The sequence below is a fragment of the Streptomyces sp. NPDC001544 genome, from assembly GCF_042894285.1.
GTDB lineage: Bacteria > Actinomycetota > Actinomycetes > Streptomycetales > Streptomycetaceae > Streptomyces.
On sequence record NZ_JBIAVN010000003.1, the window covers coordinates 222,920 to 277,482 of the forward strand.

Genomic DNA, 54,563 nt, shown 5'->3' on the forward strand with positions numbered 1-54,563 from the left:
GACCTCGCCGCCGAGGCCATCCGGCTCACCCGGCAGCTCGCGGCCGCCATCGACCACCCCGAGGTGGCGGGGCTGCTCGCCCTCATGCTGCTCCACCACGCCCGGCGCGCCACCCGGACCGCGCCCGACGGCAGCCTGGTACCGCTCGCCGAGCAGGACCGCGGCCGGTGGGACACCGACGCGATCTCCGAGGGCGTCGCGATCCTGCAGGCGGCCCTCGCCCGCGACCGGCTGGGCGAGTTCCAGGCCCAGGCCGCCATCGCGGCCCTCCACGCCGACGCGCCCACCGCCGAGGAGACCGACTGGGTGCAGATCGTCGAGTGGTACGACGAGCTCACGCGTCTGACCGACAACCCCGTCGTCCGGCTCAACCGCGCGGTGGCCGTCGGCGAGGCCGACGGACCGCGCGCCGGGCTGGCGGCACTCGCGGCGCTGGACGACTCACTGCCCCGCCACGCGGCGGTGGCGGCGTACCTCCACGAGCGCGACGGCGACCTTGCGACGGCGGCACGGCTGTACGCCGAGGCGGCCCACAAGGCGTCCAACCTCGCAGAGCGCCGGCACCTGACGCGTCAGGCCGCCCGGCTCAACACCCGCCGGCGTCACTGACGGACCCCGCCCCGACCTCCCCACGGCTCCGGGGCCCCGTGACGGCTCCGGTCACCCGCCCCGGTGCCCCGCGGCGTCGAGCAGCCGCTGCCCGAACTCCCGGGCCGCTTCCCGCAGTTCCCGTGACCCGATGACGCGGAACGGTGCCCGCAGTGCGGTCAACTGCCGGACGTACCAGTCGGGTTCGTCGGTCGTGGCCCGCAGCCGGGTGGTGTGCGCGTCGAGCGGCTCCAGGCGGCCGACGCTGTGTGACCGCCATGGACAACGCATCGGTTCCGCACGAGCCCCCGGTCGCGGGCAACGAGATCGAGACCCTGACCGGCGCACTGGAGCGCCGGCGCACGACGTTCGCCTGGAAGTGCGAAGGCCTGGACGCGGCCGGCCTCGCCACGAGACTCCCGCCCTCCTCGATGACCCTCGGTGGGCTGGTCAAGCACCTGGCCCTGGTCGAGGACGAGTACCTCACCCGGCGGCTGTCGGGGCGGGAACTGCCGGCGCCGTGGGACACGGTGGACTGGGACGCCGACCCGGACTGGGAGTGGCGTTCCGCCGCCTCCGACACCCCCGAGCGGTTGTACGGGCTCTGGCGGGACGCGGTGGGGCGGGCCCGGGCGCACGTCCGTCAGGCGGTCGCCGAGGGCGGCGCCGCTCACGTGGCCGCGTACACCAGCCGTAGCGGTGAGTCGCCCCTGCTGCGCCGGCTGCTGACCGACGTGATCGAGGAGTACGCCCGCCACCTCGGTCACGCCGACCTGATCCGCGAGTCGGTCGACGGACGGGTGGGGGAGGACCCGCCGGCTGACTTCTGAGGCCCGCCGAAACCCTTCTCGGCACCCCCCAACACCGTTCCTGATCTTCCTTTTGTCCCGTTTTGCCTACAACTCAAGTGACGCGGCGCACTTTCGGCCACCGATTGCGCATGCAATCCGGAGGTCCGGGCAGGCGGACACGGTCCCCGAGAGTGACACCGGTGTGACGCACGGGAGCTGAACAGGAACGGAAGGCAACAGCGAACATGGCGAAGAGAGCCGTACATCAGTCGCGGGCGACCATCCACGTCGGCGGCGAGTGGCTGGAAGCCGTCGCCGGCGCGACCCGCGAGATCCTCGACCCCGCGGACGCGCAGCCCCTCGCCGTGGTCGCGGAGGGTGACGAGAAGGACGCGGAAGCGGCGGTGGCCGCGGCCCGCCGCGCCTTCGACGAGGGGGAGTGGCCGCGCACACCGGTCACCGAACGCGCGGCCCTGCTGCGCCGGGTGGCCGACCTGCTCGTGCGCGACCGCGAGGAACTCGGCCTGCTGGAGAGCCGGGACGCGGGCAAGACCGTCGAGGAGGGCCGCGTCGACATCGACTGCGTCGCCGACGCCTTCCGTTACTTCGCCGACCTGGTGGCCGGCGAGGCCCCCGGCCGGGTCGTCGACGCCGGCTCACCCGACATCCACAGCGTCGTCGTGCACGAGCCCGTCGGCGTCTGCGCGCTGATCACCCCCTGGAACTACCCCCTCCTCCAGGCGAGCTGGAAGGTCGCCCCGGCGCTCGCCGCGGGCAACACCTTCGTGATCAAGCCCAGCGAGATCACCCCGCTGACCACCATCGCCCTGATCGAACTGCTGGTGGAGGCCGGGCTCCCGGCCGGCGTGGCCAACATCGTCACCGGCCCCGGCCACACCGTCGGCGCCCGTCTCGCCGAGCACCCCGACGTCGACCTGGTCTCCTTCACCGGCGGTCTGGTCAGCGGCACCAAGGTCGCCCAGGCCGCCGCCCCCACCGTCAAGAAGGTCGCCCTCGAACTCGGCGGCAAGAACCCCAACGTCGTCTTCGCCGACGCCTGCGCCACCGACGAGGGCTTCGACACCGCTGTCGACCAGGCCCTCAACGCCGCCTTCATCCACAGCGGCCAGGTCTGCTCGGCGGGCGGCCGGCTCATCGTCGAGGAGTCCGTCCGCGACCGCTTCGTCGCCGAACTCGTCCGCCGCGCCGAGAAGATCCGCCTCGGCCGGGGCACCGAGGACGGCGTGGAGTGCGGCCCCCTCGTCTCCGAGCAGCAGCGCGCCAAGGTCGAGGCGTACGTCGAATCCGCCCTCTCCGAGGGCGCGGTGCTGCGCTCCGGCGGCAAGCGGCCCCGGCCCGACGACATCCGGCCCGAGTCCGGCTACTTCTACGAGCCGACCGTCCTCGACCGCTGCCACCGCGAGATGAGGGTCGTCCGGGAGGAGGTCTTCGGCCCGGTCCTCACCGTCGAGACCTTCCGCACCGAGGACGAGGCCGTCTTCCTCGCCAACGACACCGAGTACGGCCTCGCGGGCGCCGTCTGGACCGCCGACGCGGGCCGCGCCCGGCGCGTCGCCGGACGGCTGCGGCACGGCACCGTCTGGATCAACGACTTCCACCCCTATCTGCCGCAGGCGGAGTGGGGCGGCTTCGGCAAGAGCGGCGTGGGACGCGAGCTGGGCCCCGCCGGACTCGCCGAGTACCGCGAGACCAAGCACATCTACCAGAACCTGGCCCCCCGGCCGGTGCGCTGGTTCGCGGGCTGACCTCCCGCTTCCCCCCACCGGGACCCCGCGCCCCCGGCCGCACGCACCCCACGGCACCCTCCGATCCCCCCGTCCCCGACTCCCCCCGAGCGTCCCACCAGGAGTGAGTACCCCCATGTCCGACAGTCCCCACGTCTACGACTACGTCGTGATCGGCGGCGGCACGGCAGGCTCCGTCATCGCCTCCCGACTCACCGAGAACCCGGACGTCACCGTCGCCGTCATCGAGGGCGGCCCCAGCGACGTAGGCCGCGACGACGTCCTCACCCTGCGCCGCTGGATGGGCCTGCTCGGCGGCGAACTCGACTACGACTACCCCACCACCGAGCAGCCACGCGGCAATTCCCACATCCGGCACAGCCGCGCCCGCGTCCTCGGCGGCTGCTCCTCGCACAACACCCTCATCGCCTTCAAGCCCCTGCCCTCCGACTGGGACGAGTGGGAGGCCGCCGGCGCCAAGGGCTGGGGCGCCGTCCCCATGGAGGCCTACTACGCACGTCTCCTCAACAACATCGTCCCGGTCGACGAGAAGGACCGGAACGCCATCGCCCGCGACTTCGTCGACGCCGCCCAGTCCGCACTCGGAGTACCCAGGGTCGAGGGGTTCAACCGCAAGCCCTTCACCGAGGGCGTCGGATTCTTCGACCTCGCCTACCACCCCGAGAACAACAAGCGCTCCAGCGCCTCGGTGGCCTATCTGCACCCGGTGATGGACGAGCGGCCCAACCTGACGATCCTGCTGGAGACCTGGGCGTACAAGCTGGAGCTGAACGGCACCCGCGCCGAGGGCGTGCACGTGCGCACCCAGGACGGCGAGGAGATCCTCGTACGCGCCCGCACCGAGGTCCTGCTGTGCGCCGGCGCGGTCGACTCGCCCCGGCTGCTGCTGCACTCCGGCATCGGCCCCAAGGCCGACCTGGAGCGGCTCGGCATACCGGTCGTCCACGACCTGCCGGGTGTCGGTGAGAACCTGCTCGACCACCCCGAGTCGGTGATCGTCTGGGAGACGAACGGACCCATCCCCGAGAACTCCGCGATGGACTCCGACGCGGGCCTGTTCGTGCGCCGCGACCCCCAACACGCGGGCCCGGACCTGATGTTCCACTTCTACCAGGTCCCCTTCACGGACAACCCGGAACGGCTGGGCTACGAACGCCCGCAGTACGGCGTGTCGATGACCCCCAACATCCCCAAGCCGAAGAGCCGCGGCCGGCTCTACCTGACCAGCGCCGACCCGTCGGTCAAACCCGCCCTGGACTTCCGCTACTTCACCGACGAGGACGACTACGACGCCCGCACCCTCGTCGACGGCATCCGCATCGCCCGTGAGATCGCGCGGACCGAACCGCTCGCGGGCTGGCTGAAGCGCGAGGTGTGCCCGGGCCCGGACGTCACCGGTGACGCCGAGATCAGCGAGTACGCGCGCAAGGTCGCGCACACCGTCTACCACCCGGCCGGCACCTGCAAGATGGGCGCCCTCGACGACGAACAGGCAGTCGTCGACCCGGAGCTGAAGATTCGCGGCCTCGACGGCATCCGCATTGCCGACGCGTCCGTGTTCCCGACCATGACCGCCGTCAACCCCATGATCGGGGTGCTGATGGTCGGTGAGAAAGCCGTCGACCTGATCGGAGGTGGTCTGCGATGACCATCACGCCCGCCACCCGCAAGCCGCCCACCGCCGACACCGATGACACCGCCCCCGTCTTCGCCGTGGACGGCCTGTGGAAGGTGTTCGGCCCGAAGGCCGACCGCGTCCCCGCCGACCCCGAGCTGACCGGTCTCCAGCCCGCCGAACTGCGCTCCCGCACCGGCTGCACGGCGGCCGTCCGCGACGTCTCCTTCGACGTCCGCAAGGGCGAGGTCTTCGTCGTCATGGGCCTGTCCGGCTCCGGCAAGTCCACGCTGGTGCGCTGCCTCACCCGGCTGATCGAACCCACCGCGGGCACCATCGCCATCGACGGCGAGGACGTCCGCTCCATGGACCGCGGCCGGCTGCGCGAACTGCGCCGCCACCGCGCCGCCATGGTCTTCCAGCACTTCGGTCTGCTCCCGCACCGCACGGTCCTCGACAACGTCGCCTACGGCCTGGAGATCCAGGGCGTCGGCCGCGCCGAGCGCCGGACCCGGGCCAAGGAGGTCGTCGACAAGGTCGGTCTGAAGGGCATGGAGAAGCGCCGCCCCGCCGAGCTCTCCGGCGGCCAGCGGCAGCGCGTCGGCCTCGCCCGCGCCCTCGCCGTCGACCCCGAGGTGCTGCTCTTCGACGAGCCGTTCAGCGCCCTCGACCCGCTGATCCGCCGCGACATGCAGGAAGAGGTGATCCGGCTGCACCACGAGGAGGGCCGCACGATGGTCTTCATCACCCACGACCTCAGCGAGGCACTCAAGCTCGGCGACCGCATCGCCCTCATGCGCGACGGCCGCGTGGTGCAGCTCGGCACCCCGGAGGAGATCGTCGGCTCCCCGGCCGACGACTACGTCCGCGAGTTCGTCCGCGATGTCCCGCGCGAACAGGTCCTCACCGTCCGCAAGGCCATGCGCCCCGGCGACTGCGGCAGCCCGGACCACCCGGGCGCCCTCCGGCCGGACACGGTCGTCGCCGACGCGATCAAGGTCGTCGCGTCGGACGGCAGGCCGGCGTGCGTGGTGGACAAGGGCCGCTGCATCGGCGTGGTGGACTCGGAAGCACTGCTCGCCGTCGTGGCCGGCAACGGCACGGCCCCGGACAGCAGCGCCGCCGCGCAGGCGGCGACCGTCCGGCGGGCCCTGCCCCAGCGCCGCCGCGAAGCACCCCCGGCCGGCGCCGGCGCGGAGGTCGTGTGATGGCGACCGTCACCGCGAGCGCCCCCCGACTGGCGCTGCCCAACATCCTCAAACACCGCGCCACCCGCAAGCTGCTCCTGCTCGCCCTGGCCGCGGCGGTCCTCGTCCCCCTCGCCGCCGCCCGCTGGCCGAGCGCCGCATGGCCGCACGCGCTGACCGTCGACGTGTCCAAGCCGCTCGCGGACGCCAGCGACTGGGTCATCAACAACCGGGACAGCCACCCGCTGTTCCTGTACTTCTTCGGCTACATCAGCAACGCGGTCGTGCTCTCCGTACGCGCCGTGTACCTCGTCCTGCTCGCCGCGGGCTGGGCCGGAGTCACCGCGTTCGGCGCGCTCGTCGCCTGGCGGGTCGCCGGCCTCCGGCTGGCGCTCGGCACGGCCGTCGCGTTCCTCGCCTGCGGTGTGCTCGGCATGTGGGTGCCGACCATGCAGACCCTCGCGCTGATGGTGGTCGCCGTCCTGGTCTCCGTGGCCGTCGGCTTCCTGCTCGGCCTCGGCGCCGGGCTCTCCGACCGGCTGGACCGCGCCCTGCGCCCGGTCCTGGACACCATGCAGGTCCTCCCGGCCTTCGCCTACCTGCTCCCCGTCGTCCTGGTCTTCGGCATCGGCGTCCCGGCGGCCGTCCTCGCCACCGTCGTCTACGCGGCCCCGCCCATGGCCCGGCTCACCTCCCTCGGCCTGCGCGGCGCCGATCCCGAGGTGCTGGAGGCGGTGGAGTCGCTCGGCGCCACGTCCCGCCAGCGGCTCATGACCGCCCGTATCCCGCTGGCCCGCAAGGAACTCCTCCTCGGCCTCAACCAGACGATCATGATGGCGCTGTCCATGGCGGTCATCGCCTCCGTCATCGGCGCCGGCGGCCTCGGTGACCGCGTCTACCAGGCGCTCGCCTCCGTAGACGTCGGCGCGGCCCTGGCGGCCGGCATCCCGATCGTGCTGCTGGCCGTCGTCCTGGACCGGGTCACCTGCGCGGCCGGGGACGGCACCACCCGCTCCCGCTCGACCGGCTGGCTCTACGCGCTGGCCGCCACCGTGGTCGTCGCGCTGGCCGCCCGGTTCCTGGGCAGCCTCGACTGGCCCGACTCCTGGACCTTCGACATCGCCGCACCGGTCAACCGCGCCGTCGACTGGATGACCGCCCACCTCTACTCCGGCGTGCCCTACGTCGGCGGCACCGCCGACTGGGCCGGACACTTCACCACCTGGGTCCTCGACCCCCTCCGCAGCGGACTGCAGTGGCTGCCCTGGTGGTCGGTGCTGCTGATCGTGGCCGCGCTGGCCTGGGTGATCGGCACCTGGCGCACCGCGCTGACCGCCGTCCTCGCGATGGCCGCGATCGGTGTGCTCGGCGTGTGGGAGCCGTCCCTGGACACCCTCTCGCAGGTCCTCGCGGCCGTCGCCGTCACCCTCGTGCTCGGCTTCGCCACCGGTATCGCCGCCGCCCGCAGCGACCGCTTCGAACAGGCCCTGCGCCCCGTCCTGGACGTCTTCCAGACGATGCCGCAGTTCGTGTACCTGATCCCGGTCGTCGCCCTGTTCGGCGTCGGCCGCGCCCCCGCCGTCGCCGCGGCCGTGGTGTACGCCCTGCCGGCCGTCGTCCGGATCACGACGCAGGGCCTGCGCCAGGTCGATCCGGCGGCGCTGGAGTCGGCCCGCTCGCTCGGCGCCACCGGCCGCCAGCAGCTCTGGCAGGTGCAGCTCCCGCTCGCCCGCCGGTCCCTGCTGCTCGCCGTCAACCAGGGCGTCGTCCTGGTCCTCGCCGTCGTCATCATCGGCGGCCTGGTCGGCGGCGGCGCCCTCGGCTACAACGTGGCCTTCGGCCTCGCCCAGGGCGACCTCGCGACCGGTCTGGTGGCCGGCGCCGCGATCGTCTGCCTCGGCCTGGTCCTGGACCGGGTGACCCAGCCCACCGAACGCCGCGCCACGAAGGGAGCGTGACATGAGGATCCACCGCAGAACGGCCCTGGCCGTCTCCTCGGCCGCGGCCCTGTCCCTGCTCACCGGCTGCGGCGCCGCCGACATGACCAAGCAGGCCTCGCCGTTCGCCAACGCGCAGGGCTCGAAGACGGTCACGCTCTCCGTGCAGTCCTGGGTCGGCGCCCAGTCCAACGTGGCCGTCGCCCAGTACCTGCTGGAGCACAAGCTCGGCTACCGCGTCGACACCGTCCAGGTCGACGAGGTCCCCGCCTGGGACGCGCTCAGCCAGGGCCGGGTCGACGCCATCCTGGAGGACTGGGGCCACCCCGACCAGGAGAAGCGGTACGTCGACGACAAGAAGACGATCGCCCGCGGCGGCGGCCTCGGGGTGACCGGGCACATCGGCTGGTTCGTGCCGACCTACCTGGCCAAGCAGCACCCGGACATCACCGACTGGAAGAACCTGAACAAGTACGCCTCCCTCTTCCGCACCCCGGAGAGCGGCGGCAAGGGCCAGCTCATGGACGGCTCACCGTCGTACGTCACCAACGACAAGGCGCTGGTGCAGAACCTGAAGCTGGACTACCAGGTCGTCTTCGCCGGTTCCGAGGCCGCCCAGATCACCCAGATGCGGCAGTTCGCCAAGGAGAAGAAGCCCTTCCTCACCTACTGGTACTCACCCCAGTGGCTGTTCAAGAAGGTCCCGATGACCGAGGTGAAGCTCCCGCCGTACAAGGAGGGCTGCGACGCGGTCCCGGCCAAGGTCGCCTGCGCCTACCCGCACACCCCGCTGCAGAAGTACCTCAACGCGGACTTCGCGAAGTCCGGCGGCAAGGCGGCGGCCTTCCTGAAGAAGTTCAAGTGGACCACGGAGGACCAGAACGAGGTCTCCCTGATGATCGCCGACCAGAAGCTGACCCCTGAGGACGCGGCGAAGAAGTGGGTGGACAGCCACCCCTCCACCTGGAAGGCATGGCTGTCCTGACCCCTACCGCAACCCGTCCGCGATCTCCCGCAGCGCCCGCATGGACCGCCGCTGGAGTCCAGGCCCGAACGTGACGCGGGTGGCCCCGAGTTCGCCGAGTCCGGCGGGCGAGGGGCCCTCGCCGTCCAGCCGGGCCATCATGTTGAGCGGCCCCCGGATACCGGACCGCAGCAGCGGCAGCACGGACGCCGGGGCGAAGATCGGGTACACGCATTCGGCGCCCGCGGCGACGTAGAGCGCGGCCCGCTCGATTGCCTGTGCGGGATCCGTGACCCCGCGCGCGAACGTGTCGACACGGGCGTTGACGAACAGCTCGTCCGCCGCGGCCGAACGCACCTCGGCGAGCCGGTCGGCGTGCTCGTGCGGGTCCTGGAGGACACCCCCGTGGGAGTCCCTGAATCAGCGCAGCGAAAAACACGCCGGGTCGAATCCGTTTCGATCCGGCGCTGTTTTTCCGGTGCGGGAAAAAGGGAGAGTCAGGTGCCCGGAAGCGGCTCCATCATGCCGTCCAGCCATTCCCGCCATTCCGGCGCGCGTACCGGCTCGGCCGCCCGTACTGCCCCGCCCGTCCACCCGGTGACCGGCCGGATGCCGTGCAGCGCGTTGACCAGCCACACCTCACGGCCGTCCAGTTCCGCCACGGTCCGCTCGCGGTGGGCGACGCGGATGCCGGAGCGCAGGGCCCGCTCCTGGATGAGGCCGACGGTCACGCCGGGCAGGACGGGCAGCCGCGGCGCGGGCAGGCACAGTGTGCCGTCCTCCCACCACAGCACGCTGGCGGTGGCCGACTCCAGGACCACACCGGACGGCGTGACCAGCACCGCCTCCTCGGCGCCCGCGGTGATCGCCCGCCGTCGGACCCGGGCCAGGACGTCCAGGTCCGGGCCCTTGCGGCGGGGGAGCGTCCGCGGGTCGCACTGCCCCGCCGCCCACACCCGTATCTCCGTGCCGAGCGGCGGGGCGTGCCGCAGCAGCAGCCGCAACTCCCCGGAGTCCGCGGCGAGTTCCACCCGGGGGAACCACTCGCCCGTGCGCGGCAGCGCGGCCGTCATGTCCTGCCAGAACTCCAGCAGCCGGCGCAGCGGCGGCCCGTCGCACTCGCCGCAGGCCCGCAGAAAGCGCTCCCGGTGCCGGCCGAGTGCGCGTACCCGGCCGTCACGCACCAGCCAGGAGTCCGCGACGAGCAGCCGCCCGCCGTCCACCGGTCCAGGCGTCAGCCCACCGCGGGGCGTCCATGTCGAAAGACCTTCCATGGTCGCCGGTCGTATCACAGGCGCGCCTCCTCGGTACTTGCCGCCGGCGACCGCCGGTGCCCCGTGCCGCGGCCCGTAGGGAGCGTGCTCCAGCCACGATCCGTACCAGGGCAGCACCGGCGCGAGGGCCGCCGCCGGGGCGCCGGCGGCCCTCCGGGTCGGCTTCCAGCAGGACGACCGACAGATCGTGGGCGCGCAGGGCGAGCGCCGCCGACAGGCCCACGGGACCGGCGCCCACCACGACGGCCGGGATCACGCCGCGGCTCTCTCGGCCGGCATGCGGCTGATCTCCACCCGTTTCACCTTCCAGGTGGCGGTCATCGGCAGTTCCTCGAACCGCCACTGCCGGGGCTCGGCCATCGCGGGCAAATCGGCCGTGGCCTCCCGCCAGCGCTCCGGATCCAGCCGGGCGCGTCGGCGTCGGGTGCGACGGGGACGCCGACGGGGGCGGGGCCGGGCCGCAGGGTGGGCGCGGTCATCGGGCGGCCTCCTCCACGACGGCCGGGAGGGCGGCGGGCTCACGGCGGGGGCGGACGCGCGGGGCGGCGTCCCGGCGGCCGCCCACCGGTGCGGTGGCCGCTCCCATGTCCTGCAGGGTCGTCACCCGTACCGGCTCCCGGGGCGCACCCACCGCCGGCTGCTCGCGCAGGGCCTGCAGGGCCCGCATCTGGGCCGCCGTCTTCAGCAGCATCTCGTCGTACTCGGCGACCGGGTCGGAGTCGAGGACGATCGCCCCGCCGGCCCCGAGGTGCAGCAGACCGTCCGCGAGGACGGCCGTACGGATCACGATGCCGAGGTCCGCGCCGCCGCTGCACCCGAGGTAGCCGAGGGCACCGGAGTAGACGCCGCGGGCCTCGGTCTCCAGGGAGCCGATGATCTCCATCGTGCGCAGCTTCGGCACACCGGTCATCGACCCGCCGGGGAAACAGGCACGGACGCAGTCCACGGCGTGCGTGCCCTCGCGCAGCCGTCCCTCGACGGTGGAGACGAGCTGGTGGACGGTGGCATACGTCTCGGTGGCCATGAGCCGGGAGACCCGGACCGTCCCGGTGCGGCAGACCTGACCCAGGTCGTTGCGGAGCAGGTCGACGATCATCAGGTTCTCGGCGCGGGTCTTGGCGTCGGCCGCGAGCGCGTCCCGCAGCCGGGTGTCCTTAGCCGGGGTGCCGCCGCGGGGCGCGGTGCCCTTGATGGGCCTGGCCTCGGCGGTGCCGTCCCGCGTGATGCGCAGGAACCGCTCGGGCGAGGAGCCGGCCACGTCCAGGTCGCCGAACCTGAGGTACGCCGCGTACGGCGCCGGGTCGACGCGGCGCAGCACCCGGTAGAAGTCGTAGGTGTCGGAGGGGGCGGGCAGCCGGGCGGCGTTGGTCAGGCAGACCTCGTAGCTGGTGCCCTTGCGCAGTTCGTCCTGGCAGGCCTCGATGTCCGCGAGGTACGTCGCCCGGTCCCGGACCAGCCAGGGTTCGGCGGCGGCGAGATCGGGGCCGGTGGGCGCGGGCAGCGTCTGCGGGGCGGCGTCCGGGGCCACGAAGGTGAGCTGGGCGACCGCGCTCTGCAGCCAGTCGGCGGCCTCCAGGGTGGCCTGCGGGGTGTCCTCCGCCAGGCAGACCGCGTAGGTGAACCCCTCCTCGTGGTCGACCACGATCAGCCGGTCGGCGAACAGCCAGCAGGCGTCCGGCGTCGCCGCCCGGTGCCGGTTCGGCGATCCGCAGTCGGCCTTCGTCTCGTAGCCGAAGTAGCCGACGTAGCCGCAGGTGAAGTCGAAGGGCAGCCCGGTGGCGTCGACCTTCCGGTTCGTCAGCTGCCGCTTGAGGTAGTCGAAGACGCTCGCCGTGACCTTGCGCGGCGGCCGTCCGGCCCGCTCGATCTCGCAGCGGCCGGACGCGACGTCGTAGCGCACGAACTCGGAGAGCGGGCCGCTGTCGTCACCGAAGAACGAGAAGCGGGTAAGGCCCGGCTCGGCCAGGGAGCTGTCCAGCCAGAACGCCCGCGGGGAGTCGGCGTACATCCGGGCGAAGGCGGCCTCGGCGTCCACGGCGCCGGCGATGCGCCGGGTGTGCAGCCGGTGGACGGTGCGGCCGACGCGCCGGGGCTGGGGGATGGTCGCGGTCGGCGTGGCCGGAGAGGTGCGGGAGATCGGGGTGACCGCGGTGTTCTTCGTGCGGGGCTTGCGGGCGAGCTCGGCGGTGAGGTTGCGGAAGTTCACCAGCATGCGGTGGCCGTAGTCGGTGAGGACGGACTCCGGGTGGAACTGCACCCCCCACAGGGGCCGGCTGCGGTGCCGCAGCCCCATCAGCACGCCGTCCTCCGCCCAGGCCGTGGCCTCCAGGGTGTCGGGCAGGGGTTCGTGCACGGACAGCGAGTGGTAGCGGACCGCGGTGAAGTTCTGCGGCAGACCCCGGAACAGGTCCTGGCCGTCGTGCCGGACCGCGGTCAGATGCCCGTGGCGGGGCTCCGGCGCGGGCAGCACCCGGCCGCTCTCCCCGAGGGCTATGCCCTGGTGGCCCAGGCAGACGCCGAGCACGGGAAGCGGTGACTCCGCGATCACCCGTGAGCTGATGCCGAAGTCGCGGGAGTCGGCGGGGTGTCCCGGACCCGGTGACACCACCACGTTGTCGAACTCCGCGAGGTCCGGTACCGAGTCGGCCGGGGCGTCGTTGCGGATCAGCACCGGCTCCTCGCCGTTCACCTCGGCGATCAGCTGGAACAGGTTGTACGTGTACGAGTCGTAATTGTCGATGAGCAGGGTCTTCACCCGCCCACCTCCCTTGGGTCGTTCCCGGGTCTACGCGGTCCGTCGTTTGTGCTGTCCACGGAGCGCCTGCAGCGGTGGATACAGGCACTTCTTGAAGAAACGCTGAAGGCGCGGCATGAGAATCCAGGTGACGAGTGCCGTCACGCACAAGCACAACAGCAGCGTACGAACGATCGGATTGAGGCCGCCGAGATGGGGGATCACGATGAGATGGAACAAAAGCACCGGTGGAAACACCGCGCTCATGTTTATGAACCAGAGTTTCCATTTCGCCGGTGGGGCCGGAGCCGCCGGTGCGGCGGGCGGGGCGGGCCGGGTGGTCTGGGCGTCGAACCACGCCTTGGCGCCCCGCACGCTCCGGCGGCCCGTTTCCTGCCCGAACCCTGCCACCCGGGTGTCCCACTCCCACCGGTCCGGCGAGTTCTCCCAGGCCCAGGCCGTGCTCTCGCCGGCGAAGCGGTATACGACATGCCACTCCGATCCCTCGTCGACAAGAACACCGCCCCCATGAAGCCAGGCCGGTGCGCACTGGCGCCCAGCATGGCCCACCCCCAGGAATGGAAGTCGGCTTCGTGGCCCGGCATCACGTGATACGCCACGGTGATGGTGACGGGGTTACTGGTCACGTCATCGAGTACGCACAGGAACGCCGGAGCGTTCAAGATTCAACCGGCTTTTTCCGATGTCCGGATCGTGACCTTATGCAAGCGCTTGCCAGGAAAACTGGGAAAAGGATCGGAATAAAAATTATCCGGAATTGAATTGAAAAGAAGTTGTAAAGGGAGGAGGCGGGTGGCCGTCAGGCGGCCCCGGCCGGCGTCCCGTCGGGTGCCGCGGCCGGTGCCTCCCCGAACCGGGCCAGCGCCAGCGCCCCCGCCACCGCGACGAGGAAACCCAGCACGGCCAGCCAGGCCAGCCCCTCCCGGGTCCGGTCGCCGAGCCACACCACGCCCACGGCCGCCGGCCCGAGCGTCTCCCCGACGACCATTCCGGCGGTGGCCACCGTCACCGAGCCCCGCTGCAGCGCCGAGGTCAGCAAGAGGAACGCGGCGCCCCCGCCCAGCAGCAGGGCGTACACCGCCGGATCGGCGAGCAGATCGGCCGGCCGCAGGGAGCCGACCAGTCGCACCGCCACCTCCACCACCCCGAACCCGAACCCGGCCCCCAGCCCGAGCAGCAGCGCCCGCCCCCGCTCCGGCAGCCGCCCGCCGGCCAGGCCCAGCAGCAGCACGCCCACGGCGGTCCCGAGCAGCACCCACTTCAGCGCCGCCGGCCCGCCCCGGTCGCCCTCCGTCCCCGAGGCCAGCCCCAGCATCGCCAGCCCCGCGCACACCACCGCGACCGCGGCCCACTCGACCCCGCTCAGCCGTACCCGCAGCAGCCGCGCCGCGACCACCGCGGTCACCGCCAGGCTGGCGGCGAGCGCCGCGCCCACCGCGTAGATCGGCACCGACCGCAGCGCCACGACCTGCAGCACGAACCCGAGCCCGTCCAGCGCCAGCCCGGCCGCGTACCGCCACTGCCGCAGCGCCCGCAGCAGCAGTGCCGCGTCCCCACCACGTCCACCGGCGGCCGCCTCCCGCGCGGCCATCGCCTGCCACACCGTCGCCGTACCGAAGCAGACCGCCGCGCCGAGCGCGCACACCATTCCGAAGAGCACAGACCGACTGTAGGGGAGTGGCGAGAACCGGCCCCCCGGCTCGAACGCGCTCTCACCGCTCTCTAGGCTGGCTGCCGTATCGGACATCGACGGGGGGAATACGAAACATGACGAACACGCGAAGCCAACTCCGCTCCACCACGGTCGTGCTCGGCGGCGTGGGCGTCCTGGCCGCAGCCCTCACCGCCTGCTCCTCCGACCCCGACAAGCGCTGCGTGGACCGCGACAGCTACAACGCGGTCAGGGGCTACAAGGTCGTGTCCGACAAGAACTGCAAGTCCGGCAGCCCCAAGACCTCCGTCCACGGCGTCTGGTACTACGGCGGCAAGAGGAAGAGCGGCTGGGTCGACGGCGGCTCCTTCACCAAGGGCGGCGGCAAGGGGTCGGGCGGCTCGGACGACGACAACCACCGCTCCGGAGTGCACCGCGGCGGCTTCGGCGGCGGCAAGGGCGGCTCCGGCGGCTGAGGCCGAGCCGGACCCGGACCCCGCATGGAACGCCACACCGTCACCCCCCGCCCCGGCTGGCAGCAGACCGTCGAGGAGCAGGGCCTGATCTACCCCCTCACCCGGTACCCCGACGGCTCCCTGCGCCCGTACTGGGACGAGAGCGCCTACTACGCCTTCACCCTGGACGAGGTCGAGGCCCTGGAGGAGGTCGTCGAGGAACTGCACGGCATGTGCCTGGCGGCGGCCGGCCACATCGTCACGGCAGACCGCTTCGCCGACCTCGGCATCACCGACCCCCGGGTGGCCCACGCGGTCGCCGAGGCCTGGCACCGCCGTGCCGAACTGCCCTCCGTCTACGGCCGCTTCGACCTGCGCTACGACGGCACCGGCCCGGCGAAACTCCTGGAGTACAACGCCGACACCCCCACGTCCCTGGTGGAGGCCGCCTCGGCGCAGTGGTTCTGGATGGAGGACCGCTTCCCCGGCGCCGACCAGTGGAACTCCCTCCACGAGCGCCTCGTCGCCGCCTGGAAGAAGCAGTCCGCGCTCCTCCCGCCCGGCAGCCCCCTGTACTTCGCGCACTCCTCGGCCGACGAACTGGGCGAGGACCTGATGACGGTCGCCTATCTCAAGGAGACCGCGGAACAGGCCGGCCTGGACACCGACTGGATCTCCATGGAGGAGATCGGCTGGGACACCCTCTCCGGCCGCTTCGTCGACAACGACCTCCGGTTCATCCGGAGCGTCTTCAAGCTGTACCCCTGGGAGTGGCTCACCACCGACGCCTTCGCCGGACACGTCCTGGACACCCTCGACAACGGCGGCGGCACCGGCAGCACCCTGTGGATCGAGCCCGCCTGGAAGATGCTGCTGAGCAACAAGGCCCTCCTGGCGATCCTCTGGGAGCTCTACCCCGGCCACCCGAACCTCCTCCCCGCCCACCTGGACGGCCCGCGCGACCTGGCGGGCACCACCGGCTACGTCGCCAAGCCGCTCCTCGGCCGCGAGGGCGAGGGGGTGACGGTCCACGAACCGGGCGCCGAGGCCGTGCGGCGCGAGGAGGCCTGCTGCTACCAGCAGCTCGCGCCCCTGCCGGACTTCGACGGCAACCGCGTCGTCCTCGGCGCCTGGGTGGTCGAGAACGAGTCGGCGGGGCTGGGCATCCGGGAGTCCTCCGGCCTGATCACGGACGAGTACGCGCGCTTCGTGCCCCATGTGATCCGGTAGGGGCGCCCGTGGTCCGCACGCGCTGGCCCAGGAAGAGGGCCGCCCGGTCCAAGGCCTCGTCCGCCTCCTCGAGGACGCCGGCGAACGCCTGGAACACATGGGGCACGTCGGCGGTGACGTCGAGGACGGCGTCCACGCCGGCGGCCCTCGCACGCGCGGCCAGGCGAGTGGAGTCGTCCAGGAGCACTTCGTTGGTGCCCGCCTGCAGGAGCATCGGCGGGAGGCCGGTCAGGTCGGCGAGGACGGCGGGGCTCAGCATCGGTTGGTGCGGGTCCTGCCCGGCGAGGTACATGGCCCCGGTGCGTCCCAGGCTCTCGCGCGTGAAGAACGGGTCGAGGCCTGCCTTGGTGTCCATGCTCTCCCCGGTCCGGGTGGCGTCGAGCCCGGGGGAGAACGCCACGATCGCCGCGGGCATCGGCAGGCCCGCGTCCCGGGCGGCGAGGCAGGTGGTGACGGTGAGACCACCCCCGGCGGAGTCGCCGGCGAACGCGATGGCCGAAGGGTCCTCGCCGCTGTCGAGCAGTGCGCGGTAAGCGGCCAGCGCGTCCTCGATCGCGGCCGGGTACGGGTGCTCCGGCGCGAGCCGGTAGTCCAGCGACAAGGCCCTGAACCCGGTCCTGGCCACGAGGTTGCCCGTCAGCGACAGGGCGGTGCGGGGCGAACCGAAGACGTAGGCGCCGCCATGGAAGTACAGGATCGTCCCTGCACGAGGACCGTCGACCGGCTCGACGAGCAGCGCGGGCCGGGGGCCCAGCGTCGTCGCCGTGGTGCGGATCCCGTCGGGGACGATCATCTCGGCCATCATCGTCCTGAACCAGGCCCGCATCTCCTCGACCGACCGGGGCTCGTCGGACCGGGGCTGCCGCAGCATCGCGTCGATCGCCGCGCGCTGTTCCCTGCTCATCCCATGCTCCCATCGTAAGTAGATGCCGCTACACTATATGCCGTGGCATATAAATCAACCGGCGGCAGCACCGGCCTCCCGGACTTCTTCTCGGACCTCGTCCGCTGCGAGACACGGCTCTACAACGCCCTCAACGACAGCCTTCGCGAACGGCACGCCATCGTCACGTCGCAGTTCGAGTGCCTGCGCCACCTCCGTGACCACCCCGGGTCACGGGTGGCGGACCTCGCCGCCGCGTTCGCCGTCGGCATCGGGGCGACCAGCAAGAGCGTCGACCGTCTGGAGAAACACGGATGGGTCGCGCGGCAACCCAATCCGTCGGACCGCCGGTCATCGCTGCTGGCACTGACCGACGACGGCCGGGAACTCGTCGACGCGGCGGAGGACACCTTCACCGAGCGGCTGGCCGAACTGCTCGCGGACATCCTCGACGACCCCTCGATGCCGGCCGTCGCCCGGACCCTGGCAACGCTCCGCTCCGCACTGGAGCGCGCCCAGACCGGCATGCCCACCGGCTGACGCCACGCTCGCATGGTGGACGCCGCACCGGCACCGCCCGACCCGCCCGGTAGGCTGATCACCGGGCCGTGACTGGCGCGCTTGGATGGGACGGACCATCGGGGAGCGGCCCCGTCGGGAACGAGTGCCGTGCGCCTGGGCCGAACCGTGAACGCGAACGCCGTACGAAAACGCCGTCCGGAGGCCGACATGCCAGAGCAGCAGCCCCTCTCCACCGAGTCCACCGCCTTCCGCGCGGCCCTCGACGTGATCCGCGCCGTCGAGCCGCGGGTCGCCGACGCCATCGGCCAGGAGGTCGCCGACCAGCGCGAGATGCTCAAGCTGATCGCCTCCGAGAACTACGCCTCCCCGGCCACGCTGCTGGCCATGGGCAACTGGTTCAGCGACAAGTACGCCGAGGGCACCGTCGGCCGCCGCTTCTACGCGGGCTGCCGCAACGTCGACACGGTGGAGTCCCTGGCCGCCGAGCACGCCCGTGAGCTCTTCGGCGCCCGCCACGCCTACGTCCAGCCGCACTCCGGCATCGACGCCAACCTCGTCGCCTTCTGGGCCGTCCTCGCCGACCGCGTCGAGGTGCCCTTCCTGGAGAAGACCGGCGCCCGCCAGGTCAACGACCTCACCGAGGCCGACTGGGCCGAACTGCGCCAGGCCTTCGGCAACCAGCGCATGCTCGGCATGTCCCTGGACGCCGGCGGCCACCTCACCCACGGCTTCCGCCCGAACATCTCCGGCAAGATGTTCGACCAGCGCTCCTACGGCACGGACCCGGCGACCGGCCTGATCGACTACGACGCCCTGCGCGCCCAGGCCCGCGAGTTCAAGCCCCTGATCATCGTCGCCGGCTACTCGGCCTACCCCCGCCTGGTGAACTTCCGGATCATGCGGGAGATCGCCGACGAGGTCGGCGCCACGCTCATGGTCGACATGGCCCACTTCGCCGGCCTGGTCGCGGGCAAGGTCCTCACCGGCGACTTCGACCCGGTGCCGCACGCGCAGATCGTCACCACGACCACCCACAAGTCCCTGCGCGGCCCGCGCGGCGGCATGGTCCTGTGCGACGACTCCCTCAAGGACCAGGTCGACCGCGGCTGCCCGATGGTGCTGGGCGGCCCGCTCCCGCACGTCATGGCCGCGAAGGCCGTCGCCCTCGCCGAGGCCCGGCAGCCCGCATTCCAGGACTACGCCCAGCGCATCGTCGACAACTCCCGCGCGCTCGCCGAGGGCCTGATGCGCCGCGGCGCCACCCTCGTCACCGGCGGCACCGACAACCACCTCAACCTGATCGACGTCGCCGGCTCCTACGGTCTCACCGGCCGCCAGGCGGAGGCGGCCCTCCTCGACTCGGGCATCGTCACCAACCGCAACGCCATCCCCGCCGACCCCAACGGCGCCTGGTACACCTCAGGCATCCGCATCGGCACCCCCGCGCTCACCACCCGCGGACTGGGCACCGCCGAGATGGACGAGGTCGCGGGCCTCATCGACCGTGTCCTGACCACCACCGAGCCGGGCACCACCAAGTCCGGCGCCCCCTCCAAGGCCTCCCACGTCCTGGACCCGAAGGTGGCGGACGAGATCTCCCAGCGTGCGACGGACCTGGTGGCGGGCTTCCCGCTGTACCCGGAGATCGACCTCGGCTGACCGGCCCCTCGCGGGGGCTCAGAGATCGATCAGCTCCTGCCGCGGCTCCTCGCGCGGCGGTCCGGCCTCCCGCCGGGCCGCCGCGCGGCGGGTCGGGAAGCCGCCCGCGAACCCGGCGGCGAGCCCTCCGGCCGCCCACCACAGCGGATCACCGGACCGGCGCCCGCCACCGCCGGACGCCTCGTGGCGCTCGGCCATGAGCCCCTCCCGGGCCAGCCGGTCGTAGAGCACCCGTGACGCCCGGTGCCACCGGACGTCGTCGTCCTGCACCTGGGGTGCCGGGTCCGTCCGCACCCAGGGCGTGCCGTCCCGCGCCAGGAACAGTTGGTCCTGCCGCTCGACGGCCACGTCCCCGCCCGGCGCCCGGTGGGTCTGCGGCCAGCCGCCCACCCCTGTCAGTCCCCACATCACGGTGAGCCGAACGGCCGGATACCGCCCCTGTGACCAGGCCGTGGGCACCGGCTCGGTCCCCGTGCAGGCGGGCCGCAGCAACTGCCAGAGCCGGGTGAAGCCGGGGTCCCCGGAGCGCAGGGTCGTCGTCGTGGTGCCCGTGCCGTCCGGGACGATCATCGCCACGTCGGGGCGGTCCGCCGCCCGCGCCCCGGGCGCCCCGGTCAGGACGAGCGCGCACGCCGTCGCCGCCGGCCATGCCGTCCGCACCCGCCGGTGCCCGCCGCGCCCATGCCGCGCGCCCTGCCATCGTCCCCCCGGTGCATCGTCCAAGTCCCCGCCTGCCTCGCCCCTTGTCACACCCCCGAACGCAGGCCGAGTCCCCTCTGTTTCGGACCAGTTCCGGATCGGCCCCCGGGACCTGAGAGAATGGTGAGCATGGCCACTGACCGCCCGCCCGTCACCCACCCCCACCCTCAGGGGAATGGCTCCGCCATGCAGCATCGTCTGCGCGTGCTCTCCGGAATCCAGCCCACCGCAGGCTCGTTCCACCTCGGCAACTACCTCGGCGCCGTGCGCCAGTGGGTGGCCCTGCAGGAGAGTCATGACGCGTTCTACATGGTCGTCGACCTGCACGCGATCACGGTCCCGCAGGACCCCGCGGACCTGCGTGCGAACACCCGGCTGGCCGCCGCCCAGCTGCTGGCGGCCGGGCTCGACCCGGACCGCTGCACCTTGTTCGTGCAGAGCCACGTCCCCGAGCACGCCCAGCTCGCCTGGGTCATGAACTGCCTCACCGGCTTCGGCGAGGCGTCCCGTATGACCCAGTTCAAGGACAAGGCCGCCCGGCAGGGCGCCGACCGCGCCTCCGTCGGCCTGTTCACGTACCCGGTCCTGCAGGTCGCCGACATCCTGCTGTACCAGGCCAACGAGGTCCCCGTCGGCGAGGACCAGCGCCAGCACGTCGAGCTCACCCGTGACCTCGCCGAGCGCTTCAACGGCCGGTTCGGCGAGACCTTCACCGTCCCGAGGCCGTACATCCTCAAGGAGACGGCGAAGATCTACGACCTCCAGGACCCGACCGTCAAGATGAGCAAGTCGGCGGCCACGCCGAAGGGCGTCGTCAACCTCCTGGACGAGCCGAAGGCCAGCGCGAAGAAGGTCAAGAGCGCCGTCACCGACACGGACACCGTGATCCGGTACGACGTGGAGAACAAGCCGGGCGTGTCGAACCTGCTCACCATCTACTCGACGCTCACCGGCAAGTCGATCGCCGAGCTGGAGCGGGACTACGAGGGCAAGATGTACGGCGCGCTGAAGACGGACCTCGCCGACGTGATGGTCGAGTTCGTGACGCCGTTCCGGGAGCGCACCCAGCAGTATCTGGACGACCCGGAGACCCTCGACTCGATCCTGGCCAAGGGCGCGGAGAAGGCCCGTGCCGTGGCCGCGGAGACGCTGGCGCAGGCGTACGACCGGGTGGGTTTCCTGCCCGCGAAGCACTGAGGCGCACGACCGCACACACGTACCGTGGGCGGAGCGCTGCACATCACTTCCGCCACGCCTGCCCACGGGACACTCGTGGCCGTACAGTCGATAGCCGGACGGCTGTGCACGTACCGGACGAGAACGAAACAAAGAGCGACGACAGGAGACGACGTGGGGACCGTAACGATCGGCGTGTCGATCGCGGTCCCGGAGCCTCACGGCAGCCTGCTCCAGGAGCGGCGCGCGGGCTTCGGCGACGCCGCTGCGCACGGCATCCCCACGCATGTCACGCTGCTGCCGCCGACGGAGGTCGAGGACACCGACCTGCCGGCCGTCGAGGCGCACCTGACCGAGGTGGCCGCGGCCGTCCGTCCGTTCGCGATGCGGTTGTCCGGCACCGACACCTTCCGGCCGCTGTCCCCGGTGGTCTACGTGCGGGTCGTGGAGGGCGTCGAGGCCTGCGCCCGGCTGCAGCAGCGGATCCGGGACGCCTCCGGGCCGGTCGCCCGCGAGCTGCAGTTCCCCTACCACCCGCATGTCACGGTCGCCCACGGCATCGACGAGGCGGCGATGGACCGGGCCTTCGAGGAGCTCGCCGACTACGAGGCCGCCTGGCACTGCACCGGCTTCGGGCTCCACGAGCAGGGCGCCGACGGGGTGTGGCGCAAGCTGCGGGACTTCACCTTCGGCGGCGGCACGGTGGTGCCCCAGCAGGCCGCACCCGTGGACCGGGGCACGATCCGCAGCCGCCGGTAGGCACACCGCGGGGGCCGGCCCTAGACCGGCAGCCGCCGGAACACCGCCCGCGGTACGTGCCGCAGCGCCGACATCACCAGCCTGAGCGCCCCCGGCACCCACACGGTCTCCGAGCGGCGCCTGAGGCCCAGCTCGATGGCCGTGGCGACCGCCTCCGGCGTGGTGGCGAGGGGGGCCTCCTCCAGGCCGGCCGTCATCCTCGTCCGTACGAAGCCGGGGCGTACGACCATGACGTGCACGCCGGTGCCGTGCAGCGCGTCGCCGAGGCCCTGGGCGAAGGCGTCCAGGCCGGCCTTGCTGGAACCGTAGATGAAGTTCGAGCGGCGGGCCCGCTCCCCGGCGACCGAGGAGAGCACCACCAGGGAGCCGTGCCCCTGGGTCTGCAGGGCCCGCGCGGCGACCAGGCCCGCCGAGACCGCGCCGGTGTAGTTGGTCTGCGCGACCCGCACCGCGCCCGCCGGGTCCCGCTCGTCCACCGCCTGGTTGCCGAGGATGCCGAAGGCGACCAGCACCATGTCGATGTCGCCCTCGGCGAACACCTTCCCGAGCACGTCCTCGTGGGAGTCGGGGTCCAGGGCGTCGAAGGCGACGGTGCGCGCGTCGGCCCCCAGGGCGCGCAGTTGTCCGGCCGCCTGCTCCAGGGCGGGCGAGGGGCGGCCGGCCAGCCACACGGTGCGGGTGCGGCGGGTGACCAACCGGCGTGCGGTGGCCAGCGCGATCTCGGACGTACCGCCGAGGACGAGCAGCGACTGGGGGATGCCGAAAGCGTCCTTCACGGACAACTCCTAGAGGTCGAGCCGACGGGCGAGGTCCGAAGTGAAGACCCCGGCCGGGTCCAGTTCCGCGCGCAGCGCCCGGAACTCGTCGAGCCGGGGGTACATCGCGGCGAGCAGTTCCGGACGCAGCCGGGAGTCCTTGGCCAGGTAGACGCGCCCGCCGGCGGTGGCCACCTCCTCGTCCAGCTCGTCGAGGAAGCGGCCGAGGCCCGGCAGCCCGGACGGGACGTCGAGGGCGAGGGTCCAGCCGGGCCGGGGGAAGGACAGCCAGCCCGGGTCGGCCTCGCCGAAGCGTTTGAGGACGGCGAGGAAGGACGGGCACCGGCGGGCGGACACCCGGTGCACGATGCGGCGCAGGGTGTCCTCCTGGCCGTGTCCGACGACGAACTGGTACTGGACGAAGCCGGCGCGGCCGTAGATCCGGTTCCAGTGCGGCAGGCCGTCCAGGGGGTGGAAGAAGGCGGACAGGCGCTGGAGTTCGCCGGTCCGCGCGCGTGGTGCCTTGCGGTACCAGAGCTCGTTGAAGAGCCCGACCGTGGTGCGGCCGAGGAGGCCCTCCGGGACGAGGGCGGGGGCGGCCGGGAGCCGCCGGGGGCGGAAGGCCAGCGGCTGCCGTCGCGCGCGCGTGCCCCTGAGTGCCACCAGGGGTGCGTGGTCGCCGCGGGTGAGCACCGCGCGGCCGGTCGCGGCGCCGCGGGCGAGGAGGTCGATCCAGGCGACCGAGTAGCCGTAGCGGTGGTCGCCTGCGGTCAGCCGGGCCATCAGGTCGTCCAGGTCGGCGGCGCGCTCGGTGTCGACGGACATGTACGCCGTCTCGACCGGCAGCAGCCGCAGGGTGGCCGTCAGGATCACCCCGGTCAGGCCCATGCCGCCGGCGGTCGCGTCGAACAGGGGGGTGCCCGGGCGCACGGTGCGCACCTCGCCGTCGGCGGTGAGCAGCTCCAGGGACAGCACGTGGCGGGAGAAGGAGCCGGAGACATGGTGGTTCTTGCCGTGGATGTCGGCGCCGATCGCCCCGCCGACGGTCACCTGGCGGGTGCCGGGGGTCACCGGCACGAACCAGCCGAGCGGCAGCAGCACCTCCATCAGCCGGTGCAGGGAGGTGCCCGCGCCGCACAGCACGGTTCCGTCATCGGCGTCGATCGCGTGGACGTGATCGAGACCGGTCATGTCGAGGACGGTCCCGCCGGCGTTCTGCGCCGCGTCCCCGTACGCCCGTCCGAGACCTCGTGCGATGCCGCCGCGGTCCCCGCAGCCGCGGACCGCCGCGGCGGCCTCCGCGTAGGTCCGCGGGCGGACCAGCCGGGCGGCGGTGGGTGCGGTGCGGCCCCAACCGGTGACGGAAACGGTGTCTCCAGGCATGTCGGTGACCGTATCGCCCCTGTGTGAGCGATCAGTTGTGGAACATGACCACCCTCCCCGAAATGGGTGATTAATGGGATGTCGTCCAATATTGCCGTAATTCAAGCGGGCCGGACGTGGACAGTGGATCCACATGGACGACCTGGATCACGACCTGGATCATGACCTGGACCACCGGATCCTCTCCGCACTCCACGCCCGCGGCGCCGATCCCCGGGTGGCGTCCGCCGCCCGCGGACTCTCCCTGACCGGCGAGCACGGTGCGCTGTGGCTCACGACGGGCCTCCTCGGAGCCGCCGTGGACGGCGCGCGGCGCAGCGCCTGGTTGCGTGGCACGGCGCTCGTCGCGGGCGCGCATCTCGCCAGCATGGCCGTGAAGCGCCTCGTACGCCGCGCGCGCCCCGCGCATGTCGAACCCCGGGTGCGCACCGTCGGCCGGCACTCCTTCCCCAGCTCCCATGCCGCCTCCGCCGCGGCCGCCGCCGTCGCCTTCGGAGCGCTCGGCGCCCACCCGGTGCCGCCGCTCGCCGCCGCCATGTGCCTGTCCCGGCTGGTCCTCGGCGTCCACCACCCCTCGGACGTGGCGGCGGGCGCGGCCCTGGGCGTGCTGACGGCACGAGCGGGAGCCCGCTGGATGAGGGAGAGCACCGATGGCTGACCTCGCGCTGCTGGAGCGCCGCCCGCCCGGCGAGCCCCCGCCCCCGCCCCGGCACCGGGGCACCCTCCTGGGCGGCCTGCTGAGGGCCACCCGTCCGAAACAGTGGGTCAAGAACATCCTGGTCCTCGCCGCCCCGGCCGCCGCCGGCCGGCTCTTCTCACGGCACGCGCTCACCCAGGTCGCCCTGGTCTTCGCCCTGTTCACCGCCTGCGCCGCCGCCGTCTACCTGATCAACGACGCCCGCGACGCCGAGGCCGACCGCGCCCACCCCGCCAAGTGCCGCCGCCCGGTCGCCGCCGGGCAGGTCCCCGTGCCCGTCGCCTACGCCACCGGCGGCGCGCTGGCCGTGCTCGGTCCGGCCACCGCCCTCTGGCTGGCCTCCCCGGCCGTCGCCGCCCTGCTGACGGCCTACCTCGGACTGCAACTGGCCTACTGCGTCACCCTCAAGCACCTGCTGGTCGTCGACCTCGCCGTCGTGACCACCGGATTCCTGATGCGGGCGGTGATCGGCGGGGTCGCGCTCGGCATCCCGCTGTCCCGCTGGTTCCTGATCACCACCGGCTTCGGAGCGCTGTTCATGGTGTCGGCCAAACGCTACTCGGAGGCCGTCCAGATGGCCGGACAGGCGGGCGCGACCCGCGCGCTGCTCACCGAGTACACCGCCGGCTACCTGCGCTTCGTCTGGCAGCTCGCGGCCGGCGTCGCCGTCCTCGCCTACTGCATGTGGGCCCTGGAGGCGGGCGGGGTGCCGCACACCAGCGTGCTGCCCTGGCGGCAGCTCTCCATGGTCGCCTTCATCCTCGCGGTCCTCAGATACGCCGTCTTCGCCGACCGCGGCACCGCCGGCGAGCCGGAGGACGTCGTCCTGCGCGACCGCGCCCTGGCCCTGATCGGCGCCGCCTGGCTGGCGATGTACGCCCTGGCGGTGGTCGATTGGTGACGCCACGGCGGGGCGAACTGCTGGGCTTCGCCACCGCGGGCCTCCTCGCCTACGCCGCCGACCTGGCGCTCTTCAGCTATCTGCGCGGCCCCGCCGCCTGCAACCCGATCACCGCCAAGTCCCTGTCGTTCGCGGTCGGCTGCACGGTCGCCTACGCCGGCAACGCCCTCGGCCCCTACCGCCACACCCGGCCCAGAGGCCTGCGCCCGTACACCGCCTTCGTCGCCGTGAACCTCGCCGGAGCCCTCGTCCAGCTCGTCTGCCTCGCCGTCAGCCACTACGGCCTGGGCCTGACTTCGCAGCGGGCCGACACGGTCTCCGGCGCGGGAATCGGCATGGCGATGGCCACAGTCCTGCGGTTCTGGGGTATCCGGACATGGGTCTTCCGAGACGAGGGCAGAGTCGGATCATGGACTGGCTGAAAACACTTCCCGGCGTCGGACCGCTGTTCGCGCGCCTGATGACCACGCACGCGTGGCGCTCGTACGAGCGTCTGGACCGGGTGAAGTGGACACGGCTGGCCGCCGCCATGACGTTCGTCAGCTTCATCGCGCTGTTCCCGCTGCTGACCGTGTCCGCCGCGATCGGCGCCGCCACGCTCAGCCCGGCCGGACAGCGGCATGTGGAGAAGCAGATCGCCGAGCAGTTCCCCGGCATCTCCGACCAGCTCGACATCACGTCCCTGGTCCAGAACGCGGGCACCGTCTGCTCCATCGCGGGCGCCCTGCTGCTGCTCACCGGCATCGGCTGGGTCGGGCAGATACGCGACTGCCTGCGCGCGGTGTGGGAGCTGCCCGACACCGACGAGAACCCCATACTGCACAAGGTCAAGGACGCCGGGATCCTGATCGGGCTCGGCGGCGCGCTGCTGGGCACGCTCCTCACCTCCACCGTCGCCTCCGCGGCGGTCGGCTGGGCGGCCGGCGGTCTGGGGCTCGCCGAGCACGGCTGGGGCACCGTGCTGCTCAGCGTCGTCGCGTTCGCCGTCGCCGTCCTCGCCGACTTCCTGGTCCTGCTGTACGTGCTGACCCTGCTGCCCGGCGTCGAGCCGCACCGGCACCGCCTGTTCGTCGCGGCGCTCACCGGCGCGGTCGGCTTCGAACTGCTGAAACTGCTGATCAGCGGCTACATCCAGGGCGTCGCCTCGAAGAGCATGTACGGCGCGTTCGGCGTCCCCGTCGCCCTGCTGCTGTGGATCAACTTCACCGCGAAACTGGTCCTCTTCTGCGCCGCCTGGACGGCGACGCCGAGCAAGGAGGCCGCGCTCAGGAACGAGTCCGGCGACGTACGAGATCGGGCAGCGGCCACCGGCGGTTGACCAGGAACGCCCCGCCGCCCAGCAGCACCAGCAGCCCCCCGGCGACCGCCAGGGCGATGCCCGCGCCCCGCGCGCGGTCCCCGGAGGGCGCGGCGGCCACCGGCTTCGACGACGGTCCGCCGGTCCCCGTACCGCCCGCCTGCCCGGCCGGCGACGTCGCGCCGGGCCGCGCGTCGGCCCGGACGGCGCTCTTCGGCGGCACCAGCTCGCCCACCGGCTTGACCTTGCCGACCGCCCCGAAGCCCCAGTCGAAGAGCCGGGCGGCCTCCTTGTAGACCTCGTTGTGCTCGTGCTTCTCCGGGTTCATGACGGTGACCAGCAGAACGTGCCCGCCCCGTTCGGCGACCCCGGTGAACGTGGCGCCCGCCTGGCTGGTGTTGCCGTTCTTCACACCGGCGATGCCCTGGTAGACGGGGACGTCCGTGTCGCCGCTCAGCAGCCGGTTGGTGTTGCGGATCTCGTCGGAGCCGAACTTCGCCGTCACGGTCGAGCAGTACTCGCGGAAGTCCTTCTTCTGCAGTCCCGAGCGGGCGACCAGCGTCAGGTCGTACGCCGACGACACCTGTCCCGGCCGGTCGTAGCCGTCGGGGCTGAGCACGCGCGTGTCCAGCGCCTGCAGCTCGTCGGCGTGCGCCTGCATGTCCTCGACGGTCCGCCCGATGCCGCCGTTCATCCGCGACAGCACGTGCACGGCGTCGTTGCCGGACTTGAGGAACACGCCGAGCCACAGGTCGTGGACGGTGTAGGTGTGGTTCTCCTTGACGCCGACCAGGCTGGAGCCGGCGCCCATGCCCGCCAGGTCGGACGCCGCCACCTTGTGCTCGGTGCTCTTCGGGAAGCGGGGCAGGACCGTGTCGGCGAACAGCATCTTCAGCGTGCTCGCCGGGGGCAGCCGCCAGTGCGCGTTGTGCGCGGCCAGCACCTCGCCGGACTCTGCGTCGGCGATGATCCAGGAGCGCGCGGTGACGTCCTTGGGCAGCACGGGGACACCGCTGCCGAGGTCGGCCTGGGTGCCCGGCTCGCCCAGCCGGGCGCCGCCGACCGTCGACATGTGCGCCGGGGGCGTGGCCGTCGGGCTCGTCGAGGGGGACGGCGCGGCGATGGAGGGGGGCGCGGCGACGGCGGCGGGCGCGGCGAGCGACGCGGACAGCAGGGCGGCGGACATGACCAGCAGAGATCGCCTGGCGGGCGTGGGGGGTGTGAGCACGAGCGGAAACGTACCCCGTCGGCTCCCGCGACCCCGGGCGCGGACCCGGACGGCCCTTGGCGATACTGAAGGCATGAAGCTCAGCCGCCCGGTGTCCTGGTTCCTGCTCGCCTTCGGGGTCTGGAGCTGGGTCATCTGGGTCACTTTCGTCAAGAATCTCGTCAAGGACAGCAGCGGTCTCGCCTTCGACGACGGTCACCCGACGGCGTACTTCTGGGTGCACCTGACGCTGGCGGTCGTTTCCTTCGTATTGGGGACGGTCATCGGGGTCATCGGGTTGCGCGGACTTCGCGCACTGCGCCGGACGTCATAACGGCACTACCGGAACAACGGGGGACACGGCAGCGTGGTCATCCTTTACGTGATCGCCGGCCTGGCGGTCCTCGCCGTGGTGGCGGCCCTGCACTGGTACGTCTGGCGCCGCCTGGTCCGCGACACCACGGCGGGGCCCGGCCCGGCACGCCGGGCGGGCACGGCCGTCTTCGTCGCCGGGCCCGTGCTGATGATCGCCGCCCTGGTCGCCGAACGCGCGGGCGCCCCCTTCCGGCTCCAGCGCACGCTGGCCTGGCCCGGGTTCCTGTGGATGCCGCTGGCCCTCTATCTGCTGCTGGCGGTGCTGGCGGGGGAGGCCGTACGGCCCGTGCTGCGCCGGCTGACGGCGTGGAGGGCGCGGCCTGTCCCGTGCCCGGTGGCCGTACCGGCGCGTGCGGCGGCCCCGGCGGCCGTACCGGCACCGGAGCGGACGGAGACACCGACGGAGCCGGCCGGCCCGCGGGAGCCGGAGGACCCCGCCGAGCCCGGGACGCCCGCCGAGCCCGGGACGCCCGCCGAGCCGGAGACGCCCGGCGGACCCGCCCAGGCATCCCCGCCCGCGCCCTCCCGTCGCCTCTTCGTCTCCCGGGTCCTCGGCGGCGCCGCCGCCACCGCGGCCGTGGCGACCGTCGGCTACGGCACCTACGGCGTCCTGCGCGGCCCGACGGTGAAGCGGGTCACCGTCCCCCTGGCCAAGCTCCCGCGCGCCGCGAGCGGATTCCGGATCGCCGTGGTCAGCGACATCCACCTGGGTCCGGTCCTCGGCCGGGACTTCGCGCGGAAGGTGGTCGACACCGTCAACGGCACGCAGCCCGACCTGATCGCGGTCGTCGGGGACCTGGTCGACGGCAGCGTCAAGGACCTGGGCCCGGCCGCGGCACCGCTGGCGGGACTGCGCGCCCGGCACGGCGCTTACTTCGTCACCGGCAACCACGAGTACTTCTCCGGCGCGGAACAGTGGGTCCAGGAGGTGCGGGAGCTGGGCATCCACCCGTTGGAGAACGCCCGGACCGAACTGCCGTACTTCGACCTCGCCGGGGTCAACGACCTGCAGGGCGAGAGCGAGGGGCAGGGGCCCGACTTCGCCAGGGCGCTCGGTGACCGGGACAAGGCCCGCACCTGCGTGCTGCTCGCCCATCAGCCGGTGCAGATCCACGAGGCCGTCCGGCACGGCGTCGACCTGCAGCTCTCCGGTCACACCCACGGCGGGCAGCTCTGGCCCGGCAACCTCGTCGCGGCGGCCGCCAACCCGACCGTGGCGGGACTGGAACGCCACGGCGACACTCAGCTCTACGTCAGCAGAGGCGCGGGCGCCTGGGGCCCGCCCACGCGCGTGGACGCCCCCTCGGACGTCACCGTGATCGAGCTGGCGGCGCTGTGACGATCCCTCAGCGAGCTCTGAATACCCGTAAACATCCCCCCGGGTAAGTTCTTTCTCATCTAGCCGGATTGCTCTTCCCCCACCTTAAACACGTGTGATTAGGTGAGCCGCGCCACTAGGGGGTGGCGTTTGTGTGCAGGGCCTGGGTAGGGCTCGGGTAGGGCCTGGGGAGGGCACCACCATGCGATCGGTTCGCATGCGGATTCTCGCGATATGTCTGGTCGTCGCAGCCGTGGGAGTCGGCGGCTGGCAGCTGTTGCCGTCACAGGGGGACGAGAACAGGACCATCACGGTCGGCACGACGGACGCCGTCACGTCACTGGACCCGGCCGGCGCCTACGACGCCGGCTCGTGGGCGCTGTTCAGCAACGTCTTCCAGTCACTGCTGTCCTACGAGCCGGGCGGCGCCACGCCGGTGCCGGACGCGGCCAGGAGCTGCGCCTTCGTGGGCAGCGGGCTGAGGACCTACACGTGCGAGCTCCGGGCCGGGATCACCTTCCCGAGCGGGCGGGCGATGACCGCGCAGGACGTGAAGTACTCCTTCGACCGGGTCAAGAAGATCAACTCGGACGTCGGCCCGGCGTCCCTGTTCTCCACCCTCGCCTCGGTGGACGCCGAAGGCGACACGGTCACCTTCCACCTGTCGTCCCCGGACGCCACCTTCCCGTTCAAGGTGGCGTCGGGGGCGGGTTCGATCGTCGACCGGGAGAAGTACCCCGCGGGCGGCCTGCGCTCCGGCCACGATGTCGACGGCACCGGCCCGTACCGGCTGACCGCGTACACCAAGGACAAGCAGGCCACCCTGGAGCCGAACTCCTCCTACAAGGGGGAACTGGACGGCGCCGGCCGCCCCGTGAAGCTGCGCTACTACGGCGACTCCGCGAAGCTGGAGGCCGCCTGGAAGGGCAAGCAGATCGACGTCGCCACCCGCAACCTGCCGCCGAAGGTGCTGTCCCGCCTGTCCGCGAGCGACCCGGACCAGCGCGTCACCGAGTCCGACAGCTCGGACACCCGCAACCTCTACCTGAACACCCGCCAGAGCTCCCCGCTGCACGACGTACGCGTCCGGCGGGCCCTGGCCTGGCTGGTCGACCGCGAGCAGCTGGCCGCGACCGTGTACGACGGCACCGTCGACCCGCTGTACTCGCTGGTCCCGGCGGGCCTCAACGGCCACACCACGTCGTTCGCCGACGCCTACCCCGATCCGAGCGTCAAGAAGGCGAGGCAGCTCCTCATCGACGCCGGTGTCTCCCTCCCGGTGCGCTTCACCTTCGGCTACGGCGACCGTGACGCGGGCGCCGAGGAGGCCGCGGAGCTGAAGCACCAGCTGGAGGCGGGCGGCCTGTTCAAGGTCGACGTCAAGGGCTACGAGTGGACCGACTTCCAGAAGCAGTGGGCCACCGGCAAGCTGGACGCGTGGGCGGTCGGCTGGGCCGCCGACTACCCCGACCCGGACACCTTCGGCGCCCAGCTCGTCGGCACCGGCTCGACGATGAACACCGGCTACAGCAACAAGCTCGTCGACAACCTGATCATCGACAGCCAGCAGTACGCCGACCGCGGCCGGGTCACGCAGGACTTCCGCTCCCTGCAGGACGACGTGGCGCGCGACGTCCCGCTGATCCCGCTGTGGCAGCGCAAGGAGTACGTCGTCAGCAGTGAGGAAGTCGGCGGCGGCCAGTACCTCGACGACGGCACCGGGGTGTACCGGCTGTGGCGTCTGGAGTGGATCTGACGGATCCGGCCAGGGCATGATCCGCCGGACGGGCCCTACTCCGTGGGGCAGTCCACGACCGCACGGGCGTGTTCCGGCAGGGTCACCGTCACCGCCAGACCCTCGCCGGGCGCCGTCCGCACGGTGACCTCGCCCCCGTGCGCGTGCACCACACCCTGCACGATGGCCAGGCCCAGCCCGCTGCCCGCGCCGCCGCCCGCCCGGAAGAACCGGTCGAAGACCCGGGCCGCGTCCTCCTCGGCCAGCCCGGGACCCTCGTCCGCGACGCACAGCCGCACCACCCCGTCCACGCGCTCCACGCCCAGCCGCACCGGCACGCCGGCCGGCGTGTGCGTGCGGACGTTGGCCAGCAGGTTGCCCAGCACCTGCCGCAGGCCCGACTCGTCGGCGCGCACCAGCAGCGCGCCGTCGGCGGCCACCGTGACCGGCCGGTCCGGCTGCTGCACCCTGAGGTCCTCGGCGGCCTCCCGCACCAGCCGGCTCACGTCCACGTTCCTCAGCCGCAGTTCGGGTTGCTGGTCGAGACGGGCCAGGGTGAGCAGTTCGTCGACGAGCCGGCCCATCCGGTCGGCCTCGGCGTTCATCCGGTCCCAGGCCCGTTTCCGCTCGCCCGGCTCGTTCAGCATGCCCTTGTCGTAGAGCTGGAGGTAGCCGCGTATCGCCGCGAGCGGGGTGCGCAGTTCGTGCGAGGCGTCGGCGACGAAACGGCGCAGCTGCGCGGCGCTGCGCTCGCGGGTGCGGTACGCCGACTCCACCTGGTGCAGCATGGAGTTGAGGGCCAGCCGCAACTGCTCGACCTCCTGGGTCGGATGGCAGCTGGAGGGCACGCGCCGGGCGAGGTCGCCCTCGGCGATGGCGGTGGAGGTCTCCACCATGTCCTCCAGCGGCCGCAGCCGGATCCGGACGGAGAACATGGTCAGACAGCACAGCAGGGCGAGCAGCAGCGTGCCGACGGCGAGATCGAGCTTGAGGGCTTTCGCTATGCCGTTGTGCAGGGCCTCGGTGGACTCGGCGAGCAGGATGTAGGAGCCGTCGGCGAGGCGGGTGGCGGTGACGTGGTAGGCGGCGTCGTGCACGGTGACCTCGTGCGGAGCGGGATCCGTCACGAGGCGGCGGGGATCGTCCACGGCGGCGGCGAGGGAGCGCTGGGCGTCGGTGGGCTCGACGCCGAAGAGCGCGACAGCGCTGCCCCGGCCGTCGACCGCGGCGAAGATCGAGTCGGGCGTGGGCTGTTCCTGCTCGTACCTGGGAGTCATACGGTCGCGCACCACGCTCAGCACGCCGAGCGAGTCGACCTGGTGCAGGGTGAGTTGCGAACTGCCGAGCGAGTCCCGCATCTTCGTCAGCTCGGTGTCGACCTGGCCGAGCAGGTAGTGCCGCATCCCCATCAGGCTGACCGCGGTGGCCACCACGATGCCGACGGCGAGCAGCCCGACGTTGGCCAGGGTCAGCTTTCCGCGCAGGGAGTGCACCCCGTGCCTGCGGTGGTGCCTCACGCCAGCCCGTACCCGACACCGCGGCGGGTGGTGATGACCGGCGGCCCGAGGGGTTCGAGCTTGCGCCGCAGATAGCTTATGTAGGTTTCCACGACGGTGGATTCGGCCGGAGCGTGCTCGTACTGCCAGACGTGGCGCAGCAGTTGCTCCTTCGGCACGATCCGGCCGCCGTTGCGGACCAGGAACCGCAGCAGCGCGTACTCGGTCGGGGTCAGCTCGACGGTGCGGCCCGCGCGGTGCACGCAGTACGTCGTCTCGTCCAGTTCCAGGTCGCCGTATCTGAGCGGCGGGCGCTCGGGGATCACGTCGGACGGGCGGGTGCGGCGCAGCACCGCCCCGATCCGGGCGACGACCACGTCGATGTCGAACGGTTTGGTGATGTAGTCGTCGCCGAAGCCGAGGGCGCCGACGATCTCGGCGGGCGCGTCGCGCGCGGTGAGGAACACCAGCGCCAGGTCCGGCTGCCGGGCACGCAGTTCACGGCCGAGGGCCCGGCCGTCCCCGTCCGGGAGCATGACGTCGAGCAGGGCGGCGTCCGGCCGGGTGCGCTCGGTGAGCGCGCGGGCCTCGCGGACGGTGCCCGCGGTCATCACCTCGAAGCGGTGGTAGCGCAGGGCGATGGCGAGGACGTCCGCGATGCTCTCCTCGTCCTCCACGACCAGCACGGTGCCTGGAGCCGTCATGCCCCCAGTATCGGGCGGGGGCGGCGGCCACGGGGCCGGATCCCGCTTTGGAGTTCCTTGAGAGTCGACCGCGCCGCGTGTCCCGCGCGTGCGGCGTTGCCGATGCTGGTTGCCAGGACCTGGGGGACCGACTGGTGAAGTACGGACGGATTAAGGAGCGTTGAGCGTGACGGCATGGGCACGATGGTGCTACCGGCATCGGCTGGTGGTCCTGTTGTTGTGGGTGGGGGCGCTGGTCGGCCTGGGCTTCGCGGCCTCGACGGCGGGCACGGACTACGCGAACGTCTTCTCCCTCCCGAACACGGACTCCAAGCGCGCGTACGACCTGATGGAGAAGGCCTTCCCGGCCAGTGCCGGTGACACCGACACGGTGGTGTGGAAGACCGACGGCGGATCGGTGCGCGACGCGTCCGTGAAGTCCCGGATCCAGCCCGCGCTGGAGAAGATCGCGAAGATGAAGGGCGTCGGCGAGGTCGCCGGCCCCTACGGCGGCGACCGGGGGGCGGCGCAGATCAGCCGGGACGGGCGGATCGCCTATGCCCGGATCACCTTCGCCGAGCAGGCGAACGCCGTACCCAAGGACCTCGTCCAGGACGTCGTCGACACCGCACAGGGTGCCGAGGGCAGGGGACTGGAGGTCGAGCTGGGCGGGCAGGCCATCCAGCGGGTGGAGGAGCCGCCGCAGGGCCTGGCGGAGATGGTCGGTCTCCTCGCCGCGGCCGTGGTGCTGTTCCTGGCCTTCGGCTCGTTCCTCGCCATGCTGCTGCCGATCGGCATCGCGATCTTCGGCGTCGGTATGGGCCTGTTCGGCGTCCAGCTGCTCAGCCACACCACCGACATCCCCGATCTGGCGCCGCTGCTGTCCTCCCTGATCGGCCTCGGCGTCGGCATCGACTACGCCCTGTTCATCGTCACCCGGCAGCGGCGGGGCATCCTGCGGGGCGTGGACCCGGAGGAGTCGGCGGTCACCGCCCTCAACACCTCCGGCCGGGCGGTGCTGTTCGCGGGCGGCACGGTGTGCATCGCGCTCGCCGGCATGCTGGTGACCAACCTGCGCTTCCTGGACGGAGTGGTCATCGGTACCTCGCTGACGGTCGTGCTGAGCGTCCTCGCGGCCACCACCCTGCTTCCCGCCCTGCTGGGCTTCCTCGGCCCGCGCGTGCTCAGCCGCCGCCAGCGGCGTCGGCTGGCCGAGCAGGGACCGGAGCAGGAGCGGGCCAGCAGCCTCTCGGCCCGCTGGTCGGCGGGCGTCCAGAAGCGCCCCCGTACGATCGCCGCGCTCGCCCTCGTCGTCATGGCCGTCCTCGCCCTGCCGGTGCTGTCCCTGCGCCTCGGCGCGACGGACCAGGGCAACGACGACGCGTCCACCACGACCCGCAAGGCCTACGACCTGCTCGCCGAGGGCTTCGGCCCCGGCTTCAACGGCCCGCTGCAGGTGGTCGTCTCCAGCGGTGACACGGCCACCCTGGTGAAGGACATCCAGGCGACCAAGGGCGTCGCCCAGGTCGGCGCGGTGCCAGCCCGGGGCGGTGTGACGGTCGTCCAGGTGGTCCCGACGACGTCACCGCAGTCGAAGGAGACCGACGACCTGATCGATCGCCTGCGGGACGAGGTGATCCCGGAGGCGAAGGTACAGGCGCATGTCGGCGGGGTCACCGCGATATCCAAGGACTTCGCGACCGTCACCGGCGACCGGCTGCCGTACTTCATCGCCACGATCATCGCCCTGGGTTTCCTGCTCCTGCTGGTCGCCTTCCGTTCCCTGGTCGTGCCGCTGACGGCCGCGCTGATGAACCTGATCGCCGCGGCGGCCTCCTTCGGCGTCCTCGTCGCGATCTTCCAGTGGGGCTGGGGCATCGGCCTGCTCGGCCTCGGCAGGGCCGGTCCGATCAACGCGTTCCTGCCGGTGATCATGCTGTCCCTGCTGTTCGGCCTGTCCATGGACTACCAGGTGTTCCTGGTCAGCCGGATGCACGAGGAATGGGTGCACACCAAGGACAACGCGCGCGCGGTACGGGTCGGCCTGGCGGAGACCAGCCGCGTGATCAACTCCGCGGCGCTCATCATGGTCTGTGTCTTCGTGGCCTTCGTGCTCAGCGGCAACTCGGGCGCGGCAACGGCGGGCGTGGGCCTGGCGGCGGCGGTCGCACTGGACGCCTTCATCCTGCGTACGGCGCTGGTGCCGGCCGCGATGCATCTGCTGGGCAAGTCCAACTGGTGGCTGCCGGCGTGGCTGGAGAAGCGGCTGCCGCATCTGGCGGTGGAGCCGAAGGAGGAGTCGGAGCCGGCTCCGGACGCGGGGGAGGGCCCGGCCTCGGTGGTCCACGGCTACGTCCGCACGGCCGACGGTGAGCCGGTGGGGGACGCGTCCGTGACGCTGCTGACGAAGGGCGGGCGCCGGCTGGACGGGGTGACGTCGCTGGCGGACGGCTCGTACATCGTGTCGGTGCCGGAGCCGGGGGCCTATCTGCTGGCGGTGACGGCGGGCTCGTACGGCTCGAAGGCGCGGCAGGTGGTCGTGGGGGACGGGCCGCTGGTGTACGACGTGGAGGTGGCCGAGGGGGAGGTGGACGCGGTCAATTAGCCTTCGGCTGAGCGACCGTGAGGATCGGCTTGACGTCCAGAGTCACCCTGCCCCCGATGGAGTCGGGCAGGGTGACGATCTCGCCGGGTGCGTGAGGCCGGTGGTTCTTGTACTCGCTTCCGGTGGGGTCGGTGAGGACAAGAAGGCGTTGGTGCTTGCGGTCGACGATGACATACACCGGGATCTTCGCCTCGGCGTACGCGGCGACCTTGTCACGCAGGTCGTTCCTGTAGTTGCTGGAGGTGACTTCCAGGACCAGGCGGAAGCAGACGGGGTCGTAGCAGTTGTTCTCGACGTAGTGGTCCTGGTAGTCGGCGTCGACCAGAGAGAGATCGGGGATCGCGTAGTCCTCGGCGCCGTCAGGCAGCCAGAGGCCGATGCCCTGAACCAGTCTCGACTCCGTCCCGTGCAGGCCGGCGGCCACGAAGGGCAGCATCAGGTCGGTCAGAGCCTCGCCGTGCGGGCCGTCGGGGGGCGGGGACACGATGTGCTTGCCTCCGATGATCTCGACGCGGTACCCCGGAAGCCGGTCCATGATCCGGTTCGCCTCCGCGATCAGCGGACGGTCGCCATGGGGCCGCTCGACGGATGCTGCGGACATCACGTGCCTCCCGTGGGCTGGTGTCGAGAGCATCATCGTAGGCAGCCAGGATCCTCGGTGTCCCGTTCGAACCGCTTCACCCGAAAGTGATCACTCGCCCTGCCCCTTGGCCGCCGGATCCGGCAGCGCCTTCGTCATCCCCGGCAGAAAGTCCGTGAACAGCTCGTGCACCTCGCGCACGAGCGGCCGCAGCACCCGGAACCGCGCCAGGTACACGCCCCGGGCGGTGAGTCGCGCCCCCCGCTCGGCCAGCCGGTAACTGCGCTCGCGCCCCTCCGTCCGGTCGAAGACCCAGTACAGGACGAGCCCCATCTGGGAGAGCCACATCAGCTCGGGCAGGATGTCCCGCAGCTCCTCCGGGACCTTGGTCTTCGTACCGGCCAGCACCTCCCGGTGGACGCTGATGGCCTCCAGCCGGGCGTGCTCGGACTCGGGGGAGAAGGGGCTGAGCGGGCTGTCGGGGTCGGCGGCGTTCTTGAAGAACTGCACGGCGAACTCGTGGTACGGCGTGGCGATGTCCAGCCAGGCCCGCAGCACCCCCGCGAGCCGCGCCTCCAGGTCGGTCTCCCGCTCCAGGACCTCCCGGACCGCCACCCGGTGCTCGGCGGCGATCCGGTCGTAGAAGCCCTGGATCAGGTGCTCCTTGCCCTCGAAGTAGTAGTACGCGTTGCCGACGGAGACCCCGGCCTCCTTGGCGATGGCCCGCATGGTCGTCTTGTCGTAGCCGCGCTCCTGGAACAGCCGCATCGCCGTCTCCAGGATCAGCGCGCGGGTCTGCTCGGACTTGCTGACTTCGTTCTTCGCGGACACGGACAAGAGCCTAACGACTGCCGCGGGCGCCCCCCCGTCCGCGGATCAGGCCCGTCGGCCGAGCTCCGGGCGCTTGGTGTAGTCGGTGAACCCGAGGACGTTCCCCCAGGGGTCGGCGATCTCCACCGTCCACCCCGTGGCCACGGAGAAGGGCTCGTCGAGCGGCTTGATCCCGGCGTCGGCGAGCTTCCGCACCGCCGCACGCGCGTCCGGGACCTCCAGCCACAGCCGGGGCGACGGCCAGGTCGGCGACCGGTGCCCCAGCCCGTGCTCGACCCGCAGCAGGATCCCGGGTGTCTCGCCCCCCACCTTGAGCAGGGCGATCCCGGCCTCGTCGAACCGGAACCCCACGACGAACCCGGCCCGCTCGTAGAACTCCACGGCCTCGCCGAGGTCCCCGACGGGCAACAGCACGTTGTCGAACCCGAGCAGCTCGTACGACTGTTCATCTGACATGCCATCAGATTAAGTTCACGCGGCCGTGGACCGGGGAGGCCGGACCGCCGGGGTCACCCGCCCGGACCAGGCGAGGTCACAGCGGAGCGAGTTCCGTGCGCCCGTCGAACCGCCCCCCGGCCCGCGCGGCGAGCCACTGGACGCGGTCCAGGTCGTGCTCCCCGCGCACATGCACGTGAACGGTGTGATCCGCGGCGGGCTCGTACTGGTACAGGTCCCGTGAGTGCACCGACAGCGTGAGGTACGCGTACTTCTGCGAGATCGACTCGAGCCCCGCCTCCGGCACCTCGGGCCATTCGTCCAGGTCCCAGCGCACGGCGGCGGCGTCCTGGGGGCCCAGCGCGCGGATGAACGGTTCGGCGAGTTCCAGTGGGTGGCACCAGTCGTGCACGGAGACGGGCAGACACTCCGACGGGTCGTCGCCGTTCTCCGCCGACCGCTTCTCCGCTCCCTGCCGGGCCCACCAGTTCAGTCCGGGCAGCACCCGCAGCACCTCCGCGAGACCCTCACGGGACCGGATCCTCGCCTCGAAGTCCACCTCGGCGCGGGTGAGGTCCGTGATCCCCAGCAGCGTGCGCACCACGCGCAGGGCCTCGTCCAGGTCGGGGGTGGTCAGGACGGCGGCGGCGGTGGAGTTGCTCATGGGGGTGACCTTAGACGCCGTCGACTCGTGCGCGGGTGGGGATGACGGACGCCGGCCTCCCACCTCGATCCGGACTGTGTCGCGCATCACATCGACCTCATGTCACGCTCGAGCGGCCCCCTTCCATCTGGTGTGCGTCGGCATCGAGTGGAGGAGGACGCGACGATGAGCGCACAGCAGGAGACCGGCATGACGGGCACGCACCGCGTGGTGGTCCTGGGGGCCGGATACGCGGGTATGGCCGCGGCCGTCCAGCTCGCGGCCCGGGCCGCTCGGCGCGAGGGCGTGCAGGTGACCGTGGTGAACGCGACGGAGCGGTTCACCGAGCGCATGCGGCTGCACATGACGGCGACCGGCCGGCGACTGGACGAGCTGAGCATCCCGGAGATGCTGGAGGGCACGGGGGCGCGGTTCGTGCGCGGCTGGGTGACGGCGGTGGACGCGGACGCCCGGACCGTGCGGATCGACGACGACCGGGTGCTGCACTACGACTCGTTGGTGTACGGGCTGGGCGGTGTGGCCGACACGTCGGCGGTGCCGGGTGCCGAGGACCATGCGTACACCCTGAGCAGTGCCCAGGACGCCGAGTTGCTGGCCGACCGGCTGCAGCGGCTCGGCAGCGGCACGGTGGTGGTCGGCGGCAGCGGGCTGACCGGCATCGAGTCGGCCGCGGAGATCGCCGAGCGGTACCCGGAGCTGAACGTCGTACTGCTGGGCCGGACCGAGCCCGGTGCGGCCATGAACCCCAAGGCCAGGGCGTATGTGCATGCCGCGCTCGACCGGCTGGGCGTCCACGTGCGCACCGGGGTCGAGGTGGTGAAGGTGTTGCCCGACGCGGTCGAACTGGCGGGCGGGGAGAGCATCGCCGCCGACGCGGTCCTGTGGACGAGCGGCACGCGGGTGTCGCCGCTGGCGGCCGCCGCCGGGCTGACCGTCGACGAGCGCGGACGCGTCGTCACCGACGCCGCGCTGCGCTCGGTGTCCCACCCCGAGGTGTACGCGATCGGTGACGCGGCCGCGATCCGCCAGGGCTACGGCGTCCTGCACGGCACCTGCCAGGGCGGCATGCCGACCGGGGTGCACGCCGCGCTGTCGATCGACCGTGTGGTCAGGGGCAAGCAGCCCAAGCCGTTCCGCTTCGGCTACTACCACACGCCGGTGAGCCTGGGGCGGGGCGACGCGGTGGTGCAGTTCACCCGCCCCGACGACAGCCCGCGCCGGATCTGCCTGACCGGACGCATGGCCGTCCGGTACAAGGAGACGGTGACCGCCTCCCCCTGGCCGACCTACGGCCGTATGAAGAAGATGCCCGCCTCGGGCGCGTTCTGGCCCCGCGGGGGCCGCTTCACCCGGGTCCGGGAGGGCCGGTGACCGACCCGTCCGCCCACTCCGGCCACCAGGTCTTCCACGAACACCGGCGGCTGCTGTTCTCCGTGGCCTACCGCCTCCTCGGCACCGCTGCCGACGCCGAGGACGCGGTCCAGGACGCCTGGATCAAGTGGTCCGCCGCGGACCGCTCGCAGGTGGCCGACCCCAAGGCGTACCTGACGCGCATCGTGTCGAACCTGGCGCTGGAACGACTGCGCTCCACCCGGCACAAGCGGGAGACCTACGTCGGGCCGTGGCTGCCGGAGCCCATCCTCACCGCCCCGGACGCCGCCGAGGCCGTCGCGGACGCCGAGTCGGTGTCGATGGCCATGCTGGTGGTGCTGGAGACGCTGAGCCCGCTCGAACGCGCGGTGTTCGTGCTGAAGGAGGTCTTCGGCTTCGGCCACGCGGAGATAGCGGAGGCGGTGGAGCGTTCCGAAGCCGCGGTGCGGCAGGCCGCGCACCGGGCCCGCGAGCACGTGCGGGCCCGGCGGCCGCGCTTCACCGCCGACCGGTCGCGGCAACGCCAGGTCACCGAGCGGTTCTTCGCCGCCGCGACCGGCGGTGACGTCAACGCCCTGATGGAACTGCTGTCCCCGGACGTCACCCTGTGGACCGACGGCGGCGGCAAGGTCCGCCAGGCCCTGCGCCCGGTCGTGGGCGCGGCCACGGTGGCCGCCTGGTTCGCGGCCCTCGGCACCGTCACCTACCAGGGCGTCGAGCCCGCCGACATGAAGGCCGAACTCGTCGACATCAACGGCGGGCCCGGCATGGTGTTCAGCGCGCCGGGACGCGTGATCGCCACCGTCACCTTCGACTTCGACGCCGACGGCCGTATCACCGCCCTCCACAACGTGGCCAACCCGGACAAACTCCAGGCCGTCGCCGACGGCACCGCGTACGACATCGGGACACGGTGAGCGTCTGCTCGTGCGGTTCGCTCAGGGCCTGCGCCCGCGGAAGGTGCGGCGCAGGTCGCTCACCCAGGCGTCGGGGTTCTCCCACGGGATGAAGTGGCCGCCGCGGTCATGGGCGCCCACGTTGACGTGATTGAACCAGGCGGCCTGCGGCCCGTTCTCGAACGCCCGGACGCGCTCGTCTGCCGTGTGGACGCCGGGCGGGTTCTCGTAACCGACGAAGGTGAGGCCGACCGGGGCCTGCACGACCGGGGTGCGGTCGTGGGCGGGGGTCCACGGGTAGCGGTTGGCGTTGGCGTAGTAACGCATCGACGTGGCGATGGAGTTGTTCACCCAGAAGATCATGGCGTGGGTGAGCAGGTCGTCCTTGGAGAAGACAGATTCAACATCACCGCCGTTGTCGCTCCAGGCGTTCCACCGCTTCACCAGCCAGGCGAGCAGTCCCGCGGGCGAGTCGCTCAGCCCGTGGGCCAGGGTGGCGCCGTCGAGCATGTGCACGGCCAGGTGGGACGCCCAGCGGTGGTCCATCTCGATGATGCGGGCGCGTACGCCGGCGGGCTGGTCGTCGGTGAGGGGCCGGTTCCGGGCGAAGTCCCAGGCGCGGGGGCCGTTGAAGAAGTCGAGCGGCAGCCCCGAGCCGATGTGGATGCCGTACAGCTCGTCGGCGTACTTGTGGCCGAGCTGGCTGGAGACGACGCCGCCGATGTCGCAGCCCCCGGCGGCGTACTTCTCGTAACCCAGCGTCTCCGTCATCAGGGTGTGCCAGAGGTCGGCGACCTTCCAGAAGTTGACGTCCGGGAAGCCGGTGAGCGGGCCGGGGAAACCGAAGCCGGGCAGCGACGGCACGATGACGTCGAACGCGTCGGCGGGATCACCGCCGAACGCCGCCGGGTCGGCGAGCGGGTCGACCACCTTCGACCAGTGCCAGAACGTCCACGGCCAGCCGTGCGTGAGGATCAACGGAACCGGGCGGGGCCCACGCCCGGCCTTCCGCATGAAGTGCACCGGCACGCCGTCGACGCTCACCTGGTACTGCTCGTAGGCATTGATGCCGGCCTCGGCCTTGCGCCAGTCGAAGCCGTCCCGCCAGTAGGCGACCAGCTCACGCAGATAACCGTCCGGGACGCCGTAGGACCAGTCCTCGTTCCCCTCGTCCAGCGGTGGGCGGGTCAGTGCGAGCCGTGTCCGCAGGTCGTCGAGGGCCTCGTCGGGCACGTGGAGGGGGGTGGGCTGCAGGGGGAAGGGGGGCGGGGTGGGCATGGCGTGGTCCTTCCCTCAGTACGAGCGGTCCGAGTGCAGCGCGGATATCAGGGCGCCGAGTTGGCGTGGGCCGGTGGTGAGGATGGTTTCCGGGGCGTCGCTTTCGCGGAGGAGGATCGTGCGGGTGGGGGTCGTGGCGACGTAGAGGCAGGCGGAGGCCTCCTGGCTGTACGACGACTTCTGCCAGTGCGGTCGATCGGGCACGGAGGGTTTCCCTTCAAAGGTCTTGGGCCAGTTGGGCGATGAAGTCCCGGGACTTCGCCGAGGACAGTGCGGCTTGCTGAAGGCGGTCCAGGATCAGACGGTAGCGCTCCAACTGGGCTGGTGAATCGATGAGTTCGGCGCCATGATCCGTGTCGAGCTGGACGGTGTCGAGCTGTGTCACTGGGCCGTTGAAGTAGTCGATGCCCTGGCCGGAAGTGTGGAAGGGGCCGTTGTCGAAGGGGATCACGGTGATGGTGACGTGGTGCAACTCCCCGATGTCATTGAGGTGCTGAAGCTGAGCCCTGACGGTGGCGCGGTCGCCGACGCGCATGCGACGGGCGGCTTCGTGATCGCCCTTCGACAAACATCGGGACCGCAGGGTCCACCCGGTTCCGGCGGATGCCACCAGCGGGCGGGGGCTGTTCCTCGTGTGCCATTACGCGGACAGTTGGGGCGGCTACCCGCTCGGAGACGCTCTCTTCGGGCGGAAGGGAAGCTGCTGTGGTGCGAGGTCTCGTGACTGATCCGCCGGAAGGTAAATGCGTCGACAGCGCCCCTCGCGCCCGGCAAAGTGGCCGTCCGTGACGAGTAGTGAGCTGTGGACCCGTGCGATGGCCGACCGCTACGACGCCGAGGAGACCGAGTTGTCATCGGCCGCCGTTCTGGGGCCGACTCTGGACTTCCTCGCCGAGCTCGCCGGAGACGGCCGGGCACTGGAGTTCGCCATCGGGACCGGACGCGTGGGCGTGCCGCTCCAACAACGCGGGGTGCCCGTGGTGGGCATCGAGCTGTCCGAGCACATGGCGGCGGTCCTGCGACGCAAGGTCGACGAGGACACCCTCCCGGTGGTCATCGGGGACATGGCGACGACTGTCGTGCCTGGCGAGTTCACCCTGGTCTATCTCGTCTACAACACGATCTCCAACCTGCTCACGCAGGACGAGCAGGTCGAGTGCTTCCGCAACGCCGCACGCCACCTGGCGCCCGGCGGCCGGTTCGTCATCGAGCTGGGCGTGCCGCCGCTGCGGTTCCTGCCGCCCGGCCAGGTCGCGGTGCCGTTCGACGTCTCCGAGGGCCACCTCGGCTTCGACACCTTCGACCTGGTCGAGCAGGTCCTCGTCTCGCACCACCTCACCCGCGACGGCGACGACGGCCGCTACCGCCGCGAAAGCTCCCGGCACCGGTACGCCTGGCCGGCGGAGCTCGACCTGATGGCACGGATCGCCGGGCTCGAGCTCGAGCGCCGCGTCGCGGACTGGGACGGGGCACCGTTCACCCAGGACTCCGCGAAGCACGTCTCCGTGTGGCGCAAGCCAGTCTGAGGTAGGCAGCGAGTGGCGAAGGCCCCGCCGCCGTGGCTCACGTCGTCGGCGCCTGGCCAGGCTCCATACCGACAAGCGCTACGACTACGACCACCTGCGACGAGATGGCTGAGCAGACGATGGCTGAGCAAGAGAGGCATCCGCCACCGCATCGCCCGCAAGGTCACTCGACCGGCCCCGCGACCCTGCGCTTGCGTGGGTTCGCCGGCAGCCGGCTGCGGGTGAGTGGCCGGGACACCAACCCCCACATCCAGCGGGCGGGGGCTGTTCCTCGTCTCCCACTACGCGGACACGTGGGGCGGCGGCTATCCGCTCGGAGACGATCTTTTCGGGCGGGGCGGGAAGCTGCTGTGGTGCGAGGTCGGGCCCCGGCAGGCATTCGTGCCAGGGTGAATCTGCCGGAAGACGGGCGGTGCGAGCAGGGATGTGCTTCTAAACTGGCGGGGTGACCGCAGCATTCGACTACGAGGACATGCACCACCTGGTGGATCGGCTCACTCCGACCCAGGTACGTCGCTTGCGTCTGCTCGTCACCCAGGACGAGGAGCTGTCGCAGGTCGCCGCCGAGGCACTTCTCCCGCGTCCGGACGAAGAGCAACCCGTCCCGGACGGGCTGCTGGCGTTGATCGGCGCGGTGAACGGGCCGGAGGATCTGGCTGAGCGGCATGACGAGTACATCCGGGAGCGGATGCGCCGTCGCTTCGGCGACCAGGCGTGAACGTGATCGTCTTCGACACCGGTCCGCTTGCCGCGGCCCTGAACGCCGGTGACCGCCGGCACGCGGAGTGCGCATCTCTTCTGGTCTCGATGACAGGCCACCGTCTGCTGCCCAGTCCGGTACTCACCGAGGTGTGCTGGCTGCTGGAGCGCTGGCCCAAGCTGGAGGCCGCCTTCCTCGCCGAAGTTGCTCGGGGTGCCTTCGAGCTGGTGCACCTCACTCCGGCTGACCTCGAGCGCATGGGGGAGTTGGTCCTGCAGTACGCGGACTTCCCTCTGGGCGCAGTCGACGCCTCCGTGATCGCCGTAGCCGAACGCTTCGGCGTGGAACGCGTTGCCACCCTGGACCGCCGCCACTTCAGCGTCGTCCGCCCCAAGCACACCTCGGCACTCACCCTCCTGCCTTGAGTGGCGGCTGTCCTTTCGGAGACGATCCAGGGACGGAAAACGCGCGAAGACCCCGCACCCGGTGAGTGACCGGAGAGCGGGGCCTTCAGTGAGGGCAGGCCTCAGTAACGGCGAGTGATCAGCGCTCGCTTGACCTCGGCGATCGCCTTCGTGACCTCGATGCCGCGCGGGCAGGCGTCCGTGCAGTTGAAGGTCGTGCGGCAGCGCCAGACGCCGTCGCGGTCGTTGAGGATCTCCAGACGCTGCTCGCCGGCCTCGTCACGCGAGTCGAAGATGAAGCGGTGCGCGTTGACGATGGCCGCCGGGCCGAAGTACTGGCCGTCGTTCCAGAAGACCGGGCACGAGGACGTGCAGGCGGCGCAGAGGATGCACTTCGTGGTGTCGTCGAAGCGCTCGCGGTCCTCGGCCGACTGCAGGCGCTCGCGGGTGGGCTCGTTCGTGTCCTTCGTGATGAGGAAGGGCATGACGTCCCGGTACGCCTGGAAGAACGGCTCCATGTCCACGACCAGGTCCTTCAGGACCGTCAGGCCCTTGATGGGCTCGACCGTGATCGGCTTCTCGGGGTTGATGTCCTTGATCAGCGTCTTGCACGCCAGGCGGTTCTTGCCGTTGATCCGCATGGCGTCGGAGCCGCAGATGCCGTGGGCGCAGGAACGGCGGAAGGTCAGCGTGCCGTCGATGTCCCACTTGATCTTGTGGAGACCGTCGAGGACGCGCTCTTTCGGGTCGATCTCCAGCTGGAAGTCTTCCCAGGTCGCCTCGGCCGAGACCTCGGAGTTGAAGCGGCGCACACGGAAGGTGACCGTGATGTACGGGGAGTCGGCGAAGCCGGGCTCGGGGGCCGCGTCCGCCTTGTCCAGGGTCGGGGTTGCCATCAGTACTTACGCTCCATCGGCTGGTAGCGGGTCTGGACGACCGGCTTGTAGTCCAGGCGGACGGTCTCGCTGCCGTCGTCGCCCACCTCGCGGTACGCCATGGTGTGGCGCATGAAGTTGACGTCGTCGCGGTTGGGGTAGTCCTCGCGGTAGTGACCGCCGCGCGACTCCTTGCGGGCCAGGGCGGAGACCGCCATGACCTCGGCCAGGTCCAGCAGGTTGCCCAGCTCGATGGCCTCCAGCAGGTCGGTGTTGAACCGCTTGCCCTTGTCCTGGATCGCCACGTTCCGGTAGCGCTCGCGCAGCTCGGCGATCTTCTCGACGGCCGTCTTGATCGTCTGCTCGGTGCGGAACACCATGACGTTGGCGTCCATGGTCTCCTGCAGCTCACGGCGCAGGACCGAGACCCGCTCGCTGCCCGTGGAGTTGCGCAGCCGCTCGATCTGCTCGACGACCAGGGACTCCGGATTCTCCGGCAGCTCGACGAAGTCGGCCTTCTGGCTGTACTCCGCCGCCGCGATACCGGCCCGCTTGCCGAACACGTTGATGTCCAGCAGCGAGTTGGTGCCGAGGCGGTTCGCGCCGTGCACCGAGACGCAGGCGACCTCGCCGGCCGCGTACAGGCCCGGGACGACGGTGGTGTTGTCCGCCAGGACCTCACCCTCGACGTTGGTCGGGATGCCGCCCATCGCGTAGTGCGCGGTGGGCTGGATCGGGATCGGGTCGGTGTACGGCTCGATGCCCAGGTAGGTACGCGCGAACTCGGTGATGTCCGGGAGCTTGGCGTCGAGCTGCTCCGGCGGGAGGTGCGTGAGGTCCAGGTAGACGTGGTCGCCCTCGGGACCGCAGCCGCGGCCCTCGCGGATCTCCGTGTAGATGGAGCGGGACACGACGTCACGGGACGCGAGGTCCTTCATGACCGGCGCGTACTTCTCCATGAAGCGCTCGCCGTCCTTGTTGCGCAGGATGCCGCCCTCACCACGGGCGCCCTCCGTCAGCAGGATGCCCATGCGCCAGATGCCGGTCGGGTGGAACTGGAAGAACTCCATGTCCTCCAGCGGCAGACCCCGGCGGTAGACCGCCGCCTGGCCGTCACCGGTCAGCGTGTGGGCGTTGGACGTCACCTTGAAGAACTTGCCGCAGCCGCCGGACGCGTAGATCACGGCCTTCGCCTGGAAGACGTGGATCTCGCCGGTCGCCAGCTCGTACGCGACCACACCCGCCGACTTCTTGACGCCGTCGACCTCGGTGATGAGCTGGTCCAGGACGTAGAACTCGTTGAAGAACTCCACGCCCTCCTTGACGCAGTTCTGGTACAGCGTCTGGAGGATCATGTGGCCGGTGCGGTCGGCCGCGTAGCAGGACCGGCGGACCGGGGCCTCGCCGTGGTTGCGGCTGTGACCGCCGAAGCGGCGCTGGTCGATGGTGCCGTTCGGGGTGCGGTTGAACGGCAGGCCCATCTTCTCCAGGTCGAGGACGGAGTCGATGGCCTCCTTCGCCAGGATCTCGGCGGCGTCCTGGTCGACCAGGTAGTCACCGCCCTTGACCGTGTCGAAGGTGTGCCACTCCCAGTTGTCCTCCTCCACGTTGGCCAGCGCGGCGGCCATGCCGCCCTGCGCGGCGCCCGTGTGGGAGCGGGTGGGGTAGAGCTTGGTCAGCACGGCGGTGCGGCTGCGCTTCGTCGACTCGATGGCGGCGCGCATACCGGCGCCACCGGCGCCGACGATGACGGTGTCGTACTTGTGGATCTTCATGATTCTCGCAGCCCCGTGCCTAGCGGATGTTCGGGTCGAAGGTGAAGATCACCAGCGTGCCCAGCAGGATGGTGAACACCGTGGCGGTGTAGAGCAGACCCTTCAGCCACAGCCGGGTGTTCGCGCGCTCCGCGTAGTCGTTGATGACCGTGCGCAGGCCGTTGGCGCCGTGCAGCATGGCGAGCCACAGCATGAGGAGGTCCCACACCTGCCAGAACGGGGACGCCCAGCGGCCGGCCACGAAGGCGAAGCCGATCTTGGAGACGCCGCCGTCCAGCACGAGCTGGATCAGCAGGTGGCCGATGACCAGGACGACCAGCACGATGCCGGACAGGCGCATGAACAGCCAGGCGGCCAGTTCGAAGTTGCCCCGGGTGGACTTGGGGGTCTTCCTGGTGCGCTTGCGCGGGGCCTCGATGAAGGGGGCCGGGTTGTCGACGTTGTAGAGCGAGCCGCCCTCGACGGGGCCGATCCCGGAAGCGGTCTTTTCAGTGGTGACTGAGTTGTTCGACATGGGCGGCGTCAGCTCCCGAAGAGGACTCGAGCGGCGTGGCCGAGGACCGGGTAGATCGCACCGGCCATCAGGACGACCCAGACGCCGACGACGGTCCACAGCATCTGCTTCTGGTAGCGCGGGCCCTTCGACCAGAAGTCGACGGCGATGACGCGCAGGCCGTTGAGCGCGTGGAAGAGGATGGCGGCGACGAGGCCGTACTCCAGCACGGCGACGATCGGCGTCTTGTACGTGGCTACGACCTTGTCGTAGTCCTCGGGGGAGACACGCACGAGAGCGGTGTCCAGCACGTGAACGAACAGGAAGAAGAAGATGAGGACGCCGGTGACTCGGTGAGCCACCCAGGACCACATTCCTTCCCGGCCGCGGTACAGCGTTCCAGCCGGCACGGAAGAACCCTCCGGGAGCGGGGACTAGGGCCGCGCCGGCTTCGGTGTCGGTCGGGCCCGGCCGGGTACGGTCCACCGGCCCCCAGCATCGTAGCGAGACGCTTGCGCTGGGCTCAGCGGGGGGTTGCCTGTGTGATCAAACTGGCATCTAAAGGTGCACGGACGGGCTATTTAGGCGGCTACGGGGTGGGGTGTCCTGTCAATTGCCGGGTGCGGCGCCGTTTGGGCTGGTCGCGCCCCGCGGCGGAGCCGCAGATCGGCACAGCCCCGCGCCCCTGAGGGAGCTGATCAACCGCCCTCTCGCGAGGCGACGGAGTTCCTCCCATGCCACCAGACGTTCCTCTTCGGGATCGTTCGTCAATCGTGATCGGATGCCTTCGAGGATGCGGTCCAGGGCCTCGTTCGGGGTGGTGTCGCTCAGGCTGATGACGAACACGTGTCCGAAACGGGCTTCGTAGGCGGCGTGAGCGGCGCTCAGGGCCGTGTGGGCCGCCGTGTAGGTGCCCTCCGGCAGGGGTGGGAGGGACTCCGCGGCCAGGGCCGCCGTGAGGTCGGCCGGTGCCAGGTCGTACGCCGCCTCGTCCGCCGCGGCCAGGAGGGAGTCGAGGTCCGGGTAGGGGCGGTGGGCGGCGATGCGGCGAGCCCAGTGGACGCTGCGAAGGCAGCCCAGGAGGGTGCTGTGGACCTCGTCCGCGGGCGCGGTGTTGAACCCCTCGACCGCGGTGGCGGGCGGCGGGGTGCGGGTCTGCTCCGGGAGCGCCGGTATGGCCACTCGGGCGGAGGGGTACGGGTGCGCAGGCAGCGTGGGTCCTCGCGTCACATGTGGTGTGTCTGGGGATCTTGTGAAGAGCTGTGTCGTCACGTTATCGAGAGTGGTCAGGCTATGTCCGATGGATGCCCGAATTTCACTCGGACGGGAGAGTTTCGGAGCGTGTGGGTGACGTGTGATCGGCACGCCGGCCGTAGGTTGGAGCGGTGAGTCAGCACAGGCGCCGGGCGTCGGCGCAGAACGTGAGGAGGAAGCGGGCGGTGGCCGCCGTGGCCTTCGTCGGCACGGTCGGGCTCGGTGTGGGGGTCGGGGTCTGGGCCTGGGCGGACGACGGCGGGCCGGCGACGGCGACGTCGGCGCAGCGGTCCGCGGACCGCGGGGCGAACCGGTCGGGCTCCGCCTCGCCGCAGCCGAGTCCCACGCCCAGCCGCTCCTACCCGCTGTCCCAGGCGCCCCGCACGATCCCCGCGGTACGGTCCCACACCTCCGCCCGCGGCCCCGGCTGGCGTCCGGCGCACGGCGAGCGCGTGGTGGTGAGCGACGCCGACCTGGCCGACGAGGGCAGGCTGATCGCCGGTGAGCTGGGCCTGTCGTACGCGGGCGAGCGGGACGACGTGCGCGCCGGGGACGTACGGCTGGCGCTGAACGACGACGAGGGCGCGAACCCGGAGTCGTACACCATGACCGTGCGCGGTGGCCGCGTGAACATAAGCGGGCCCGCCGACGCGGGGGTCTTCTACGGCACGCGCACCCTCAAGCAGGAGGTCCACGGCGGCGGCACCGCCCCGGAGGGCGTCGTGCGCGACCAGCCCGCCAAGCCGCGGCGCGGCTTCAACCTGGACATCGCCCGCAAGCCCTACACCGCCTCCTGGATCGAGGACCGGGTCAAGGAGCTCGGCGATCTGAAGTACAACGAGCTGGGGCTGCACTTCTCCGACGACCAGGGCTTCCGCATCGAGTCCACGAGCCACCCCGAGGTCGTCTCCAAGGACCATCTGACCAAGGCCCAGGTCAAGCGGATCGTCGACCTCGCGGCCGCCCGGCACATCACGGTCGTGCCGGAGATCGACTCGCCCGGACACCTCGGCGCCGTCATCGCCGCCCACCCCGACCTGCAGCTCCGCAACGCGCGGGGCGTCCCCACGCGCGGCGCCGTCGACATCTCCAAGGACAGCGCCGCCACGATCGTGGACGACCTCCTCGACGAGTACGCCGGTCTGTTCCCCGGCTCCCAGTGGAACCTCGGCGGCGACGAGTACCAGGCGCTGACCGTGGCCGACCCGCAGGCCTCCTACCCGCAGCTGGCCGCCGCCGCCCGGCAGGCCTACGGCGCCGACGGAACCGTCTCCGACCTCGCCACCGGCTGGCTGAACGACCGGGCCGACACGCTCCGCGCCCACGACCGCACCATGCGGGCGTGGAACGACGGGTTCTTCCGGCGGACGTCCGTACCGCCCGCGAAGGACCTCCAGGTCGCGTACTGGACCGGCAAGGAGATCGGCGCCCGGCAGCCGGTGGAGTACCTGAGCGCGGGGCGGAAGGTGCTCAACCACAACGACGAGTTCCTCTACTACGTCCTCGGGGAGCCGCAGACCTTCGTCTACCCGACCGGCAAGCGGATCTACGAACAGTGGAACCCGCGGGTCCTGCGCGGCACCACCGCCGTCCCGGCGCGCTACGACGGGCAGATCCTCGGCGGGTCCTTCGCCGTGTGGTCAGACATCGCGAACGCGCAGACCCAGGACCAGGTCGCCGCGGGTATCCGGATGCCGCTGCGGGCGACCGCGCAGAAACTGTGGGATCCCGGAAAACCGGCGCTGACCTGGGCCGAGTTCCAGAAGCTGGCGAACCGCCTCGGCTGAGCACGGTCATATCCGGTGGACGGGAGGCATCCGCGGACCGTATCTTCCGCGTGCCGCACGGGTGCCTCAGGGGAGAGCCGCGCCCGGCGTCTCGTCACGCCTCGGGGGACCCACCGTGATCTGCTCGCGCTGCCATCACTTCGCCGCCATGCCCGGCGGCGCCCTGTGCACCCGCTGCGCGGGCGCGCCGGAGCCGCCCGCCCCGCCGTTCGCCGGGGCGCCCGGCGCCTGGCTGCGCTCGCCGGTCGGGCTCGGCCGGGCCGCGGCGGCGGTGCTCGGACTCGTCATCGCCGCCGACCTGTTCGCGATCTACGCGGACCTGCTGCAGTACGACGTCGCGGGCGACCTCCTGGACGGCGCCCACGGCACGGAGATCCTCCGGCGTGCGGACCGGGCCGACACCCTCTACGGCGCCGCCGGTATCGTCCAGACGGCCGCGCTGCTGGCCGGCATCGTCGTCTACCTGTGCTGGTTCCACCGGGTCCGGGTCAACGCCGAGGTCTTCAGCCCCTTCGGGCACAGCAGGAAGCGCGGCTGGGCGATCGGCGCCTGGTTCACCCCGGTCGTGAACCTCTGGATGCCGCGCCGGATCACCCTCGACATCTGGGACGCCAGCAGCCCGTGGGGCGCGCCCCGTTCGCACGCGCCGGTCAACGCCTGGTGGACCCTGTGGATCATCTCGCTCCTCGCCGACCGGGCCGCGTTCACCTCCTACCGGCGGGCCGACGGCGCGCGGGAGCTGCATGACGCCGCCCGTCTGATGCTCTTCTCCGACACCGTCGACATCGCGGCCGCCGCCCTCGCGGTCTTCGTCGTGCTGCGGCTGACCGGCATGCAGCGGCACAAGGCCCTGGGCGGACCCGCCCCGGTGGCCGAAACCATGCCTCTGTGACACTCCGGGGCCGTCGCACGCAGTAAGGGGAAGTGCGGGCTCCGTAAAGATCGGCGCCCTGGCGAGGGAGGATTCCATGAGCCTGGTGGAACTGATCGCTCAGGCCGACGAACGGGCGCTGGCCGCCAGTGGGCTGGCTTGTCTTGATCGGTGCGTGCCCCTGCTGGGCGGCGATGACGAGGTCCTGCGGCCTTTGTGGGGGAGCCTCGCGGACACCGGCGACTGGACCGAGGGCCTGGAGAAGGCGCGCGCCGCGCTCGGCTCGGCCGACCCGGGGGCCGCGGTCGAGGACCAGGCCGCGCATCTCGCCCGCCGGATGCTCGACGCCGCCCCGGCCGAGTACCCCGGTGCCGGGGTGCGGGTGTGGGCCGACGCCTGCTCCGTGGCCTCCCTCCAGATCCACCGGCTCCTGGACCCCGCCGCCGACGCCTCCTCGGTCGACTCCCGCCGCGAGGGCAGCACGGAAGGGATGCCCCCGCTGGTCGCCGCCGAGCTGCGCCGCCAGGTGGCGGTCCTGGAACTGCTCACCGCCCACGGCGTCGCCGGCCTCCGCGGCGCCCTGGAGACCTCGACCGAGGGCCGCCGGGTCCTGCGCGCGGTGGTCTCCCGACGCGCCCGGGGCCGGGGGTAGGGCGGGGCAGGACCCGCCGCGCTCAGAGCTGCAGCCACTTCACGACGGCCTCGCCGGAGTCCGAGGCGCGGGCGTAGAACTCCTTCAGGCCACGGTGCGCCGCCGCGAAGGCGCCGCGAGTCTGCGGCTCGGCGGCGGGACCGCCGTACCAGGGGAGCAGGTCCGCACGGGAGCCGTGCCACAGGGCCGTGAAGTCGGCCGAGGCGAGGAAAGCGGCGACGGCCGCCGTCTCGGCCGGCGTCAGCAGCAGGAACGGGGGCGTCCCGAGCGCCGAGTGGAACACCGGGCGGCCGCCGAGCACCACCTGGGCGTGCGGGCCGTCCTCCCCGAGGTGCGGCGGCGAGCTCGCGTACAGCAGCTCGTGGTCCAGGTAGCGCTGGTCCAGCACCTCCTCCCGGCGCCGGTCGATCCGTCCCCGGACGGTCTCCCAGTCGTCCTGGAACAGCCGTTCCAGTGAACGCACGTCGTCTCGTAACTCCCCGGGCGGCACCGCGCGGAGGTGGAAGCACATAGCCATCGCAGAAGACAGCGCACAGAAGGACCCGAACGTCACTCCCGGCCTAAACCTCGGTCGCGCGCAGGTCCTGTGACCGTCCTGCGGCCAAGGCGGGGCGGTGTTGGGCGCGTTGCGGGAACGGCCCGGATCCGTGTGACGAAAGGCCCGTCGGCTCCGCTTTCCCCTATGTGACTACCCAGTACGTGACTGAACGGCAGCAGACCAGGCCACAGGCCGCGACGAAGCCCGTGCGGTGGGCGGCGGACACGGTGGCGACGATGCGCGAGGGCGCACGGGTGCGGCTCGACTACTCGGCGCAGAGCCTGTGGCGCGTCGACCGGCTGATCGAGGAGATCCGGCGCGAGGGGCCTCCCGCCGAGGCGGTGCGGGACGTGCTGCGCGGCTTCGGGGCGTACGCCGGTGAGGTGATAACCCGGCAGACCGGCGCCGAGTGGTGGGCGACCGGCGGCGACCACTGGATCCGTACGCCCGACGGACGTCTGTGGGACCCGATCGACGAGGCCCGGCGCTGCTACGGCGGGCACGGGTCGCTGCGGCTGCTGTGCCGGGACGCGACGGCGCAGACCGGACGGCGGAACTGACCCGCCGCCAGGGCGACGGCCGGAGCCGCCACCCCCCACAGGAGAGGCCCCGGCCGTCGCGCGGCACGGGCCGCGCGGCGACCCGTATCTCCTACAGCGTCTTGAGTGCGTTTTCTGTCACACCTCGCCGTGATCCACCGCGTCACGAGTCAGTTGCATCTTGGACGGACATGGACGAGGAGCGGTTTCAGGTCGTAACGTGCCTTTCGCGTCGTAGCGCGAATGCATGATCACTGCAACGATCGGCGGCCTCGGGGCCGCGACCATCTACTGAGGAACCAACCAGGTGCTGGGGGACGACGCGGAGCTGACCGCCGCGGTACGTGCGGCACAGGCCGGGGACGAGACCGCTTTCCGCACGGTCTACCGGGCGGTGCATCCGAGGCTGCTGGGGTACGTGCGGACACTGGTCGGCGACCCGGACGCCGAGGACGTCGCGTCCGAGGCCTGGCTGCAGATCGCCCGCGACCTCGAGCGTTTCACGGGGGACGCGGACCGCTTCCGCGGCTGGGCCGCCCGTATCGCCCGCAACCGGGCCCTGGACCACATACGGATGCGCGGCCGCCGCCCCGTGATCGGCGGCGACGAGACCGAGCTGACCGGCCGGCCCGCCGAGTCCGACACCGCGGGCGAGGCCATGGAGGCCCTGTCCACGGACAGCACCCTCTCCCTCATCGCGCGGCTCCCGCAGGACCAGGCCGAGGCGGTCG

The 54,563-nt window shown here is 71.6% G+C and carries 55 protein-coding genes, 3 pseudogenes and 1 riboswitch (2 of these 59 running past the window's edge); of the genes and pseudogenes, 31 read left to right on the forward strand and 27 right to left on the reverse strand.

All coding sequences use genetic code 11. The features are described from left to right. Positions 1-609: the 3' portion of an RNA polymerase sigma factor gene (locus ACFY0F_RS10920; protein ID WP_388791756.1), read on the forward strand. The gene continues 537 nt to the left of window position 1, outside the view; 609 of the gene's 1,146 nt are visible here — the last part of the coding sequence; the start codon falls outside the window, past its left edge; the stop codon is at positions 607-609. A 51-nt stretch (positions 610-660) separates the two neighbouring features. On the opposite strand, the gene ACFY0F_RS10925 is transcribed toward ACFY0F_RS10920, so the two are convergent. Next, complete coding sequence (locus ACFY0F_RS10925) at positions 661-879, reverse strand: hypothetical protein (RefSeq protein WP_388791758.1); 219 nt, start codon at positions 877-879, stop codon at positions 661-663. Here ACFY0F_RS10925 and ACFY0F_RS10930 point away from each other — a divergent pair. The 6 genes from ACFY0F_RS10930 to ACFY0F_RS10955 all read left to right on the forward strand — a co-directional run bounded on the left by ACFY0F_RS10930 (position 867) and on the right by ACFY0F_RS10955 (position 8,869). Next, the gene (locus ACFY0F_RS10930) at positions 867-1,418 is read left to right on the forward strand and encodes a DinB family protein (protein ID WP_388791760.1); all 552 of its coding nucleotides are present in this window, start codon (positions 867-869) and stop codon (positions 1,416-1,418) included. The two genes, ACFY0F_RS10925 and ACFY0F_RS10930, sit on opposite strands and share 13 nt — an antisense overlap. 206 nt (positions 1,419-1,624) lie before the next feature. Then, positions 1,625-3,145 (forward strand): aldehyde dehydrogenase family protein, encoded by a 1,521-nt coding sequence (locus ACFY0F_RS10935; RefSeq protein WP_388791762.1) that lies wholly within the window; start codon positions 1,625-1,627, stop codon positions 3,143-3,145. A gap of 115 nt (positions 3,146-3,260) precedes the next feature. Beyond that, a complete protein-coding gene (locus ACFY0F_RS10940; RefSeq protein ID WP_388791764.1) occupies positions 3,261-4,793 on the forward strand; it encodes a GMC family oxidoreductase in 1,533 nt (510 codons plus the stop codon). Beyond that, positions 4,790-5,968, forward strand: a complete 1,179-nt coding sequence (locus ACFY0F_RS10945; RefSeq protein WP_388791766.1) for a glycine betaine/L-proline ABC transporter ATP-binding protein — start codon at positions 4,790-4,792, stop codon at positions 5,966-5,968. The genes ACFY0F_RS10940 and ACFY0F_RS10945 overlap by 4 nt, the downstream gene beginning before the upstream one ends. Continuing rightward, positions 5,968-7,905 (forward strand): ABC transporter permease, encoded by a 1,938-nt coding sequence (locus ACFY0F_RS10950; protein WP_388791768.1) that lies wholly within the window; start codon positions 5,968-5,970, stop codon positions 7,903-7,905. The genes ACFY0F_RS10945 and ACFY0F_RS10950 overlap by 1 nt, the downstream gene beginning before the upstream one ends. Before the next feature lies 1 nt (position 7,906). Next, complete coding sequence (locus ACFY0F_RS10955; RefSeq protein WP_388791770.1) at positions 7,907-8,869, forward strand: ABC transporter substrate-binding protein; 963 nt, start codon at positions 7,907-7,909, stop codon at positions 8,867-8,869. Positions 8,870-8,872: 3 nt separating this feature from the next. Here ACFY0F_RS10955 and ACFY0F_RS10960 read toward each other — a convergent pair. From ACFY0F_RS10960 to ACFY0F_RS10985, 6 genes and pseudogenes are all read right to left on the reverse strand, one after another. Next, a pseudogene (locus ACFY0F_RS10960) lies at positions 8,873-9,262 on the reverse strand (isocitrate lyase/phosphoenolpyruvate mutase family protein); the annotation flags it as partial. Between the two features lie 83 nt (positions 9,263-9,345). Next, positions 9,346-10,122: an aminotransferase class IV gene (locus ACFY0F_RS10965; protein ID WP_388791772.1), complete on the reverse strand. Its 777-nt coding sequence runs from the start codon at positions 10,120-10,122 to the stop codon at positions 9,346-9,348. 133 nt (positions 10,123-10,255) lie between these two features. After that, positions 10,256-10,378, reverse strand: a pseudogene (locus ACFY0F_RS10970) (FAD-dependent oxidoreductase); the annotation flags it as partial. A gap of 219 nt (positions 10,379-10,597) precedes the next feature. After that, positions 10,598-12,877, reverse strand: coding sequence for an aminodeoxychorismate synthase component I (gene pabB, locus ACFY0F_RS10975; RefSeq protein ID WP_388791774.1), 2,280 nt, complete (start codon positions 12,875-12,877; stop codon positions 10,598-10,600). Positions 12,878-12,907: 30 nt separating this feature from the next. Beyond that, positions 12,908-13,503 (reverse strand): annotated as a pseudogene (locus ACFY0F_RS10980) (hypothetical protein). A 173-nt stretch (positions 13,504-13,676) separates the two neighbouring features. Further along, positions 13,677-14,525 carry a hypothetical protein gene (locus tag ACFY0F_RS10985; protein ID WP_388792401.1) on the reverse strand — a complete coding sequence of 283 codons (849 nt, stop codon included), beginning with the start codon at positions 14,523-14,525 and terminating at the stop codon, positions 13,677-13,679. Between the two features lie 119 nt (positions 14,526-14,644). On the opposite strand from ACFY0F_RS10985, the gene ACFY0F_RS10990 reads away from it, so the two are divergent. Then, on the forward strand, positions 14,645-15,004 hold the full coding sequence (locus tag ACFY0F_RS10990) for a hypothetical protein (RefSeq protein ID WP_388791776.1): 360 nt from the start codon (positions 14,645-14,647) through the stop codon (positions 15,002-15,004). 24 nt (positions 15,005-15,028) lie between these two features. Further along, entirely contained in the window at positions 15,029-16,213 is a 1,185-nt protein-coding gene (locus ACFY0F_RS10995; protein WP_388791778.1) for a glutathionylspermidine synthase family protein, read from the forward strand. Here the strand turns inward: ACFY0F_RS10995 and ACFY0F_RS11000 are convergent. Next, positions 16,170-17,117 (reverse strand): alpha/beta hydrolase, encoded by a 948-nt coding sequence (locus tag ACFY0F_RS11000; protein WP_388791780.1) that lies wholly within the window; start codon positions 17,115-17,117, stop codon positions 16,170-16,172. The genes ACFY0F_RS10995 and ACFY0F_RS11000 overlap by 44 nt on opposite strands. A gap of 42 nt (positions 17,118-17,159) precedes the next feature. Between ACFY0F_RS11000 and ACFY0F_RS11005 the strand changes: the two genes are divergently transcribed. Further along, positions 17,160-17,636, forward strand: coding sequence for a MarR family winged helix-turn-helix transcriptional regulator (locus ACFY0F_RS11005; protein WP_388791782.1), 477 nt, complete (start codon positions 17,160-17,162; stop codon positions 17,634-17,636). Positions 17,637-17,694: 58 nt separating this feature from the next. Then, positions 17,695-17,784: riboswitch (ZMP/ZTP riboswitch) on the forward strand. 41 nt (positions 17,785-17,825) lie between these two features. Further along, positions 17,826-19,277, forward strand: a complete 1,452-nt coding sequence (locus ACFY0F_RS11010; protein WP_388791784.1) for a glycine hydroxymethyltransferase — start codon at positions 17,826-17,828, stop codon at positions 19,275-19,277. An 18-nt stretch (positions 19,278-19,295) separates the two neighbouring features. Here ACFY0F_RS11010 and ACFY0F_RS11015 read toward each other — a convergent pair whose 3' ends face one another. Next, on the reverse strand, positions 19,296-20,000 hold the full coding sequence (locus ACFY0F_RS11015; RefSeq protein WP_388791786.1) for a hypothetical protein: 705 nt from the start codon (positions 19,998-20,000) through the stop codon (positions 19,296-19,298). Positions 20,001-20,162: 162 nt separating this feature from the next. On the opposite strand from ACFY0F_RS11015, the gene trpS reads away from it, so the two are divergent. Both trpS and ACFY0F_RS11025 read left to right on the forward strand, forming a co-directional pair. Then, the gene (gene trpS / locus ACFY0F_RS11020; protein WP_388791788.1) at positions 20,163-21,173 is read left to right on the forward strand and encodes a tryptophan--tRNA ligase; all 1,011 of its coding nucleotides are present in this window, start codon (positions 20,163-20,165) and stop codon (positions 21,171-21,173) included. A gap of 153 nt (positions 21,174-21,326) precedes the next feature. Beyond that, positions 21,327-21,911: a 2'-5' RNA ligase family protein gene (locus ACFY0F_RS11025; protein ID WP_388791790.1), complete on the forward strand. Its 585-nt coding sequence runs from the start codon at positions 21,327-21,329 to the stop codon at positions 21,909-21,911. Positions 21,912-21,931: 20 nt separating this feature from the next. Here the strand turns inward: ACFY0F_RS11025 and ACFY0F_RS11030 are convergent, their stop codons facing one another. Both ACFY0F_RS11030 and ACFY0F_RS11035 read right to left on the reverse strand, forming a co-directional pair. Then, positions 21,932-22,687 carry a decaprenylphospho-beta-D-erythro-pentofuranosid-2-ulose 2-reductase gene (locus ACFY0F_RS11030; protein ID WP_388791792.1) on the reverse strand — a complete coding sequence of 252 codons (756 nt, stop codon included), beginning with the start codon at positions 22,685-22,687 and terminating at the stop codon, positions 21,932-21,934. A 9-nt stretch (positions 22,688-22,696) separates the two neighbouring features. After that, positions 22,697-24,049 (reverse strand): FAD-binding protein, encoded by a 1,353-nt coding sequence (locus ACFY0F_RS11035; protein WP_388791794.1) that lies wholly within the window; start codon positions 24,047-24,049, stop codon positions 22,697-22,699. 133 nt (positions 24,050-24,182) lie between these two features. On the opposite strand from ACFY0F_RS11035, the gene ACFY0F_RS11040 reads away from it, so the two are divergent. The 4 genes from ACFY0F_RS11040 to ACFY0F_RS11055 are packed head-to-tail and all read left to right on the forward strand — an operon-like array spanning position 24,183 to position 26,965. Then, complete coding sequence (locus tag ACFY0F_RS11040) at positions 24,183-24,707, forward strand: phosphatase PAP2 family protein (protein WP_388791796.1); 525 nt, start codon at positions 24,183-24,185, stop codon at positions 24,705-24,707. Then, positions 24,700-25,647 carry a decaprenyl-phosphate phosphoribosyltransferase gene (locus tag ACFY0F_RS11045; RefSeq protein WP_388791798.1) on the forward strand — a complete coding sequence of 316 codons (948 nt, stop codon included), beginning with the start codon at positions 24,700-24,702 and terminating at the stop codon, positions 25,645-25,647. The genes ACFY0F_RS11040 and ACFY0F_RS11045 overlap by 8 nt, the downstream gene beginning before the upstream one ends. Beyond that, positions 25,641-26,069: a GtrA family protein gene (locus tag ACFY0F_RS11050; RefSeq protein WP_388791800.1), complete on the forward strand. Its 429-nt coding sequence runs from the start codon at positions 25,641-25,643 to the stop codon at positions 26,067-26,069. The genes ACFY0F_RS11045 and ACFY0F_RS11050 overlap by 7 nt, the downstream gene beginning before the upstream one ends. Further along, on the forward strand, positions 26,057-26,965 hold the full coding sequence (locus ACFY0F_RS11055) for a YihY/virulence factor BrkB family protein (protein WP_388791802.1): 909 nt from the start codon (positions 26,057-26,059) through the stop codon (positions 26,963-26,965). The genes ACFY0F_RS11050 and ACFY0F_RS11055 overlap by 13 nt, the downstream gene beginning before the upstream one ends. On the opposite strand, the gene ACFY0F_RS11060 is transcribed toward ACFY0F_RS11055, so the two are convergent. Next, entirely contained in the window at positions 26,913-28,130 is a 1,218-nt protein-coding gene (locus tag ACFY0F_RS11060) for a D-alanyl-D-alanine carboxypeptidase family protein (RefSeq protein WP_388792402.1), read from the reverse strand. The two genes, ACFY0F_RS11055 and ACFY0F_RS11060, sit on opposite strands and share 53 nt — an antisense overlap. Before the next feature lie 115 nt (positions 28,131-28,245). Between ACFY0F_RS11060 and ACFY0F_RS11065 the strand changes: the two genes are divergently transcribed. The 3 genes from ACFY0F_RS11065 to ACFY0F_RS11075 all read left to right on the forward strand — a co-directional run bounded on the left by ACFY0F_RS11065 (position 28,246) and on the right by ACFY0F_RS11075 (position 31,600). Further along, positions 28,246-28,485, forward strand: a complete 240-nt coding sequence (locus ACFY0F_RS11065; RefSeq protein WP_132856212.1) for an SCO4848 family membrane protein — start codon at positions 28,246-28,248, stop codon at positions 28,483-28,485. A gap of 33 nt (positions 28,486-28,518) precedes the next feature. Continuing rightward, a complete protein-coding gene (locus tag ACFY0F_RS11070) occupies positions 28,519-29,865 on the forward strand; it encodes a metallophosphoesterase (protein WP_388791805.1) in 1,347 nt (448 codons plus the stop codon). Positions 29,866-30,046: 181 nt separating this feature from the next. Next, positions 30,047-31,600 carry an ABC transporter substrate-binding protein gene (locus ACFY0F_RS11075; RefSeq protein ID WP_388791807.1) on the forward strand — a complete coding sequence of 518 codons (1,554 nt, stop codon included), beginning with the start codon at positions 30,047-30,049 and terminating at the stop codon, positions 31,598-31,600. Positions 31,601-31,635: 35 nt separating this feature from the next. Here the strand turns inward: ACFY0F_RS11075 and ACFY0F_RS11080 are convergent, their stop codons facing one another. After that, complete coding sequence (locus ACFY0F_RS11080; protein ID WP_388791809.1) at positions 31,636-33,096, reverse strand: ATP-binding protein; 1,461 nt, start codon at positions 33,094-33,096, stop codon at positions 31,636-31,638. Next, positions 33,093-33,779, reverse strand: a complete 687-nt coding sequence (locus ACFY0F_RS11085; RefSeq protein WP_388791811.1) for a response regulator transcription factor — start codon at positions 33,777-33,779, stop codon at positions 33,093-33,095. The genes ACFY0F_RS11080 and ACFY0F_RS11085 overlap by 4 nt, the downstream gene beginning before the upstream one ends. Before the next feature lie 166 nt (positions 33,780-33,945). On the opposite strand from ACFY0F_RS11085, the gene ACFY0F_RS11090 reads away from it, so the two are divergent. Continuing rightward, positions 33,946-36,363 carry an MMPL family transporter gene (locus ACFY0F_RS11090; RefSeq protein WP_388791813.1) on the forward strand — a complete coding sequence of 806 codons (2,418 nt, stop codon included), beginning with the start codon at positions 33,946-33,948 and terminating at the stop codon, positions 36,361-36,363. Here ACFY0F_RS11090 and ACFY0F_RS11095 read toward each other — a convergent pair. From ACFY0F_RS11095 to ACFY0F_RS11110, 4 genes are all read right to left on the reverse strand, one after another. Continuing rightward, on the reverse strand, positions 36,356-36,964 hold the full coding sequence (locus ACFY0F_RS11095) for a Uma2 family endonuclease (protein WP_388791815.1): 609 nt from the start codon (positions 36,962-36,964) through the stop codon (positions 36,356-36,358). The genes ACFY0F_RS11090 and ACFY0F_RS11095 overlap by 8 nt on opposite strands. A 90-nt stretch (positions 36,965-37,054) precedes the next feature. Further along, the gene (locus ACFY0F_RS11100) at positions 37,055-37,711 is read right to left on the reverse strand and encodes a TetR/AcrR family transcriptional regulator (RefSeq protein WP_388792404.1); all 657 of its coding nucleotides are present in this window, start codon (positions 37,709-37,711) and stop codon (positions 37,055-37,057) included. 108 nt (positions 37,712-37,819) lie between these two features. Continuing rightward, positions 37,820-38,230, reverse strand: a complete 411-nt coding sequence (locus ACFY0F_RS11105) for a VOC family protein (RefSeq protein WP_388791817.1) — start codon at positions 38,228-38,230, stop codon at positions 37,820-37,822. Positions 38,231-38,306: 76 nt separating this feature from the next. Beyond that, on the reverse strand, positions 38,307-38,873 hold the full coding sequence (locus ACFY0F_RS11110) for a hypothetical protein (protein ID WP_388791819.1): 567 nt from the start codon (positions 38,871-38,873) through the stop codon (positions 38,307-38,309). Positions 38,874-39,038: 165 nt separating this feature from the next. On the opposite strand from ACFY0F_RS11110, the gene ACFY0F_RS11115 reads away from it, so the two are divergent. After that, on the forward strand, positions 39,039-40,244 hold the full coding sequence (locus ACFY0F_RS11115; RefSeq protein ID WP_388791821.1) for an NAD(P)/FAD-dependent oxidoreductase: 1,206 nt from the start codon (positions 39,039-39,041) through the stop codon (positions 40,242-40,244). Then, entirely contained in the window at positions 40,241-41,161 is a 921-nt protein-coding gene (locus ACFY0F_RS11120) for an RNA polymerase sigma-70 factor (RefSeq protein WP_388791823.1), read from the forward strand. The genes ACFY0F_RS11115 and ACFY0F_RS11120 overlap by 4 nt, the downstream gene beginning before the upstream one ends. Positions 41,162-41,182: 21 nt before the next feature. Here ACFY0F_RS11120 and ACFY0F_RS11125 read toward each other — a convergent pair whose 3' ends face one another. Genes ACFY0F_RS11125 through ACFY0F_RS11135 form a run of 3 tightly spaced genes read right to left on the reverse strand, consistent with a single transcriptional unit; the run spans position 41,183 to position 43,028 of the window. After that, a complete protein-coding gene (locus tag ACFY0F_RS11125) occupies positions 41,183-42,418 on the reverse strand; it encodes an epoxide hydrolase family protein (RefSeq protein WP_388791825.1) in 1,236 nt (411 codons plus the stop codon). 15 nt (positions 42,419-42,433) lie between these two features. Beyond that, the gene (locus ACFY0F_RS11130) at positions 42,434-42,622 is read right to left on the reverse strand and encodes a DUF397 domain-containing protein (RefSeq protein ID WP_388791827.1); all 189 of its coding nucleotides are present in this window, start codon (positions 42,620-42,622) and stop codon (positions 42,434-42,436) included. 13 nt (positions 42,623-42,635) lie between these two features. Next, positions 42,636-43,028: a Scr1 family TA system antitoxin-like transcriptional regulator gene (locus ACFY0F_RS11135; protein ID WP_388791829.1), complete on the reverse strand. Its 393-nt coding sequence runs from the start codon at positions 43,026-43,028 to the stop codon at positions 42,636-42,638. 175 nt (positions 43,029-43,203) lie between these two features. On the opposite strand from ACFY0F_RS11135, the gene ACFY0F_RS11140 reads away from it, so the two are divergent. The 3 genes from ACFY0F_RS11140 (at position 43,204) to ACFY0F_RS11150 (ending at position 45,069) form a co-directional block, all read left to right on the forward strand. Beyond that, on the forward strand, positions 43,204-43,944 hold the full coding sequence (locus ACFY0F_RS11140; protein WP_388791831.1) for a class I SAM-dependent DNA methyltransferase: 741 nt from the start codon (positions 43,204-43,206) through the stop codon (positions 43,942-43,944). 445 nt (positions 43,945-44,389) lie between these two features. Beyond that, positions 44,390-44,662 carry a hypothetical protein gene (locus tag ACFY0F_RS11145; protein WP_388791833.1) on the forward strand — a complete coding sequence of 91 codons (273 nt, stop codon included), beginning with the start codon at positions 44,390-44,392 and terminating at the stop codon, positions 44,660-44,662. Continuing rightward, positions 44,659-45,069 (forward strand): type II toxin-antitoxin system VapC family toxin, encoded by a 411-nt coding sequence (locus ACFY0F_RS11150; protein ID WP_388791835.1) that lies wholly within the window; start codon positions 44,659-44,661, stop codon positions 45,067-45,069. The genes ACFY0F_RS11145 and ACFY0F_RS11150 overlap by 4 nt, the downstream gene beginning before the upstream one ends. 101 nt (positions 45,070-45,170) lie before the next feature. On the opposite strand, the gene ACFY0F_RS11155 is transcribed toward ACFY0F_RS11150, so the two are convergent. The 5 genes from ACFY0F_RS11155 to ACFY0F_RS11175 form a co-directional block, all read right to left on the reverse strand. Beyond that, a complete protein-coding gene (locus tag ACFY0F_RS11155; protein ID WP_388791837.1) occupies positions 45,171-45,944 on the reverse strand; it encodes a succinate dehydrogenase iron-sulfur subunit in 774 nt (257 codons plus the stop codon). Then, the gene (gene sdhA, locus ACFY0F_RS11160; protein ID WP_388791839.1) at positions 45,944-47,698 is read right to left on the reverse strand and encodes a succinate dehydrogenase flavoprotein subunit; all 1,755 of its coding nucleotides are present in this window, start codon (positions 47,696-47,698) and stop codon (positions 45,944-45,946) included. The genes ACFY0F_RS11155 and sdhA overlap by 1 nt, the downstream gene beginning before the upstream one ends. 19 nt (positions 47,699-47,717) lie before the next feature. Next, a complete protein-coding gene (locus tag ACFY0F_RS11165; RefSeq protein ID WP_388791841.1) occupies positions 47,718-48,212 on the reverse strand; it encodes a succinate dehydrogenase hydrophobic membrane anchor subunit in 495 nt (164 codons plus the stop codon). A gap of 8 nt (positions 48,213-48,220) precedes the next feature. Next, entirely contained in the window at positions 48,221-48,601 is a 381-nt protein-coding gene (sdhC, locus tag ACFY0F_RS11170; RefSeq protein WP_388791843.1) for a succinate dehydrogenase, cytochrome b556 subunit, read from the reverse strand. A 199-nt stretch (positions 48,602-48,800) separates the two neighbouring features. Beyond that, positions 48,801-49,421 (reverse strand): 2-oxo-4-hydroxy-4-carboxy-5-ureidoimidazoline decarboxylase, encoded by a 621-nt coding sequence (locus ACFY0F_RS11175; RefSeq protein WP_388791845.1) that lies wholly within the window; start codon positions 49,419-49,421, stop codon positions 48,801-48,803. 155 nt (positions 49,422-49,576) lie between these two features. On the opposite strand from ACFY0F_RS11175, the gene ACFY0F_RS11180 reads away from it, so the two are divergent. The 3 genes from ACFY0F_RS11180 to ACFY0F_RS11190 all read left to right on the forward strand — a co-directional run bounded on the left by ACFY0F_RS11180 (position 49,577) and on the right by ACFY0F_RS11190 (position 52,755). Next, positions 49,577-51,232 (forward strand): glycoside hydrolase family 20 protein, encoded by a 1,656-nt coding sequence (locus ACFY0F_RS11180; RefSeq protein ID WP_388791847.1) that lies wholly within the window; start codon positions 49,577-49,579, stop codon positions 51,230-51,232. A 115-nt stretch (positions 51,233-51,347) separates the two neighbouring features. Next, entirely contained in the window at positions 51,348-52,124 is a 777-nt protein-coding gene (locus ACFY0F_RS11185; protein WP_388791849.1) for a DUF4328 domain-containing protein, read from the forward strand. A gap of 76 nt (positions 52,125-52,200) precedes the next feature. Further along, positions 52,201-52,755: a hypothetical protein gene (locus tag ACFY0F_RS11190; RefSeq protein WP_388791851.1), complete on the forward strand. Its 555-nt coding sequence runs from the start codon at positions 52,201-52,203 to the stop codon at positions 52,753-52,755. Positions 52,756-52,777: 22 nt separating this feature from the next. On the opposite strand, the gene ACFY0F_RS11195 is transcribed toward ACFY0F_RS11190, so the two are convergent. After that, positions 52,778-53,218 (reverse strand): DUF1877 family protein, encoded by a 441-nt coding sequence (locus tag ACFY0F_RS11195; protein ID WP_388791853.1) that lies wholly within the window; start codon positions 53,216-53,218, stop codon positions 52,778-52,780. 236 nt (positions 53,219-53,454) lie between these two features. Here ACFY0F_RS11195 and ACFY0F_RS11200 point away from each other — a divergent pair, with 236 nt between their 5' ends. Together ACFY0F_RS11200 and ACFY0F_RS11205 are read left to right on the forward strand one after the other, a co-directional pair. Further along, on the forward strand, positions 53,455-53,853 hold the full coding sequence (locus ACFY0F_RS11200) for a hypothetical protein (protein WP_388791855.1): 399 nt from the start codon (positions 53,455-53,457) through the stop codon (positions 53,851-53,853). Between the two features lie 286 nt (positions 53,854-54,139). Beyond that, on the forward strand, positions 54,140-54,563 hold the 5' portion of the coding sequence (locus tag ACFY0F_RS11205; RefSeq protein ID WP_388791857.1) for an RNA polymerase sigma factor. It continues 239 nt past the right edge of the window; only the first 424 of its 663 coding nucleotides appear in the window; the start codon lies at positions 54,140-54,142; the stop codon falls past the right edge of the window.

What these genes read in the sequence shown, in the direction of transcription:
- ACFY0F_RS10930 (WP_388791760.1), top strand. Translation starts at nt 867, where the DNA reads ATGGACAACGCATCGGTTCCGCACGAGCCCCCGGTCGCGGGCAACGAG.
- ACFY0F_RS10925 (WP_388791758.1), bottom strand. Translation starts at nt 879, where the DNA reads ATGCGTTGTCCATGGCGGTCACACAGCGTCGGCCGCCTGGAGCCGCTC.
- ACFY0F_RS10935 (WP_388791762.1), top strand. Translation starts at nt 1,625, where the DNA reads ATGGCGAAGAGAGCCGTACATCAGTCGCGGGCGACCATCCACGTCGGC.
- ACFY0F_RS10940 (WP_388791764.1), top strand. Translation starts at nt 3,261, where the DNA reads ATGTCCGACAGTCCCCACGTCTACGACTACGTCGTGATCGGCGGCGGC.
- ACFY0F_RS10945 (WP_388791766.1), top strand. Translation starts at nt 4,790, where the DNA reads ATGACCATCACGCCCGCCACCCGCAAGCCGCCCACCGCCGACACCGAT.
- ACFY0F_RS10950 (WP_388791768.1), top strand. Translation starts at nt 5,968, where the DNA reads ATGGCGACCGTCACCGCGAGCGCCCCCCGACTGGCGCTGCCCAACATC.
- ACFY0F_RS10955 (WP_388791770.1), top strand. Translation starts at nt 7,907, where the DNA reads ATGAGGATCCACCGCAGAACGGCCCTGGCCGTCTCCTCGGCCGCGGCC.
- ACFY0F_RS10965 (WP_388791772.1), bottom strand. Translation starts at nt 10,122, where the DNA reads ATGGAAGGTCTTTCGACATGGACGCCCCGCGGTGGGCTGACGCCTGGA.
- ACFY0F_RS10985 (WP_388792401.1), bottom strand. Translation starts at nt 14,525, where the DNA reads ATGGTGTGCGCGCTCGGCGCGGCGGTCTGCTTCGGTACGGCGACGGTG.
- ACFY0F_RS10990 (WP_388791776.1), top strand. Translation starts at nt 14,645, where the DNA reads ATGACGAACACGCGAAGCCAACTCCGCTCCACCACGGTCGTGCTCGGC.
- ACFY0F_RS10995 (WP_388791778.1), top strand. Translation starts at nt 15,029, where the DNA reads ATGGAACGCCACACCGTCACCCCCCGCCCCGGCTGGCAGCAGACCGTC.
- ACFY0F_RS11000 (WP_388791780.1), bottom strand. Translation starts at nt 17,117, where the DNA reads ATGAGCAGGGAACAGCGCGCGGCGATCGACGCGATGCTGCGGCAGCCC.
- ACFY0F_RS11010 (WP_388791784.1), top strand. Translation starts at nt 17,826, where the DNA reads ATGCCAGAGCAGCAGCCCCTCTCCACCGAGTCCACCGCCTTCCGCGCG.
- trpS (WP_388791788.1), top strand. Translation starts at nt 20,163, where the DNA reads ATGCAGCATCGTCTGCGCGTGCTCTCCGGAATCCAGCCCACCGCAGGC.
- ACFY0F_RS11035 (WP_388791794.1), bottom strand. Translation starts at nt 24,049, where the DNA reads ATGCCTGGAGACACCGTTTCCGTCACCGGTTGGGGCCGCACCGCACCC.
- ACFY0F_RS11040 (WP_388791796.1), top strand. Translation starts at nt 24,183, where the DNA reads ATGGACGACCTGGATCACGACCTGGATCATGACCTGGACCACCGGATC.
- ACFY0F_RS11045 (WP_388791798.1), top strand. Translation starts at nt 24,700, where the DNA reads ATGGCTGACCTCGCGCTGCTGGAGCGCCGCCCGCCCGGCGAGCCCCCG.
- ACFY0F_RS11055 (WP_388791802.1), top strand. Translation starts at nt 26,057, where the DNA reads ATGGACTGGCTGAAAACACTTCCCGGCGTCGGACCGCTGTTCGCGCGC.
- ACFY0F_RS11060 (WP_388792402.1), bottom strand. Translation starts at nt 28,130, where the DNA reads ATGTCCGCCGCCCTGCTGTCCGCGTCGCTCGCCGCGCCCGCCGCCGTC.
- ACFY0F_RS11065 (WP_132856212.1), top strand. Translation starts at nt 28,246, where the DNA reads ATGAAGCTCAGCCGCCCGGTGTCCTGGTTCCTGCTCGCCTTCGGGGTC.
- ACFY0F_RS11075 (WP_388791807.1), top strand. Translation starts at nt 30,047, where the DNA reads ATGCGATCGGTTCGCATGCGGATTCTCGCGATATGTCTGGTCGTCGCA.
- ACFY0F_RS11085 (WP_388791811.1), bottom strand. Translation starts at nt 33,779, where the DNA reads ATGACGGCTCCAGGCACCGTGCTGGTCGTGGAGGACGAGGAGAGCATC.
- ACFY0F_RS11095 (WP_388791815.1), bottom strand. Translation starts at nt 36,964, where the DNA reads ATGTCCGCAGCATCCGTCGAGCGGCCCCATGGCGACCGTCCGCTGATC.
- ACFY0F_RS11100 (WP_388792404.1), bottom strand. Translation starts at nt 37,711, where the DNA reads ATGCGGCTGTTCCAGGAGCGCGGCTACGACAAGACGACCATGCGGGCC.
- ACFY0F_RS11105 (WP_388791817.1), bottom strand. Translation starts at nt 38,230, where the DNA reads ATGTCAGATGAACAGTCGTACGAGCTGCTCGGGTTCGACAACGTGCTG.
- ACFY0F_RS11110 (WP_388791819.1), bottom strand. Translation starts at nt 38,873, where the DNA reads ATGAGCAACTCCACCGCCGCCGCCGTCCTGACCACCCCCGACCTGGAC.
- ACFY0F_RS11115 (WP_388791821.1), top strand. Translation starts at nt 39,039, where the DNA reads ATGAGCGCACAGCAGGAGACCGGCATGACGGGCACGCACCGCGTGGTG.
- ACFY0F_RS11125 (WP_388791825.1), bottom strand. Translation starts at nt 42,418, where the DNA reads ATGCCCACCCCGCCCCCCTTCCCCCTGCAGCCCACCCCCCTCCACGTG.
- ACFY0F_RS11155 (WP_388791837.1), bottom strand. Translation starts at nt 45,944, where the DNA reads ATGGCAACCCCGACCCTGGACAAGGCGGACGCGGCCCCCGAGCCCGGC.
- sdhA (WP_388791839.1), bottom strand. Translation starts at nt 47,698, where the DNA reads ATGAAGATCCACAAGTACGACACCGTCATCGTCGGCGCCGGTGGCGCC.
- ACFY0F_RS11165 (WP_388791841.1), bottom strand. Translation starts at nt 48,212, where the DNA reads ATGTCGAACAACTCAGTCACCACTGAAAAGACCGCTTCCGGGATCGGC.
- ACFY0F_RS11190 (WP_388791851.1), top strand. Translation starts at nt 52,201, where the DNA reads ATGAGCCTGGTGGAACTGATCGCTCAGGCCGACGAACGGGCGCTGGCC.